This is a genomic window from Salinisphaera sp. T5B8 (assembly GCF_040361255.1).
In the GTDB taxonomy this organism is placed as follows: Bacteria; Pseudomonadota; Gammaproteobacteria; order Nevskiales; family Salinisphaeraceae; genus Salinisphaera.
The window spans coordinates 57,165-112,807 of the sequence record NZ_APNG01000014.1 but is presented as its reverse complement, the minus strand read 5'-3'; the positions used below and the strand labels follow the sequence as shown (position 1 = coordinate 112,807).

Here is a 55,643-nt window from a genome sequence, read left to right as displayed (position 1 = left end):
TTCCCCCTTGTTCCAGATTTCTGCGAGTGACTGGCCGATCTGACTGGCGTAGTTCTTCGCGGTCGGGGTATCGGTTTCGCGGTCGTAGCTGCGCCGGTCGGGATGCGCCTGATTCCATAGTGCGCCCTGGGCGCGTACGTCCCAGATCGATTGCTGGATGGTGCGAAAACCCGGATCGTTTTCGGGCTCGTCGCCCTGGACCGCCGTATCGATCGCACCGAACACCGTACAGTGCGGGCTGCCGTTGGCTTCTTCACCGGCGATAAGCAGGACTTGGTCGCTGTCCCAGGTCGGATCCCAGTGCTGGTCGTAGGTGCGATGGTCGGTGAGTACCATCCAATCCAGCTGCTGTGATACGCCGAAGCCGATCTGGTCGTCGGTGGCGGTGGTTCCGGGGCCGGTATCGTCGAACAGTTGCCGTAGAAAACTGCCGTCCGAGGAGTGGTCGTCGTGGACATGGCCATCGCCGGCGAGCCAGCTTCCGGGGGGCGGGGTGGGTTCAAAGCGCGCGGTCACCGTTTGCGTGCCCGTGCCGGAAATACTGCACGCACGGCTGCCCTGGCAGGCACCGCCCCAGCCTGCGAAACGGCTCCGATCGGCGGCGTTGGCGCCGAGCGTGGTGGTGCTATTGGCAGGTCTTTCGATCTCGCACGACTGTTCGCAGCTTTGCCCGCCAGGCCCGGTCGAAACGCGGCCTCGGCCGTCGCCGATGATGACGATTTGTAGCCGGACAGCCGGTTGAATGGGCTGCTCCTGTGCTGGAGGGTTAGCCAACGCCACGTCGGAATCGGAATCGGAATCGTTGCAGCCTACGATGCCCAATACGATCGCGACCACCGCGAGCAAACGCTTCATGCTTCAAGCTCCCCGCCTTGCTTGGCCGGCCACGCAGGCACGCAGCGCTGGCCCAAGATACGCTCGATTGAATAAAAGCTCCCTTAGGCAGGGTATCTAGGCATATTGATATGACATTAGTGCGACGTATCGATATCGAACCGGTTGGTAAGTCGCAGGCGGGCTTTATTCGATTCATTTGCCGTTCGTCGGGCATATTTGAATTGTAGGGCGGGTGTTTTAACGCGCTTCGAATTCGAGTGGAAATATCTAGCCAGTGAGGGCCCAAGCGGATGGTTCACGCAGCGTATCGATAGCTGGCGGCATCGTTTAGTCAGAGACGTAAAGATGTCCATGCCGAGGCCGTGGCCGAACAACGATGCTGTCTGGTGGCGCAGGTAGGTACGCTGCATGGTCAATACATTATTTATTCGCAGGCTTTCGGCATACCGGGCTACACAAATGGTTGAATAGCCAAAAGTCTCATTGTCGCTTCTCCACCGCTACCCGAGGATGGTTGCGGACAATTCATAACAATGGAGGGGGATATGTCCGATCGGCCATCCGATGCGGCCGCGGCGTACTGGCAAGCCAATATCCGGCTTGTACTCAAGCTGCTGGTCGTATGGTTCGTGGTGTCCTACGGCTGCGGCATTCTGCTCGTGGACGTGCTCAACAATTTCCATATCGGTGGCTATCCGCTGGGGTATTTCTTTGCCCAGCAGGGCGCCATTTACGTGTTCTTGTTCCTGATCTTCTTCTATGCATTTCGCATGAACAAGATCGATCGGGAATTCGGCGTCGAAGAAAAGGAATAGAGCGCACCCATGGATACACAAACCTGGATTTATCTTGCGGTGGGCGGCAGTTTTCTGCTGTATTTCGTCATCGCGATCGCCTCGCGTGCGGGGAGCACGGAGGACTTCTATGTGGCCGGCGGTGGTGTCGGGCCGGTGGCCAACGGCATGGCCACGGCCGCGGACTGGATGAGTGCGGCCTCGTTCATCTCGATGGCCGGGCTGATCGCCTTTCTGGGCTATAACGCCTCGCCCTATCTGATGGGCTGGACCGGTGGCTTCGTGCTGCTGGCACTGCTGCTGGCGCCGTATCTGCGCAAGTTCGGCAGCTTTACGGTGCCGGCGTTCGTGGGCGCGCGCTATTACTCCAACGTGGCGCGTACGGTGGCGATCATCTGCCTGATCGTGGCCTCGATTACGTATGTGATCGGGCAGATGAAAGGCGTGGGCGTGGCCTTCGGACGTTTTCTGGAGGTGGAGTTCGAAACCGGCGTATTGATCGGCATGGGCGTGGTCTTCGTCTATGCGGTGCTTGGCGGCATGAAGGGCATCACCTACACCCAGATCGCGCAGTACATCGTGCTGATTTTCGCGTTCACGGTGCCGGCGATCTTCATCTCGATTCAGCTCACCGGCGTGCCGTTGCCGCAGATCGGGCTGGGTTCGACCATGGCCGATGGCAGCGGGGTCTATCTGCTGGAAAAACTCGACGGGGTGATTACCGAACTCGGTTTCGACCGATTTACCAACCCCGAGCATTCGACGCTGAATATCTTCATGCTCACCTTGTCGCTGATGATCGGTACGGCAGGCTTGCCGCACGTGATCATCCGCTTTTTTACCGTGCGCAAGGTCAGCGATGCGCGTAAGTCGGTGGGCTGGGCGTTGTTCTTCATTGCCATTCTCTACACCACCGCGCCGGCGGTCGGTGCAATGGCACGCTTGAATCTGATGGAAACGGTACAGACCGGCCCGGTGGGCGAGGCCAATTCCAATCTGGAATACGAACAACGCCCGCAGTGGTTCAAGACCTGGGAAGGCACGGGCCTGCTGGGCTTCGAAGACAAGAACGGCGACGGCCGGATCCAGTACTACAACGACAAGAACCCCGAGTTCCAGGCCACGGCCGAAAGCAATGGCTGGCAAGGCAATGAAATGGTCAATGTCGACCGTGACATCATGGTGCTTGCCAATCCGGAAATCGCACAGCTGCCGGCATGGGTAATCGCGCTTGTGGCAGCGGGTGGTGTGGCTGCTGCGTTGTCGACAGCGGCTGGGTTGTTGCTGGCCATCTCGTCGGCCATTTCGCATGACCTGCTCAAGAGCATGCTCAGGCCCGATATCAGCGAGAAGGGGGAGCTCATGGCGGGCCGTATCGCCATGACCGGGGCGATTCTGGTGGCCGGTTATCTGGGCATCAACCCACCCGGGTTTGCGGCGGAAGTGGTGGCACTGGCGTTTGGCTTGGCAGCCTCGTCACTGTTCCCCGTGCTGCTTATGGGCGTGTTCTCCAAGCGCATGAATCGGGAAGGTGGTATCGCCGGCATGCTGGCCGGGCTGACCGTGACCATCGTCTATATCTTCTTGTACAAGGGGGTATTCTTCGTGCCGGGGACCAACCTGTTCGCTGATAACGCGTCGAACTGGATGTTCGGTATCCAGCCGGAGTCGTTTGGCGCGATTGGTGCGCTGATCAACTTCGTGGTGGCCTTTCTGGTGTCGCGGGTGACCGCGCCGCCGCCGGCCGAAGTCCAGGAGCTGGTCGATAACGTGCGTATTCCGGGCTCGCTGCGCTAAGCGCCCGCGAGTGACGATACGCCTGACGAGGCCCCGCTTTGCGGGGCCTTTTTATTGGGCGGCTGGATTGCGCAGCAAAAAATTGCGTGCGATAGGCGACAGCGTTCGTTAATGGCTGTATGTTGATTCGAAAACGCGATCTTTTCCGAGCCGTCTGGCTGGCCTTCGAATCGCGACAATAACAACAACACGAGCCCGTGCAGGATTACGAGGAGACCGGTTTCATGATGGACTTGGCGTTTCTGGGAACCGCGACGTTCTGGAAGTATGCGTCCATGCCGTTTATCAGCGCGATAATCGGCTATATCACCAACCGCGTGGCGATCTGGATGATGTTTCATCCGATCGAGTTCGTGGGCATCTGGAAGCCGTTTCTCGGCTGGCAGGGCATCGTGCCGCGCAAGGCAGCCAAGATGTCGGCGATCGCCACCGACACGATCACCCAGAACCTGATCGACAGCGAAGAGATCTTCGCGCGCCTGGACCCGGACGAGGTGGCCGACAAGCTCACCCGGCCGCTCAACGAGATGACCGAAGATCTCGTCAACGAAGTCATGCAGGAGCACCACCCCACGGTGTGGGCGCGTACCCCGCAGGCCGCGCGCGACACTATCGTTGCCCGTGTGCAGGCGGCGGTGCCGGGTGCGATCGCCGATACCGTGCGCGATCTGCGCTCGGATGTGAATCAGGTGTTCGACCTCAAGGATATGGTCGTGACCAATCTGGTTCATCACAAGGAACTGATGAACCGCATCTTTCTGGAAACCGGCAAGGAAGAGTTCAAGTTCATTGCGCGTTCGGGTGCCTATTTCGGCTTCCCGCTGGGCATGGTTCAGATGTTTGTCTGGATGTTCTTTCAGCCGTGGTGGCTGTTGCCGTTGTTCGGCATGCTGGTGGGCTGGTTCACCAACTGGGCCGCGCTGAAGATGATCTTCAACCCCAAGGACAAGCATCGGATCGGCCCGTTCGAATTGCATGGCCTGTTCTTCAAGCGCCAGGCCGATGTGGCCCGGGCCTACGGTGACCTCGTGGCCAACGAGGTGCTCGCGCCGGCCAATATCCTCCAGCAGGTGCTCAAGGGCCCGTATTCGGATCGTATCTTCGCCATCATTGCCCACCATGTCGGTGAGGCGGTCGATGAAAGCGCGGGCCCGGTGGGGTCCTTCATGAGCTGGACCGTGGGGGACGTGAACTATATTCGGCTCAAGCAGACGGCGGTCGAGCGTCTGATCGAATACACGCCCGATGCGCAGGGCAGCGCATCGCCCACCATGCAGGAGTTCATCAGCTATACGAATCGCACCATGGCGATCGAGCAGACACTGGTGGAACGCATGAGCCAGCTCTCGCCGCGCAAGTTCGAAGGCATGTTGCGCCCGGCGTTCGAAGAGGACGAGTGGATTCTCATTACGGTCGGCGCCGCACTGGGCCTGGCGGTCGGCGTGTTTCAGTTCATCGTTCTTTTCGGCGGCGCCTGAGTTCGGTTCGCCAAGGAGACCCCGTGAATCAATACGATTATGAACAGCAGCGCTACGACGCGTTTGCGCCCGAATTCGAGGCGGAAGACACCGCGCCGTTGCCGTTGCATTTGCTACGCCGCACCGCGCTCTGGCTGGGCCGCCGCCCGGTCGCTGGAGCGGGCATTCGTGCGCTGCGCCGGGCCGAATACCGGGCGCTGAAAAGTCTGGGTGAGCGCCTGGATCGCGCCGGGATTCGTCCCGCCGATCCGCTGGGCAACTCCAGCCCCAACAGCGATACGCTGCCAGCCCAGATTTTCGCCGAGCTGCTGGATGCCTCGCGCGGGACCGATCAACAGGCGATCGAACAGGATTTTTACGTGCGCCTGTTGCGCCAGCTCAACCCGTCGCAGGCGCGTATTCTCGTGCTCATGGCCGACGGCAGTACCTGGCCGATGGTGCATGTGAATGCCGGCTCGCTGCCGGGGCTTGCGAGCACGCGGGTGCTGTCGTATGCCTCCAGCGTCGGCAAGGAAGCCGGGGTGCTCTTGCGTGCCCAGGTGCCGAACTTCATTGCCCATATGTATTCGCTCGGCCTGCTTACCGTGGGCCCCCAGGAGCGCGAGCTCGAACCGGAATACGAAATCCTCGAGGCCGATACGCTGGTGCGCAATGCCATGGCCTATATCGAGGAAGAGCTCAATCAGTACTCCAATATCGAACGCTGCACCATCCGCCTGAGCGAATTTGCCGAGTCGTTGTGTGCGGTCGCCTTGCCGCAGGGGCGTGCCTGAAGGCTGCGTTCGTCGCGGCCAGCGGCGGCTTCATATAGGATCGACGGCGCGGCCCGCGGCTGTGAAACCCGAAACCGACAGGCGACGAGGTTTTTGGTCGCGATATCGTCAATAAACGCCACCTGTCGCCCGACGGGATGACCGATGGGCGCGCCGGTGCATAGACCCAACCTAGCTAGCGCCAGGCGAACACGACGCGTACGGGCGATGTGCGTTCGTGCGCCGGCAGGCCTGTCATGAGATGCCGATAGCCATGAAATCGACGACTTCGAAGACTAAGAAACGGCCTGCGATAGTCGGTCTTCTGGCCGGTCTGCTGATCAGTCTGCTCTACGCCACACTTGCCTGGGCCGCGCCGGCGAGCGAAACCGTGTTCCCGGCCCACGTCCAGCAAGGCGCGCTGGTTTATGGCCGCGTGCCGCCCGGCAGTCGGGTGGTTTACGACGGCCGCCAGCTCGATGTGACCGACTACGGCACGGTGGTCTTCGGTATTGGGCGTGATGCATCGGGGGTTGCCCGTGTTCGGGTGACACCGCCCGACGCCGACGAAAGTAAGGTCTCGATTGAAATTCGTCCCCGAGACTGGCCGGTCGAACGTATTAACGGCGTACCCCCCAAAACCGTGTCGCCGCCGCCGGAAATCGCCGCAAGAATCGCGCGTGAGCAGCAGAAAGTGACCGCCGCGCGGGCGCATAGTAATCACGGTCTTGGCTTTGCCGAACACTTCATCTGGCCCGTGCGCGGCCGGATCAGTGGCCGGTTCGGAAATCAGCGTGTCTACAACGGCACCCCCGGCTCGGCGCATTCCGGCATGGATATCGCCGTGGCCACGGGCACGCCGGTCAAAGCGCCTGCCGCTGGCACCGTGGTGCTGGCGGAACCGGACTTGTATCTTACCGGCGGCACCATTCTCATCGACCACGGCTATGGCGTGGGCTCGAATTTTCTGCACCTGTCCAAGCTCGATGTCGCCGTGGGCGATACCGTGGCCCAGGGCGATATCATCGGCGAAGTCGGTGCGACCGGACGGGCGACGGGCCCACATCTGCACTGGGGCATGACCTGGTTTTCCACCCGTATCGATCCGCTGTTGGTACTGCAACGCCCCAACCGCTAGCCAACCCGATCGGGGAGGGTGGCCGGTTTGGTGCGCGGATGTGCACCGCGGGCCCCGGTACAGACGCGCGGCGTAACCTTCCTGCGCGTTGGCAGGCCAGATCGGTTGCCAGAAGCGCGAGTCGGGCTGCCTCGCTGCAACACGGCACAGCGGTGTCATAGACGTATGGCTTACGTAGTTGTACGGAGGACCGCCTCTGGTTATCATCTACGTCCGTTGCTGTGGTGCACCATCGGGAGGCGCTATGCAGGTATTTCGGGTTTTGCGCAATCGCGCATATTGGTATGTCGAGCAGGTGGGGATGCACCGTGCCGTTCGCGGCTATCGCTGCCGCGACAACGCCATCGCCCGAGCCATGGATCTGGCCAGCGGTCACCGTCCCAGCGTGGTTCGTATCGAAGACGCGCAGGGTGCGATCGAAACCGAACGCAACTTCGGCCAGCCGAACGCGTTGTCGAAAAGCGCCTGAAATGCATGCTGCGTTGCAGGGCGGCTGAGCGGCGGCCAGGCAATTGCCCGCCAAGGCAAGGCCCGGATCGCAAGTCCTGCACTGGCGCCTTGTTTACCTTTCCCTCATGGCCACGAATCATCCCCGTTGCCGGGTGGGTCGGGGTGTATGTGCCGTCGTTTCGCAAGGATGACGGCAGTAAGAACCCGCGGCGGCGTCTAGCGCCAAGGCGTTGAAAAAACGGGCTAATTATCCGAAGCGAGAGCCTGCGTTTTTTCGCCAGGCTGTCTTGTTCAAATAATCTTCGATCTGTCGCCTGCCTGTCACCTGGACGGCGCAGTCTAGCGGGCACTCGACGCAGCGACCGGCCGCGCCCCGCGACCATGAGCCGCGCGTTCGACCTGCAAACCTGTTCCTCGTGGAGGCAACGAACATGATCACGGCTATCGAACACCACCCCGATGCGTTATGCGCCTTTCTCGGTGCAATGGCACAGAAGTATTTTCCGGCAGATCGTCTCGGCGATACCGAGCTGGCCGAGCGCATCGCTGCGCGGGTGATGAGTGCGGGCACCTATCGTGATGTATGCGAACTGGTCGATCTGGCCGGTCGCGATTATCTGGCCTGGGTATTTAGTACCGCGCCGCGCGAGTGGTTCAGTGACCCCGCGCGCGAGTACTGGCAGCGTCATCTGAGCTCGTCTGGCCGTTATCCGGCCCGTACGCGCGCTGCGAGCACCTTGGCACGCACGACCGGGCATACAAACGCGCTCACGGCACGCGTAGCGAAACATTAATCGGCCTTTTGTAGCAGCGCTCGTCAGCGGCTTAAATCCGCATGCCGACGGCGAGCCGATTGAACGCGTTCATCAGCGCCACGGCAAACGTCAGATCCGAGATCTCGGTATCGTCGAAGTGTGTTGCCAGCGGTTGGTAGGCCGCATCGGGCGCGGCGGTTTCGGCGACGTGGGTCAGGGATTCGGCCCAGGTGAGGGCGGCGCGTTCGCGCTCGGTGAATCGATCGCTTACACGCCAGCCGGCCAGGCTATCGATCTTGGCATCGTCGAGGCCGCGTTGGCGTAGCAGACCGGCGTGCAGTTGCGTGCAGTAGGCACAGCCGTTGATCTGCGACACGCGTAAGTTGATCAGCTCGATCAAACCGGCACCCAGCGGGCTTTTCTCCAGGGCTTTCTTGCTGTGTAGAAAACCCTGATAGGCACCGGGTGACAGCTCGTTGTATGGAAGGCGGGGTGTGGTCATGGTCAAACTCCTGGGTGTGGAATGAAAAGGTTCAGAGCGCTAGTCCAGTAGCCCGTTTGTGCGCAGCTGTACGCGAGCCGCATTGATCGCTGTGACGCGCCGCGATTGGCCGGCCGTCAGGCCTTGCAGATAATGAAAGCCGATATCGGTGATGCCGATGGTGGCCAGTACCTGGCGCAGGTAGGGCGATAGAAAATCCGGCTGAAATGCGTCCTGACCGCGATGAACGCCGCCCGAACTGACGAGGATCGTGGTCGGCCGGTCCGCCAGCAGTCCGACTTTACCTTCGGCGGTAGCGGCAAAGCTGCGATTGATCCGAACCACGTAGTCGACCCACAGCTTGAAGGCCGCGGGCACGGTGAAATTGTGCATGGGTAGGGTGATTATCAGCCGATCGCTGCGCTCGAGCTCGCCAATCAACTGCTCGGATACGCGAAAACGCGCATCGTCGTGGCTTGCATTGCCGGTGACCGCCTGCGCGTAATCGGCATCGATCGGCGGCAAGGCAGGGGCGGTGAGGTCGCGTTCGATCCGGACGGCACTGGGCTCGTAACGTGCGATGCGCTCGCCTATTTCGGTTGCGAGTCGATAGCCCTGCGCTGCGGCGCCGTGCGGGCTGGCGTGAACGAACAGGGTGCAGCCCATGCGTGGTTGTCCAGATCCTGATAGAAACCGATGCTGCGGGTGAGCATGCCCTGGCGAAAATAAAAGCGCTGTGCCAGTGCCATGCCCAGGCCGGTATCCAGCACCAGTTGTCGGCAGCCGGCTGCGCGGGCCTCTCGGCGGACAACGTCGAGTAGATGCCCACCGATATGGCTACGGCGCGCCTTCGCGCATACCACGAGATCGTCGACGAACAGGAACCGTCCGTTCATCAGATTTTCCTGGTATCGGTAGCCGATCAGGCCGACTGGGTTCGCCTCGCGCCAGGCAGCGATCAGACGATAGTCATGCGCCATCTGGCGTAGCACTTGGGCGGCGAAGGCGGGCGCGTTCGTCAAATGCGGGCGTAATTGACGCATCACGGCAAAGCAACGCTGGCAATCCTGTTCGCGGGTGACTTCGGCGATATGAAATTCGGTCACGGGCGGGCTCCTGTACTGGCGCAGGCAGATTAGGCTCGACATGACCTGGATAACAGAGCCAAGATGCGCCAATCGGACTGGGACATCCGTATGCATCCATCTCTGCAAACCGACCGCGCGTTGGCCACGCCGCTGCATCGACAGCTCTACCATCGCTTTCGAGACGCGATTGCAGCCGGTCGGTTTCGACCCGGCGATCGTGTGCCCTCCATCCGTAGCCTGGCCAGCGCATTGAATCTGTCGCGTGGCACCGTCGAACTGGCGTATCAGACGTTGATTAGCGAGGGCTATTTGTTGACCCGCGGCGCGGCCGGCACCGTGGTTTCGCCGGCCTTGATTGCGGCGCGGATCGCGCCCGCGCATTGGGACGAATCGACCCCGGCCGGCCAGGCATCGACTGTGGCTGAGCGTTCGCCAAGCCCCTTTCAGCTCGGGCTGCCCGCGCTGGACGCAGTGCCGACGCGGCTGTGGCAACGCCTGATGACGCGGCAGCTCAAAGCCAGCACGCCGGCCACGCTTGCCTATCCCGATCCGCAGGGGCATTACGCCTTGCGACATGCGCTGGCCGCCTATCTGGGCGTATCACGCGGCATCGATTGCAGCCCCGATCAAATCATTATTACTGGCGGCTACTGTGAGGCGCTGCGGATTATCTGCTGTACAGTGCTGCGCTCGGGAGACCACGGCTGGTTCGAGGAGCCCGGTTATTTCAAAGCCCGCAATGCGTTGCGCGCCGCCGGCGTCATACCGGTGCCGGTCGCGGTGGATGAGGACGGTCTGGATGTCACGGCCGGCCGGCGCCAGGCCCCGCAGGCGCGTTTCGCCGTCGTCACGCCATCGCATCAGAGCCCAACGGGCGTATCGCTGGCGCTGGCCCGGCGACTGGCCTTACTGGCATGGGCCAACGATAACGACGCCTGGATTATCGAGGACGACTACGACAGTGAGTATCGTTATCAGGGCCGCCCGCTGCCGGCGCTGAAAAGCCTGGATCGCGATGGGCGGGTGCTCTATGCCGGTACGTTCAGCAAGGTGCTCTTTCCCGGGCTACGATTGGCCTATCTCGTGGTGCCGCCGTCGCAAGTCGCCCGTTTTCGCCGCACGCTCGATGATGCCGGTCACGGGTGTCCGCAATTGCCACAAGCCGCGTTGGCCGATTTCATGGCCGAGGGGCATTTCGCGCGTCATCTCAAGCGTATGCGCAGCCTGTACGCGCAGCGCAGAGGCTATCTCATACAAGCGCTCGCAACCCGGCTGAGCGATCGCCTGCATGTCGAACCCCAGGCCGGCGGCATGCATCTGCTTGCGCGGCCCAAAGGCCACCGCAGCGATATCGACATGGCCGACCGCGCACGCCGTCACGGTTTGGCGCTGCAGGCCCTGTCTGCCTGGTTCGATGGCCCCAGCTGTGCCTGTGGCCTATTGCTCGGCTTCACCAACATCGCATCGCAAGCCGAGGCCGACTGTTGGGTCGATGAACTGAAAACGGCGCTGGATGGCTGACCTGCGCTCAAGTCGCGCGGCCCCGTGGCGGATAAATCGCCAAGGGGGGGGGGGGGGGGCGAGTGTGCGCCGTCTGCGGCGATAGTCACCCACGGTCAGCGCATCGAAGGCAACTGTGGGCCCGGCAGGACTCGACTGTCAATAACTGTACTGACCGTTACTCATGTCGACGACCAATACCCCATCCGCCTAGGAAGCCGCCGAGGACACCGCCTAAGCCAGTTATGATTGGAACTAGAATGTCCGGTTGATTTTTGAACAGGAAAAGAATATAAGCAAATAACACAACGCCGACCAAGAGCGCAGCGAATCCATAGCGCCGATTTGATGTTGCATCGGATTGCTTATTGCCTTCGCGCTGTTTATGAAGGTTGTATTCGCGTTCGTCATGATTCGCCGCGAGATCAAGCACCTGAGTCACATGGCTCTCGTTCATCTTCTGATGAATCGGATTTGGCATAGGGCCTTGCCCCATCATCGCCATTATCTCAGTAACTTGTTCGGGCTTATCCCGCTTCAGCTTCTCTATAGCTGACTCAAGCTCGCCTGGCGAACTTATCTTCGATTGGCTAGCACCATCATTTCGATCGTCCGCTTCTGCCGAACCGTTTTTGGCGCTATCTGCGGATCCTTGGGTCCGCGTATTTTCTTTTTCGTCTTCATCGCTCATATGAGGATTTCGATGTAGCTATAAACCAATGAGGGTTATCGAACGACGAAAGCCTATCAAAAACGTTGTCAATCCTTCTCTGCGCGAAACCTTCGGCTATGAATTGTATGACTGCATCAGCTTCGTCTTTTGAAAGCGTGCCGTCGTCAGAAGCCTCGAGTATGAGCCTTGTCGCTTTACGAACAGCGCTGGCATCTTCTCCCAAATTCCGTTTAGGCTGAGTTTGGCCTATAACAGAATGGAGAAGAAAATTAACCAAATCCCTGCTGGTTCTCTTTTCAGTTTCGTCTACTTTGAGATCTAGCTCATTAAGGCTGCGGGCGTTGCGCTCGATACGCCTAGCGATATCGACGTTCGACTCGCGTTTAGCTAATGTCATGGTATTGCCTCTGCAACTACGCTGTAACGATAAGCTTGGTAGTCAATCTTAGTTGAGAACGCTAGCGACCACAATTAGAGCGTTTGCTTTATACAGTGTCTACTTGGCGTCTACTTAGGTCAGAACTTTATATTTAAGTTCGACGTAATTGCTTGAGTTAAATGGTGGGCCCGGCAGGACTCGAACCTGCGACCAAGGGATTATGAGTCCCCTGCTCTAACCAACTGAGCTACAGGCCCCGTACATTGCGGGGAGCACTATATCGGTATAGCGGTAGGTCGCCAAGGATGAGTTGGCGAAGTTCGGGTGTGGGTGGGGGCGCAATGTCGACGATCTCGCGCCGATCGGGGGCAAGCCGAGCCAGTAGGCGATTCTGAGTGGCGGTGGATAACCCGCGTTCTTCCATCGAAAGTACGAGATCCTCCACCAGCGCGTTGAAGTCGGCACTGCTGATCTGCTGGCCGCGATGGACATCGCGCATGCTGTCGCCGGTGTATTGGCAGGGCCCGTCGGCCACGGCACAAATATAGTCGGTGAGCATACGATGCAGCCGCTGGATATCCACGCGCCGGAAATCGCCGGCAATGCGCCGATCGGCGGCGATGGTCAGCAACAGCGTTTCAGTGAGTTCGGCGATGCCGTCGCGTTCGCCAAGGGCGACATACAGGCTGCGGTCGGGCGCCGGGCGGGCCTGGCAACCGCTCAGGCAGGCGCCCAGCAGGATGACAAGCGGTAGGAAAACCGGCATGAGTCGGTAGCGCACGGACATGCTAGAAGCCGGTCTGTAGCGACAGGAAATAGCCGTTCTGGTTGTCGAATCCGGCGACCTGCCCGAGATCGACATAGGCCAGCGTCAGCGCGAGTTCTCGTGTCGGTACATAGACCAGATACAGCGTTTTCCAGTCGTCTTCGGCGACCGTATCGAGCTTGTCCGGTTTCTGGCGATATTCGGCGCCCACAAGCCAACGGCGATCCAGAAACAGGCCGACGCCGAATTCGCCGACCAGTTCATACCGGTTGTCGTGGGCGCTGCCGAAGCCGAGCAGGCCGAGTTGATTGGCCCGGGTCGCACGCGCGGTAGCGTTGACGATGACGTTGCGATCGGCGATGGCGGCAAGAAATACCTTGCTGGCCGCGAAATAGACATCCACGCCGTGATTGTCGCGCGCGCCCAGCAGCGCCGGTATGCCGAAATCGGCGTTGTGCGTGTATTGCAGCCCGATGCTGTACTGGCCGAAACGGTCGTAGAGTGCTTCGCCGGCCAGCCGTAGTTTGAGGCCGAGGGTTTGCTGGCGGATATCCGCGGCCAGCGGTTTGACCTTGAGTCGGTTGTAGGCAACGGTCACCGCTAGGCGATTGGCCCAATTGAAACCGACGCTCACCGTTTGCAGGTCAAAATCGTCGACGCGGGCGGTGGCGGTGGCGAGGTTGACGCTGGCTTCGTCTGTGCTGGCATAGCCGTTGAGCACCGCCCAGGTGGTGATGCCGCCGCCGGCGGCGCCGTTGACGTTGGTGACACCGCCGCTGCCCCATAGACGGCTGCCCGCAGCTTCGGCCAACAGGGTGCTGGTCAGCAACAACAGGCCGGCCCAGGCGGTGCCGTATCGGTAGCGCCGGGATTGCGGTTTCATTGCTGCGTTTGTCGGGTATCGGTTTGTGCGCGCCAGCGCGAGCGATCGGCATCGTGATCTTCGAGCCAGCCCACCATGGCTTCGGCGGTCATCGGCCGCGACAGGAAATAGCCTTGAATGAGATCGGCACCGCGGTGCAGCAGATAACGCCAGGAGGCCGCGTTTTCGATGCCTTCCGCGACCACCTCCAGGCCGAGCTTGTGGCCGAGATCGATGATGAGGTCGACGATGAACTGATCGGCCGGCGTCTCGGCGAGCCCGAGCACGAAGGATTTGTCGATCTTGAGTTCGTCGGGGGCGAGACGCTTGAGCTGGGCCAGCGACGAGTAACCGGTGCCGAAATCGTCGACCGAGATACGCGCGCCACGGCTTTGCAGCGCGCGTAGGTTCTGCAGCGCCGTCTGGGGTTCACGCAGCAGCGCGCTTTCAGTGACTTCCAGGGTGATGCGTTCGTTGCCGAGGCATTGTTCCAGCAACGGGGTCAGGGTGCTTTCCAGTTCGCTCTGGGCGATCTCGTCGGCCGACAGGTTGATGGCCACACCCAGATGCAGGCCTTTCGACTGCCAGTAGGCCAGATCACGGCAGACCTGCTGAACCACCCATTCGGTGACAAGCCGGATCTGGCCGGAGCGCTCGGCCAGGCGAATGAATTCGTCGGGTGCGATCGACCCGAGCGTTGGATGGTTCCAGCGTGCCAGTGCTTCCGCCTGTACGATTTCGGCGTTGGCGAGCGCCATCTTGGGTTGGTAGACCAGCGACATTTCGCCGTTCTTGATACCGGGGGCGATACCCTGAATGATCGCGAGTTCGCGCTGGTGCGCTTCGTCCATGCCGGGCTGGTAAAAAAATGTCGCACAACGGCGCTGGCGCGATGCATCGCGTGCGATAACCGTACGCCGCCAGGCGGATTCGATATCGTCGGCGTGTTCGGGAATACGCACGACGCCGACGTCGAGCAGCAGCTGGATCGACGTATGCTGGAGATACAGCGGCTGTTCGACCTTGGCCCGGATATGCTCGATGAGCCCGTGAAGCTCCTCATCGTCGGCGTCGCAGTCGATGAGCGCGAGAAAATCGTTGCCTTCGATACGCCCGAGCGTATGTGCCATGGTGCAGGCATTCTTGAAGCGGCCTGCGACCGTTTTAAGCACTTCGTCGCCGAGCTTGTAGCCCAGCGCGCTATTGATACGTGAAAACCCGTGCACGGCGATACGGATCAACGTCACCCGGTCGCCGTCGTTCATCTGCTGATAGAGCACATCGCGAACGGCGTTGCGGTTGAGCAGCCCGGTCAGCCCGTCGTGCGTGGCCTGGTGACGGATACGATTTTCACGCTGGCGCACCGCGATCTGCATGTCATTGAGTGCATCGCTCAGGATGTCGAATTCGCCGATGCCCTGGGCGCCCGGCGTCTCGTGGTAGTGACCGGCCGCTACGGATTCCGCGAATTCGCTGAGTTCGCGCACGGGCTGGCTCAGCCGGCGCGCCAGCGCGATGGCCACCACTACACTGAACCCGATCGTAATCAGAAACACGAGTGTGAGACTGCTGGCCAGGTCGTAGTAGGGCGAAAGTACGGTCTGGCGCGACAGCGACAGGGCCACATCGAGCTGACGGCCATCGGCATCGAATAGCGTATGTCGCTCGCTCAAGAAGGCGTCGCTGGCGTCGACGGCGACATCGCCGTCCTGGTTCTGCGGGCCGGTCGAAAACAGCTCGTGTTCGCCTTCGCGTACGATGAAATCGACATTTACGCCGGTTACGCTCGCCACATTACGGGCGATTTCGGCGTCCACCAGAAACCCCATGCCGACCCAGGCGATCAGCCGCGGTGCGTTCACGGGCGCGATGACATATTGGTAGGGGCGCTCGTCCACCATGACCAGGCCGCTGGCACTGCCCAGCCGGCGCGCGCGGTCGAGCACACTGCGAAACGGCTCGTTACTGGTGTCGGGCTGGGTCCGTGGCACGCGCGTGACCAGCTCGCCGGCGGGCGTGGCCAGGGTGGCCAGATCGGCATGCGCACGGCTGCCGAAATTGCGCAGTACGGTGCGCTGGGTGGGTTCGTCCTGGGTGGCGGTCGCCGATTTGAAACCGTAATCCGAGGCAAGAATGCTGACTGTGGCCAACAGCTGTTCGGCGCGCAGATCGAGCACACGCTCGAGCACGCGGTTGGCCACCGCCAACGTATCGTGGGCTTGATGCACGCGCTGGTTGTAGGTGCGATGCAAAATCGCGATCGTCACGCTCAGTTCGGCCAGGAGCACAAAACCGAGCAGCGCGATCATCAGCTGATTTCGGAACGTGCGCGGACGCAGTGTCATTGGGCAATCCGATCGAATCGCTGTTGCAGTGACATGGATTCGTTTGGCGGGGGCGCAGGCGGTGGCGATATCTCGATATCGACGGTTATAGAGTCGGTATCGGCCGCAAGTCGCCGAATTACACCCCCGTCACCGATATTGAGCCATTCATGCCAGATACGTAGCGTACGTGCGCGGGCTGGCACGTCGGCAAAGCGTACCTGTCCGTCAGCGTTGGTCACCGCCATGCGCGGCGCATCGCTGACCACGATGAATGCATGCATCGAATCATGAATATTGCAGCCCAAGGTGACGACCCCGGTCTTGTCGAACAGGATCGGCCGCTCGGGCAAGCCAACATACAGTTTGATGTCGAACGTCTTGGCGTTGGAAAACGAGTAGACGTGATGGCGGGTGTTGTCGTGGTTGGGGAACAACACGCTGGTGTTCACCGGAATCGCCAGCACGTGCGGAACGAACGTCATATCGCGCTGACGCATCACCGCCGGGCTTGGATTCGGATCCGGCGCGGGTGCATTCGGCCAGTCTACGGTGACCACGGCGTTGGACAGCGGCCGGTCTTGCGGGTCGGTTACGCGTACATCCAGGGTGGCGCACCAGCTCACGGGCAGGGCGAGTAGCCACAACGCAAGGCCGACGGTCAGGCGACAGGCGACGTCCGGCTTTGCGATCCGAATAAAAGCCATGCGTTGTCCATACGTTCGATGGCATCAAGGGCACGGCTAGACAGCGTGCCCGGTTCCGATGACCTGCCCGGCGTGTGGCCCGCTAGGCGGTTTGCATACCGTACGGACGAAGCCGGGCGCGCCGTGCAGAGGCAGGCAGCGCGCCCGAACGATGGCTCGTTATTCGTCCAGGAAGCTCTTCAGGAACGTGGCCCGCGAGGGATGGCGCAGCTTGCGCAGGGCCTTGGCTTCGATCTGACGGATACGCTCACGGGTGACATCGAACTGCTTGCCGACTTCCTCGAGGGTGTGGTCGGTGTTCATGTCGATACCGAAGCGCATGCGCAGTACCTTGGCCTCGCGCGGGGTGAGGCTGGCCAGGGTGTTGTGCGTGGCTTCACGCAGCGATTCGCCGGAGGCGGAATCGTCCGGGGCGACCGCGTTGACGTCCTCGATGAAGTCGCCCAGATGCGAATCCTCGTCGTCGCCGATGGGCGTCTCCATGGAGATCGGTTCCTTGGCGATCTTGAGGACCTTGCGCACCTTTTCTTCCGGCATCTCCATACGCTCGGCCAGTTCTTCCGGCGTGGCCTCGCGGCCCATTTCCTGGAGCATCTGGCGGGAAATGCGGTTGAGTTTGTTGATCGTTTCGATCATGTGCACCGGAATACGGATGGTGCGCGCCTGATCGGCGATCGAGCGGGTGATGGCCTGACGAATCCACCACGTTGCATAGGTCGAGAACTTGTAGCCGCGACGGTATTCGAACTTGTCGACGGCTTTCATCAGGCCGATGTTGCCTTCCTGAATCAGGTCCAGGAACTGCAGGCCGCGGTTGGTGTATTTCTTGGCAATCGAGATCACCAGACGCAGGTTGGCCTCGACCATTTCCTTTTTCGCGCGGCGGGCCTTGGCTTCGCCAATCGACATCTTGCGGTTGATTTCCTTGATGTGATTGACGTTGAGCCCGTTTTCGGCCTCGATCTCGCGAATCCGGCCTTGCGCACGCACGAGGTCTTCACGACGGCCGGCGATGGTCGACGAATAACGACGCTTGGCGCGGATGAGCTTGTCCAGCCACACTTCGCTGGTCAGGTTATCCGGCAGCTGACGCACGAAATCGCGCCGCGGCATGCCGGCCTCGGTCACGCAGATCGCCAGCATTTCGCGTTCGATGCTGCGAATATCGAGCATGGTCGTACGCAGCTGCAGGGTCAGATCGTCCGCGGTCTTGGGCACCAGCTTGAAACGCATGAAATGCGTGGCGAGCGCGTTGAGCGCTTCTTCCGTGGCCTCGTGCTCGCGGCCGTGCTTGTCGAGCGTAGCGACCGCCGCTTCGTGCAGACGCTTGAGCTGTTCGAACTGGGCTTTGGCTTCTTCCGGGTCCGGGCCATCGTTGGCCGGCGCCGAGCCTTCGTCGTCGTCGTCGTTCTCGGCGGATTCGTCCTCGTTGACCACCGGGTCGCCGGTGTCGGGGTCGACAAAACCCACCAGTACGTCGGTCAGGCGCTTGTCGTCGGCTTCGACCTGGCTCCACAGCTCAAGCAGGCGGCCCGTGGTGGCCGGGAAATAGGCCAGCGAGAACATCATCTCGGCCAGCCCTTCCTCGATACGCTTGGCGATACGGATTTCGCCCTGGCGGTCGAGCAGTTCGACCGTGCCCATTTCGCGCATGTACATGCGCACCGGATCGGTGGTGCGACCGAACTGCGGGTCCAGTGCCGCCAACGTCGCCGCGGCTTCCTCGGCGTCGTCGTCATCGTCTTCGTTGACGGTGTTTTCGTTCATCAGCAGGCTGTCATCTTCCGGTGCGGACTCATGCACCGTGATGCCCATGTCACTGATCATGTTGACGATATCTTCGATCTGTTCGGGATCGACGATATCGTCGGGCAGCGTATCGTTGACCTCGGCATAGGTCAGATAGCCTTTTTGCTTGCCGTGGGCAATCAATAGACGAAGCTGCGATTTCTTGTCTTTGCTCATGTGTTTTTGCTGCGTATGTTGGGCTCGTGGGGCGTGGCGAACGCTGCGATAACCGGCCATGATAACAAGTCGAGGCGTTGACAGCGACTTTCAAAACCGGTGGCCGGCATTGTTCTAACCGGTGCGTTGGCGATAACGTCTGAGCTGCTGATGTATCTGCTGCAACTCATGGGCGGCTGCTGCATCCAGCGGGCCGCGGTTCTGTTGGGCAACGAGTTCGTCGTAGCGCTGGCGCAATGAGGCCAGCGATGCGGTATTCGAACCCAGTCGTGCAACCGTTTCATCGAACTCCTGCGCTCGGCTGTCAGAATCGCCCGGCGGCGTTGTCGCTGCCAGTTCCTGTAGCCGGTCGAAAAACCGGTGTTCGCGGTAGCGTTCCAACCACTGCGATACCGATACGTTTGGGGTCTGTGCGAAAAACTCAATCGCCTCGGCGAGAATCGTTGCCCCCGGTGTATCCGCTTCGCGCAGAGCAAGGGTATCGGGCACGCGCTCGGCGAGACGGCTGTCGGCAAACAAAAGGCTCAAGGCGCGGCTGACCGGCGTCACTCGTGTCTTCGTTTGTCTAGAGCCTTTATCGACTGTTGTGCCTGTCGTTGAAGGTGTGCGTGCATACAAGGTGCGTAAATCGTCGGCGGGCAAACGCGCAAGCCCGGCGAGTTCGCCGATCAGCTCGGCACGAAACGCGTCTGGCGGCAGCGCGTTGACATAGGAGCGCGCCTTTTCGATGAGCGTGGCGCGTCCATCGGGCGAATCCAGCGACAAACCGTCGGTGAGCGCGTCGATCAACACCGCGGAGGCAGGTCGCGCGGCTTCGATAGCCGCCTGAAAGCGCTGAATGCCATCCGCAGCGCGCACCATGGAATCCGGATCCTCGCCTTCGGGCACGAACAAAAACCGGACTCGGCGCGTGCCGCGCATCACCGGCAGACTCTGATCGAGTGCCTTGCGCGCTGCGCGCACCCCGGCGGCGTCCCCGTCGAAACAGAAAACCACTTCCTCTGTATGCCGAAACAGCGTGGTCAGATGCGATGCCGTAGTGGCGGTACCGAGCGTGGCGACCGTGTTGGCGAAGCCGTGCTGGGCCAGGGCGATGACATCCATATAGCCTTCCACGACCAGTAGCCGCGGCAGATCGCGCATTGCCTGGCGTGCTTCGAACAGTCCGTACATATGGTCGGACTTATGAAACAGCGGCGTTTCCGGCGAGTTCAGGTACTTGGCCTTGTCGTCGCCCAGGGTGCGGCCGCCGAAGGCGATCGTGCGCCCGCGCGTATCGCGGATCGGAAACATCAGCCGGTTGCGAAAGCGGTCGAAAAAGCCGCCGTTGTCGCGCGCGATCAGCAGCCCGGCCTGTTCGCCAGCGCCAGCGTCGCGCAGTTCGCGGGTAAGCGCATCCCAGCTGTCGGGCGCAAACCCCAGCCCGTATTGCTTGGCCATGGCACCGGACACGCCGCGGCCCTTGAGATAGTCGATCACCTGCGGATTGCGGCGCAGCTGGTTCTGATAGAAGCGATCGGCCCGGGCCATGGCATCGAACAGCGGGTCGCGCGGCGGCCCGGAAGGTGCACTGGCCTGGGCTTCCTGCGGAATTTCCAGGCCCGCGTTCTGTGCCAGGACATCGACCGCGTCACGGAACTCGAGGCGATCGTATTCCATGAGAAAACTGATCGCCGTGCCGTGGGCGCCGCAGCCGAAGCAGTGATAGAACTGCTTGTTCGGCGAGACGGTGAAAGACGGCGTTTTTTCGTCGTGAAACGGGCAGCAGGCCGCGAATTCCGCGCCGGATTTCTTGAGCGGCACACGCGCGTCGATCAGCGCCACGATATCCGTGCGCGCCAGCAACTGATCGATGAAATCCTGTGGGATGCGCGCCATGGCAGCCAAGACCTCCACTGACCTCGATGATGATACCTGCCAGGCAAAACGTGGCCACGAACCATCGAGTAACAAGACAGCCGGTCGACGCGGCTGATCGTCAACACCGTGCGATACCGCGATCGAGAACGACTGCGCGGAACAAGGATTCACCCCTGCGCTTTCAGCCGGGCGGGGGCGAGCGCCGATCGCCAAAGCACGACCGACACGAGCGATCTGCGCTGGCGCGCGGTGTTGTCGCGCCAGCGCTTAGGGCGACGTTACTACTGTTGCAGCCGGGTCTTGAGCCGTTGGCTGACCACGGCCATATCGGCCTGGCCTTGCAGGCGCGGCTTGAGTACGCCCATGACCTTGCCCATGTCGCGCATCGACTGCGCCTGGCTTTCGGCGATGGCGTTATCGATGGCTTGATCGATTTCGGCCTCGGACAGCTGGGCGGGCAGGTAATTTTCGAGCACCGCGATCTCGGCGGCCTCGGCATCGGCGAGTTCCGGTCGGTTGGCCTCGCGATACTGCTGTTCGGCATCGCGGCGTTGTTTGAGCATCTTCTCTATGACCGCCAGCACGTCGGCATCCGAGAGTTCTTCACGCTCGTCGACTTCGCGCTGTTTGACCGCGGCCATGAGCATGCGAATTACGGCAAGACGTTCCTTGTCGCGCGTGCGCATGGCGGATTTCATGTCGTCCTGTAGCAGGGCTTTGAGGCTCAAGCACGTTCTCCTGTCGAAATAGCGTCTTTGCAACGAAAAACAGCGGCGCTGTGGCCGCTGTTTGATACGTCGGTCTTGAAAGCCGTGATATCAGTACTGGCGCGTGAAACGCTGCTGCTCGCGCTGGAGCTTTTTGGCGTGACGCTTGACCGCGGCAGCGCGCTTGCGCTTGCGGGTCTGGCAGGGCTTTTCAAAAAACTCGCGACGGCGTACTTCAGTGACAACGCCCGCTTTCTCGCAGCTGCGTTTGAAGCGACGCAGGGCGACTTCGAACGGTTCGTTTTCTTTGACGCGTACGCTAGGCATTGAGCAATCACTCTCCGGAAGAATCTGCGGTTTGTTGACCCAGCCGTGGGCATGTCTTGAGCCCGGCGGCTAGAATAAGGCGATGGATTCTAATCGCTGCGCGCGCGCTTTGCAAAGAAAAAACGTCATCCTCGGTATCGAAAGCTCCTGCGACGAAAGCGCAGCGGCCATCTACGACAGCGAACGCGGGCTGCTGGCCCATGCGCTGCACAGTCAGGTCGCGTTACACGCCGACTATGGCGGTGTGGTGCCGGAGCTGGCCTCGCGCGATCATATCCGCAAGCTCATGCCGTTGATCGAACAGGTCATCGCCGAGGCCGGCGCGCCCGAACTCACCGGCATCGCCTATACGCGCGGGCCGGGGCTGGTGGGGGCGCTGCTGGTGGGCGCATCGATTGCCGCCGGGCTGGGTATGAGCCGGAATCTGCCCGTACTGGGCGTACACCATATGGAAGGCCATCTTTTATCGCCGCTGCTCGAAGACGAGGCGCCGGCGTTTCCGTTCGTGGCCTTGTTGGTATCCGGCGGACATACGTTACTGGTACAGGTCGAGGGTGTCGGCCACTATCGCGTACTGGGCGAAAGTCTGGACGATGCCGTGGGTGAGGCCTTCGATAAATGCGCCAAGATGCTGGGGCTGGGCTATCCCGGTGGTCCGGCGCTGGCGGCGCTGGCTGCCGAGGGCCGCCGCGATGCGCACGCTTTCCCGCGCCCGATGCTCAAGCGGGCAGGGCTGGATTTTTCGTTCTCGGGGCTCAAGACGGCAGTAATGCTTGCGGTCAAGGCCGCGCCGGATACGCATCAGGCGCGCGCGGATATCGCGGCCAGCTTCGAGCAGGCGGTGGTCGATACGCTGGTGGCCAAATGTGCCCGCGCGCTCAAGCAGACCGGGCGCTCGCGTCTGGTCGTGGCCGGCGGGGTGGGTGCGAATCGACGTCTGCGCGCGGCCCTGCAAGCACGCGGCGCGCGCGACGGGTTCGCGCTGTATTTTCCGCAGTCACAATTTTGTACGGATAACGCGGCGATGATTGCCCTGGTGGGCAGTTTGCGCGCCGAGCAGATGCGGCCCGGCATCGCCCCGGCCGAGGCACGGGCGCGCTGGCCGCTGGATAGCCTGCAGCCGCCCGCCGCGTTGAACGTATAGCGCGTCGACAGGGCGACGCGCGCGTCTTGCGGGGCCGGCCATTCGTTTGGCGAGTGATAGTATTGTGTATCGTAGTTTTCAGATCGACGCACTTTCGCCGTCGTGAAGCAGGGGCCAGGAGGCGGTTTGGACACGATCTTCATCGAACAGCTCGCGGTGGATGCCGTGATCGGCGTCTACGACTGGGAGCGCGAAACCACGCAGCGGCTGCTTATCGATCTTGATATCGGTTTTACTGTGCGCGACGCCGCTGCGGACGACGATTTCGAGCAGACGCTGGACTATCAGGCCGTGGCGGAGCGTGTACAGGCCTTCGCGGCCGCCAGCCGCTATCAGCTGGTCGAGACGCTGGCCGAAGAAACCGCGCGGCTTCTGATCGCGAATTTCGATGTGGAACAGGTCAGTGTCCGCGTCAGCAAGCCGGGTGCGCTGGCCAAGGCCGCCAATGTCGGGGTGCGGATCACGCGGTCGCGCGAGGTATGACCCGGGCGGTGGTGGGCATCGGCAGCAATCGCTCGCCGCACGCCCATATCGCACTCGCACTGGACGTGCTCGAACAAAGCTTCGGCGCGCTCGATACCTCGTCGATCTATCGTTGCCCACCGGTGGGCGTGCAGGGCGCGGATTTCCACAATCTGGTGGCCGCGTTCGATACCGCGGCGCCGCTGGACCAGCTGTGCATCGAACTGCGCGATATCGAGGCCGCCTGTGGGCGCGATCGCAGTCAGGCGGAGATACCGCCGTGTATCGATATCGACCTGCTGCTTTTTGGCGATACGGTGCATGAATACGCGCCGGTGTTGCCACGCCCGGATATCGTCGAACAGCCATTCGTACTCGGCCCGCTTGCCGAGTTGATGCCCGAAGCGCGTCATCCGGTTTGTGGTATGCGGTATGCCGATCTGTGGGCCACAATGGCCACGCAGGCCCATCGGCTCGAGCCGGTCAGCCTGCAGGACAGCGCGCCGTTGCTGCCGTAGCAATGCCAGGGCCACGAAACCGTAACGAATGGTTACCGGCAGCCGCGCTATAGTGCCCGCGGTTTGCGGCCGATAGCGGGGCATACGCCGCAACGCATTTCATTCTTTCCAGGCGGGCTTTTATGGAGTGGTATCAGATGGTGGTGCTTGCGATCGTGCAAGGCATTACCGAATTTCTGCCGATCTCGAGCTCGGCGCATCTCATTCTGGTGCCGCATTTTCTCGGTTGGCCGGATCAGGGGCTGGGTTTCGATCTGGCGATGCATCTGGGCACACTGGTCGCGGTCGTTGCCTATTTTCGTCAGGATGTGGTTCAGCTTGCCCATGCCTGGGTCGAGTCGATGCGCAGCGGTCGACGCGATGGCGAAGTCGCCATGGCCTGGGGGCTTGTGCTGGCCACGTTACCGGCGATCGTGTGCGGGCTCGTGCTCGGCCTCGTCGGCGAATCCATGCTGCGCGTGCCGGGTGTGATTGCCACCACGAGTATCGTGTTCGGTATTGCCCTGGGCTGGGTGGACTGGCGCGCGCCATGCGCACGCGAACCCGATCAGATCGGCTGGCGGGCCTATCTGGCGATCGGTTTCGCCCAGGCAATCGCACTCATTCCCGGTGCGTCACGTTCGGGTATGACCATCATGGGCGGGCGTGCCTGCGGGCTCAATCGACAGGCCGCTGCGCGGGTGGCGTTCTATCTGGCGATTCCGATCACTACGGCCGCGATCGCCTTCGAAACCGTGCTGTTATTGCAAACGCCCACCGCCGATGCCTGGGGTGCGATGGCCATGGCCGCGTTGCTGGCCGGGATCAGTGCCTTTGCCGCGATCCATTATTTCCTGCGCATGTTGCAGTCGGTGGGCATGATGCCGTTCGTGGTCTATCGCGTACTGCTGGGTCTTTTGCTGTTCGCCATTTTCGGCTGGAACGGCTAGTGGTTGAAATTGGCCCGGCCGGTCAATGCCGGCCGATCGCCGTGGCGATGGCGCGGATGCGTTCGCGTTTGAGTGCTTCGCCGATCTGGGCGCCGCGCAGGCCTGCCGCAGCGAGTGGTTTCGCATCGATGGCCTGGGCTGCCGCGAACGCCCTGCGCGCGGTGGCTGGCTGATCGTACTGGCGTTGTTCGAAACCCAGCCGTCCGTGAACATCGGCACTACAGACCGCGATCAGGATTTCCAGGCGTTCGGGCCGGCGAAAGGCATCGATACGCTCGAATAGCTCGAGCATGGTGGCAGGCCGCAGTTCGTGCATGCGATGCACATGGGTATGCCAGCGCGTGACCAGGGCCGCGGCTTCGCGCACGGCCTTGGGTACGCCCAGGCGCTCGCTGCAGGCCTCGGCCAGGGGCACGCCTGCGGCTTCGTGGCCGCGATGGCCGGGCAGCACATGCGCCGGTGTGCGCGCCTTGCCGTAGTCATGACACAGCGCGGCATAGCGTGCGGCCAGCGGATCATTGGCGGCCGCGGTCTGGCCGAGTACCAGCAGGGTATGCACGCCCGAGTCGATTTCCGGATGATGACGGATCGGCTGGATTACGCCGAACAGATTGTCCAGTTCCGGAAACAGCCGCGCCAGCGCACCGCATTCGCGCAACAGATAAAAGAACAGCTGCGGCTCGTCGTGCATGAGCGCGCGCTCGGTTTCTGCCCATACGCGCTCGGGCACCAGATGGTCGACTTCGCCGGACCGGACCATCTCGCGCAACAGCGCCATGGTTTCGTCGGCCACGCGAAAGCCCAGCGGCGCAAAACGCGCGTAGTAGCGCGCCAGGCGCAACAGGCGCACCGGGTCCTCGACGAAGGCCGGGGAGACATGGCGCAATACCCGGTTCTGCAGATCGGTACGCCCGCCACAGGGGTCCACCACCTGGCCGTCATCGCCTCGGGCGATGGCGTTGATGGTCAGATCGCGGCGTACGAGATCATCTTCCAGGCGTACATCGGCGCCGGTATGGAACACGAAGCCATGATAGCCGTGGCCTTGCTTGCGTTCGGTGCGCGCCAGTGCATGTTCTTCCTTGGTTTCGGGGTCGAGAAAGACCGGGAAATCCCGGCCGACCGGTCGATAGCCGGCTGCGACCATCTCTTCCGGGGTCGCACCGACTACCACCCAGTCGCGATCCGAGACCGGCAGGCCGAGCCATTCATCGCGCAGTGCGCCACCGACCAGATACCGTTGCATGGCAGACCGCAGGCGCTACCGCTGGGCGGTGCGGTCACCGTAGCCCGGGCGAATATCGTCGATACGCTTGTCCAGCGGCACGATATGCTCGTTCAGGCGGGCCTGGAAGACGGTCATGTGCGACATCGCCCGCTGGACGTAATTGCGGGTTTCGGTATACGGAATATTCGCAATCCAGATGGTCGGGTCCATATCGTCGTCGGGTAGCCAGCGCGCAATACGCTGCGGTCCGGCGTTGTAGCTGGCGGTCGCCATGGCGATATTGCCGTCCCAGCGCTCGCGCATTTGTGCCAGATAGCCGGCACCGAGCTGGATATTGATTTCCGGAATCGTCAGTGCACTGCTCGACGGCGTACTGGCGTCCATGCGTCGTGCCACCAGGCGCGCGGTGCCAGGCAACAACTGCATCAACCCCACCGCGCCCGCCGAGGAGCGGATCGCGGGCTGAAACAGCGACTCGGTGCGCATGATGGCGTACACATAGGCCGGGTCGAGATCGTTATCGTCGGCGAACTGGCGCACTGCATCGCTATAAGGCGTGGGATAGCGGATATCCAGGTCGTCCCAGTAGTCGGCCTTGACCAGCGTGATGATGGCGCGCGAATGCCAGCCCCATTCGTGGGCAATACGGGCCGCCTGCGCCAGTGCCGCCTGATCCAGACCATCGATCACGGCGTTCCATTCCAGGTTTGCGGCGTGGTCCATGCCGAGCGCGCGCAGCTCGTAAGCCCGTGCCAAGGCGGGTTTGGCCTCGACGCGTGCACGCGCTGCGGGGTCGACCGCCAGCGGACGCTCGTTGAGGCTGTAGTCCTGATTGAGCGCATCGGCGGCCAGATAGCCGTGGTAGCTGCGCTCTGCGGCCAGCGGCGCGTACAAGGCGCGGGCCTGCTGGCTGCGGCCCATGGCATCGAGCGCGCGTGCATGCCAGTAACGCCATTCCTCGTCGTTGCCGATGGCCGGCGGCAGGTCGTTGATCGCGTCCACCACCAACGGCCAGCGCTGGTTGTAGATCGCGGCCCGAATCTCCCAGCCGAGGGCGTGTTCGTCGTCGCGCATGCGCGCGTGATCCATGCGCGCAAACCACACCAGCGCCTGCGGCTGCTGGGACTGGGCATAGAGCAGCGCGAGCTGGCGCTTCATCTCGTGGCGCTGGGCCGCGTCGAGTTGCAGGCGTTCGGCCAGCGGTGAGAACAGATCGGCCGCGCCGTCGAGATCGCGCAGGGCATAGCGCTTGAAGGCATAAACCGCGATATCGCCGTCCAGCCCGGCCGAGGCATAGTTGAGGTTGGCCGGCGTTTCGGCCACATCGAGCCAGCGATCGATCGCCGTGCGCTGGTTTTCCGGCAGTTGGCGTGCCAGATAGCGGGCCAGGCCGTACTGACCGGCCAGCACCGCCAGACGCGCGCGTTCGCGAATTTCGTTGGCGCCGAGCAGCCCCTGGCGGTCCAGCCAGGCGAATACCGGGTCGCAGGCGTCGGGCTGGCTGCGGCCGACCCGCCACAGAGCGAGCGCTTCGCTACGCGGGTTCTGACCCAGTTGGATACGGGCATTGACCGCACGACAGGTGGCGGTGCCGCCGTCGCTGTCGCGGGTATTGGCCAGCAGCATCGACCAGCGATCGCGACGCGCCAGGCTCGGCAGCCAGTTGCGGCGCAGGCTTTCGGCCGGGGGCAGATCGGGATGGGCGGCAATGAATTTCTCGATCTGCGTGTCGAGTGCCGCGTTGGCATCGGTATCCAGGCGGTAGCGCAGTTCGGCCGCGCTCAGATAGTTGTAGAGCGGGTAGGTCTGCAACCGCGAACGCAAGTCGGGACGCGCGTCGAGCCGACCCTGCTGGGCGGCGGTCAGCGCGTCGCGAAAGAGCGCGCGTTGGGATGCATCGGCAGCCACACTCGTGCCCGCGCAGAGCAGCAGTATGGCCATGAAAAACAGGCGCATGGCGATCCGGGCATTGAGGCTATTCACAGCCGTGAGTGTAACGCACGCCGATCCGGCCGATGTATTTTATCGACCGACGTCGGCACAAGCGATGGCGCCAGCCGTGAATACGTGCCGAGCGCATCTGCCGATGCTGGCTACGAAAAACGACAGCGGTGTCAGGCGTTATCGGTCAATACGTTTCGGCGAAGCTGTCTTCGTCGACGTTGGCGGCGACGGCGTCATGCAGCAGGGTGACGCCGCTGGGGTCGCATTGCATGACCGCCTCACGTAGCGCGGTAATTGCGCGCGGACGCGGAAAGCTCTTGCGCCAGGCGATGGCGATACGCCGAATGGGCGGCTCGCCGGCAAAGGGCCGGGTTTCGAGTAGCCGCGATTCTTCCGACAATCCCGGAATCGAGGAGCGCGGTAGCACGGTCACACCCAGGCCGCTGGCAACCATGTGCCGGATCGTTTCCAGGCTGGAGCCGGAATGCGGCTGGCGTTCGCGCTCGCGATCGCGGCAGTCTTCGCACAGCGCGAGCACGTGATCGCGAAAACAATGGCCGGGCCCGAGCAACAGCAGATCTTCTTCGGCCAGTTCGTTGGCATCAATCTCTTCGTGCTGGGTCCAGCGATGGTTCTGTGGCATCACCACCACGAAGGATTCGTCGTAGAGCGGCCAGGTGGAAAACCCGCCGACGTCGTAGGGCATGGCCACGATCACTGCGTCGAGTTCGTTGTTGCGCAGCTGCTGGGTGAGCGCGCCGGTGAAATTCTCTTCGATGATCAGCGGCATGTCGGGCGTGCTTTCGCGCAGGGCCGGGATCAGGTGCGGCAGAAGATAGGGCCCCACGGTATAGATCACGCCCAGGCGGAATGCACCCTTGAGCTCGTCGCGGCCCTGTTCGGCCACGCTTTCCAGGGCGCTTACCTCGCCCAGAATCCGATAGGCCTGTTCGATGATGCGCCGCCCGATCGGGGTGACCCGGGCCTCGCCGCGATTGCGCTCGAATACGGTCACGCCCAGTTCGCCTTCGAGCTTCTTGACTGCCACGGACAGCGTCGGCTGGCTGACGAACGCGCGCTTGGCCGCGCGGCCGAAGTGGCGTTCCTTGTCGAGCGCGATCAGATAGCGCAGTTCGGTCAACGTGATATGCATCACAGCAAGATCTTGTTGGGCGGCAGGCTAAAGGGCGCCGAGCCAGTCCCGAGGCTTGAGAAAGCCCTCGTAGAGTGCGGCCTCGGCGCTGCCGGATATGGGCGTGTACCCATATTGCCACGACGCCAGTGGCGGCATCGACATGAGAATGGATTCGGTGCGTCCGCGCGATTGCAGACCGAACAGCGTGCCGCGATCGTAGACCAGGTTGAACTCGACATAGCGCCCGCGCCGATACAGCTGGAAATCGCGTTCGCGCGATCCGTAGTCGTGTTCGCGCCGGCGTTCGACGATCGGCGCATAGGCATCGATAAAGGCCTGACCAACGCTGCGCACGAAGGCAAAGCTGTCTTCGAAGCCCAGTTCGTCGAAATCGTCGAAGAACAGCCCGCCGACGCCGCGGGTTTCGTCGCGATGCGGCAGGTAGAAATACTCGTCGCACCACTGTTTGAAGCGCGGGTAGAGCGCCTGGCCAAACGGTGCACAGGCATCGCGGGCTGCCTCGTGCCAGGCGATGGCATCGGCTTCGAAGGGGTAGAACGGGGTCAGATCAAAGCCGCCGCCAAACCACCAGACCGGCGCTTCGCCTTCTTTTTCGGCCACGAAGAAGCGCACGTTGGCATGGGCGGTGGGCGCATAGGGGTTGCGCGGATGCACCACCACCGACACGCCGCTGGCGATGAACGAACGCCCGGCCAGCTCCGGGCGCCGCGCCGATGCAGAGGCGGGGAGATTGTCGCCGGTCACGCGCGAGAAATTCACCCCGGCACGCTCGAAGGTTTCACCCTCGGCGAGCACGCGGGTATCGCCCCCGCCGCCGGCCGGGCGCTGCCAGGCATCGATCTGGAAATCCAGCGCCGGCTCGAAAGCGGCCAGGCGCTGGCAGATATGATCCTGCAGTTCGCGAAACCAGGCGATTACGCGCTCGGAATCGATCTCGGCGCTACCCATATCAACCACCGCGCAGGGTTTGGCCTGTACGGGCATCGCGAATGGTGCTCGCGCGTCCCGGCGTATCGGGTAGGCCACCCAGGATCATGTCGACACCACCTGGGCCTTCGCCAAGCCGTGCCCGGGCTTGCCATGCGTTGCGCACGGGCGGGTGGGTGCTCACATTCGCGCTGGTGGAGACCAGTGCACCGCCGAAGGCGCGACACAGCGCCGCACTATCGGCATGCGCGGTTTGGCGCAGGGCGATGGTGTCGTGGGCGCCGGTCAGCCACCAGGGGGTGTCGTCGGCGGCAGGCAACAGCCAGGTAATGGCGGCCGGCCAGGTTTCGGTCGCACGCGCCCAGGCGTCGCCGGCCTCGGGGGCGACAAAGGCTTCGAGCTGGGCGCTATCGGCGCCAATCACGATGAGCCCGCGCTCGATCGCGCGGCCCTTGATCGTCAGCACACGCAGCACGGCGGCGGGGTCCAGCGGATCGCAGGCCAGCCCCCACACGCCTTCGGTGGCATGGGCGATCACACCGCCGGCATGCAGGATGCGCGCAGCGCGGCGCAAACGATGCGCGCTCACCTGCGCGCCCCTGGGCTTGGCGTGACTACTCATGTTCGCTCGGTCCAGTCAGCCGGGTATGCAATCAGGCCTAACGCTTGTCGGCGCCGGAGCCGGGTTTCGACTTCGCCGGCGCTTTCTTGGCCGTGCTGCCTTTGGCGGTGGTCTTTTTTGCCGTCGCCGACTTGCTGGTGCTCTTGGCCTTGGCCGTGCTCTTGCCAGTCTTGGCGGTCGACTTCGCGCTCGATTTGGCGCTGTCCTTTTTGGCTGCCGCGCCCTTGCGCCCGCGCTTTTTCTTCTCCGGGGCCTTGGCGATGATCTCCTGGCACTGCTCAAGGGTGAGATCGGCCGGTTCCTGACCCTTGGGCACGCTGGCGTTTTTCTTGCCGTCGGTGATGTAGGGGCCGAACGGGCCGTGCTGAACCTTGATGCCTTCGGCCTCGAAGTGCTTGATCAGCTTCTTGGCGTCGGCTTCCTTCTTCTCGGCGATGACCTCGAGCGCGCGCTCCTTGGAGATGGTGTACGGGTCGTCTTCCTTGATCGACGCGAACTTCTTGCCAAAGCGCACATAGGGGCCGAAGCGGCCGATGTTGACCTGAATTTCCTCGCCTTCGGGCGTTTCGCCCAGATCGCGGGGCAGGTTGAACAGATACAGCGCCTCGTCGAGGGTGATCTTGTCCATGTCCTGGCCCTTGCGCAGGCCGGCGAACTTGGGTTTTTCCTCGTCGTCCTTGGAGCCGATCTGCACGAACGGGCCGAAACGGCCGATGCGCACGATCACCGGCTTGCCGGTTTTCGGATCGGTACCCAGCTCGCGGGCCTGGGCGACTTCTTCGCGCGACAGATCCTGCTTGGATTCGATCTGTTCGGAGAAGCGATCCCAGAATTCCTTGAGCAGCGGCTGCCACTGTTCCTCGCCGCGCGAGACGGCGTCGAGCCGGTCTTCGAGGTTGGCGGTGAACTCGTAGTCCACATAGCGGGTGAAGTGATCGGTCAGGAACTTGTTGACGATCTTGCCCAGCGGGGTGGGCATGAACGCCTTGCCGTCCATTTCGACGTATTCGCGATCCTGCAGCGTCGAGATGATCGAGGCATAGGTCGACGGCCGGCCGATATCGTATTCCTCGAGCGTTTTCACGAGCGCGGCTTCGGTAAAGCGCGGCGGCGGCTCGGTGAAATGCTGGGTGGGAATGATCTCGGCGAGCTTGAGCAGCTCGTTCTCTTCCAGATGCGGCAGGCGCTTGTCGGCGTCGTCATCGCCCTTGTCGTCGTCCTTGCCTTCCTTGTAGACGGCCAGAAAGCCCGGCTCGCGCAGGGTACGGCCCGAGGCACGGAACAGGTGCTTCGCGTCGTCGCCGGCTGCGAGATCGGCCGATACGGTATCGAACAGGGCATGCATCATCTGGCTGGCGACGGTGCGCTGCCAGATCAGCTCATAGAGGCGTGCCTGATCGCTGGTCAGGTTCGACTTGATTTCGTCCGGAATCCGCGCGCTTTCGGTCGGCCGGATGGCCTCATGCGCTTCCTGGGCGTTCTTCGACTTGGTCTTGAAGGTGCGCGGGGCGTCCGGCAGGTTCTTGTCGCCGTAGCGCTTGCCGATCATCGCGCGCAGTTCGTTGACCGCGTCCGCGGCCAGGCTGACCGAGTCGGTCCGCATATAGGTGATCAGACCGGTGGCCTCGGCGCCATCGATCGACACGCCTTCATACAGGCTCTGGGCCGTACGCATGGTGCGCTTGGCGGTAAAGCCGAGCTTGCGTGCGGCTTCCTGTTGCAGCGTGGAGGTCGTGAACGGCGGCGCCGGGTTGCGCTTGCGCTGTTTGCGGTCGACCTTGACCACCCGCAGCTGGCCCTGGGCGGCGCTGGTGAGTTTTTCCAGGGCTGCGTCGGCGCTGCCCTGGTTGTTGACCGTGAACTGTTCGACCTTTTCGCCGTCCAGCTGCGACAGCCGTGCGGAAAACGGCTGGGCGTCCTTTTCCACCTGGGCTTCGATCTTCCAGTATTCCTGGGGGATGAACGCCTCGATCTCGGCATCGCGCTCGCAGATCAGGCGTAGCGCCGGCGACTGTACGCGCCCGGCCGATAGTCCGCGCTGAACCTTGCGCCAGAGCAGGGGCGACAGATTGAAGCCCACCAGATAGTCGAGCGCGCGGCGTGCCTGCTGCGCATTGACCAGGTCATCGGAGATGGTGCGCGGGTTGGCCACGGCCGAACCGACGGCTTTCTTGGTGATCTCGTGAAAGACCACCCGGGCGACTTCCTTGTTTTCGAGCAGGCCGCGTTCGCGCAGCAGCTCCAGCAGATGCCAGGCAATGGCCTCGCCTTCGCGGTCGGGGTCAGTGGCCAGCAGCAGGGCGTCCGACTTCTTGAGCGAGCGGGCGATCTTGTCGACCTGCTTGGCATTGCGGTCGATGATGTCGTAGCGCATCGCGAAGTCGTGCTCGGTATCGACTGCGCCTTCCTTGGGCACGAGGTCGCGCACGTGGCCGTACGAGGCAAGCACCTCGTAGTCCTTGCCGAGATATTTTTCGATCGTCCGGGCCTTGGCCGGCGATTCCACGATGACGAGATTGCGACTCATCGATTCACGCTATATTTAAAGGATTAAGGCCTGCACTCGCGTACAGGGCGCTGCACACTAGCATAGCCTTTGAAGCATGCGCGACCGGGACGCGTCAACCGCGCCGCCCCGTGCATGGCGCGGTTGTGACCCCGCCGAAGCGGTCCGGGGTGTCCGGCTAGTGACTGGCCCCAGGGGATTCGGCATGGATCATCGCTTCCATGCGGGCATAGGCCTGATCCTGGCCGCTCGAAGAGAGCACCATCATCACCACCCACTTGAGCTGTTCGATCTCGGCGCCCTCGAAGGCGTCTTCGGCCAGCGCCATCATGCGGTCGATCACGATCTCGCGGGCAGTGGCACTGAGCACGCCGGCTTGTTGCAGGCCGGCGAGGTAGCCCCGGCATTCGGCATCCAGGACCTGCATCTCGCGTTCGGCGTAGACGCGCACGGCATCGTCGCTGGGCGTATCGGCCATCGACTGGCCGGCCGGGTCGGTGGCCCGAATCCAGGCAAAGGCATCGTCGATTTCGTCGTCGAAGAAGCCGGCATCGCCCAGGTCGTCGCGTACGCTGGACATGTGTTCGGCATCCGCGAGCGAGAAGTTCTCGAACAGATAGAGCAGCACGTCGAGCAGGTTTTCGTTCATCGGCGCAGATCCGTCGTGTGTGAACCGTGGCAATGGGCCAGGCCCGTGCTCATGATGCCGTGCGGGTATAAGCCCCGCCCGGGCCGGCATGAACACGACCTTCCAGTTCCAGGATGAGCAGGGTGGATGATACCGCATCTGCCGACCAACCCGTGCGTGCGACCAGGTCGTCGACCCGTGCCGGGCCGTGGCCGAGCGCGGCAAGCAGCGTGGCGTGGTCGTCGTTTTCGGCCGCTGGCGGACGGTCAGTCGCCGCGTGTTCGGCTTCGCGATCAGACACCTGCGCACCATGGCTGCGATAGCCGTCGAGCACGCCGGCGATGTCTTCGAGAATGTGCTCGGTGGTTTCGACCAGCTTGGCGCCATCGCGAATGAGCTGGTGGCAGCCGCGCGCGAGCGGGTTGTGAATCGAGCCGGGCAGGGCGAAGACTTCGCGCCCGGCCGCGCTGGCCAGACGGGCGGTGATCAACGAGCCCGAGGCGCGGGCGGCTTCGACGACCAGTGTGGCGCTACAAAGACCGGCGATGATGCGATTACGGCGCGGAAAATTGCCGCGTGTCGGTTCTGTACCCAGGCCGAATTCCGACAGCAACAGCCCGTTGCCGGCGATACGTTCGGCCAGATCCTTGTTCATGGCCGGATACACGCGATCGAGGCCGGTGCCACACACCGCGATGGTCATGCCGTCGGCCGCGAGTGCGCCTTCATGGGCGGCGGCGTCGATACCGCGGGCCAGGCCCGACACCACGACCAGCCCCGCCGAGGCGAGCGCGAAGCCGAACTCGCGGGCGGCTTCCAGGCCCGCCGGGCTGGGATTGCGGCTGCCCACGATCGCGATCGCCGGATAGTTGAGTAACTCGGTATCCCCCAGCGCGTACAACCAGGGCGGGGCGGGCTCGAGCTCGGCCAGCGCGTTCGGGTAGTGGCGATGATCGCGGGTGATGAAATGATGATCGGCTGCGTCAAGCCAGCGCCGCGTTTCGTCCAGGCGCGCGTTATCGGCGGCGGCAAGTGCGGCACAGGCCGCACGCGGCACGCCGAGTTCGCGCCAGGCACGCTCGCCGGCCGCCAAGGCCGTCTCGGCACTGCCGAAGTGTTCGATCAGGCGGCTACCCAGTGTCGCCCCGATGCCCGGCGTGCAGGCCAGTTGCAGCTCGGCGTGATGACTCACGACACCATCGGTTACAGCCGGTACACGCGCTAGCGCGCCGGCGTACGCACGTAATCGTCGATATGGATCGCGCGTTCGGCGCGCATGATCACCGCGAAGCTGACTTTCTCGTCGGTCTTGAATACCAGCAGCTGGCCGGATTTGAGTTCGGGCAGGCGCACCTGATCGCCCTTGACCGGGTCGAGCACCACGCGGCCGGCTTCGAAGATATCGAGCACATGCCCGCGTTCGATACCGTCGGTGCGGCCCACGCTCAAGGTCACCACCTGATACTGGCCGATAGCCGACACGCCGTCGTACACGGAGATAATACGGCCTTCGATCGCGCGATCCGGTGCATGCGGATAGAAATCGTGCACCAGATCCTCGGTTTCCAGCGGTAGCAGCCGGTCGGCGACCAGGGCTTCGCGATAGCTTTTGGTGATCTGCGCCTTGGCGACGGGCCCGTCTTCGAGAATTCGTATTTCGCCGACCGGTACGGCCTGCTGGCCGAGGATTTCGCCCGTGTCCGGGTCCTTGTAGGGCCCGGCGTCGCGTACGAGGCTGTAGCGCTCGGCGTCATGGCCTTGGGCGCCTACGCCGCGTACATAACTGACCGTGCCCTTGCCGCCGACCAGATGTTCGTCGATGAACGACACCACATAGGGCGCATCGGCCAGCTCCTGTGCGGACACGATCCGCGGGCCGGTAATGAATGCACGGATCGCATCCAGCGGAATGGTGGCGACCGATTCCAGCGAGCTTTCGCGTATCTCGGGCGACAACACCTTGGTGCCGGCGCGGCGCAGCTGGAAATTGCCGTTGGCGTCGCGGGTGAGGATGAGCACATCGCCCGGATAGATCAGATGCGGATTGGCGATATCGGGATTGGCGTACCACAGCTGCGGCCAATACCAGGGGTCGCGCAGGTAGTAGCCTGCGATATCCCAGAGCGTATCGCCTTTCTTGACCACGTAGCGCAGCGGCGCGTCGGCGCGTATCTGGTCGTTGACCGTGGTTTCGTTGACCGCGGGTGTCGCGCGCTCGGGCAGCGGCGTGGCCGGGGAGGCGGGCGCACGCTCGGGCTCCTGTTGGTGCGCGCAGCCGCTCGCAACGACCGCCAGGGCCACCGCCAGGCCAGTGCCCGCGCACTTCATGGCCTGTCTCAAATCGTTATACTCTCGCATCCAGGACGCGCCCCCCAATTGATAGCGCTTGAACAGGCCATGCCGCGTGCTTTTCGTTATCGGCCAGTCCGATGATTTATTAATGGCCGGCCCACTTGCGACATTGACGACCAATAGAATATGGCGATTCTCGAGATTTTGCATTTCCCCGATCCGCGACTGCGCGAACGCACTGAGCCGATCACCGTTTTCGACGACGCACTGTCGCGTTTTATCGATGACATGTTCGACACCATGTATGACGCCCCGGGCGTGGGTTTGGCCTCGACCCAGGTGGGCGATACACGCCGCGTCGCGGTCATGGATTGCTCCGAGGATCGCAACGAGCGCATCGTGATGTGCAACCCGGAAATTCTCTGGGCCGAAGATCTGGAAACCGTGGACGAGGGCTGTCTGTCGGTGCCGGACCATTACGACAAGGTCAAGCGCCATGCACGTATTCGCTTTGCCGCCCAGGATCGCCACGGCGAGCGTTACGAAATGGATGCCGAAGGCCTGCTCGCGCAATGCGTACAGCACGAACTGGCCCATCTCGACGGTGGCCTCTATATCGACCAGCTTTCGCGGCTCAAGCGCGAGCGCATTCGTCGCAAGCTGGCCAAGGCCGCGCGCCAGCAAGCCGCGACGGAAAGCGACGAGTAGATCGTGAATATCGTTTTTGCCGGCACGCCCGAGTTCGCGCTGCCCTGTCTGGATGCGATCGCGGCGAGTTCGCACCGGCTGGCCGGCGTACTCACCCAGCCGGATCGCCCGGCCGGGCGGGGGCGCAAGCTCGCCGCCTCGCCGGTCAAGCAACGCGCGCTTGAACTCGGTGTTCCCGTGCAACAGCCGTTGTCGCTGAAAAAGGCCGATGCCTTCGATGCGCTGGCCGCGCTCGAGCCGGATCTGATGGTGGTGGTCGCCTATGGTCTGCTGCTGCCGAAAAAAGTGCTCGCGCTGCCGCGTTATGGCTGTATCAACGTGCATGCCTCCTTGCTGCCGCGCTGGCGCGGGGCCGCGCCGATCGCGCGTGCGATTCTGGCCGGCGATAGCGAAACCGGTGTGACGCTCATGCAAATGGATGCGGGCCTGGATACCGGGGCCATGCTCGCGCGCCGTGCGGTGGCCATCGACAGCGATACCACGGCGGGCGACTTGCACGACCAGCTGGCCGCGTTGGGCGCGGCGGAATTATCGACGCTGCTCGGACGCATAGAACAGGGCGTGAGCGGCGAGCCGCAGGACGACGCCCAGGCCTGCTATGCACATCGTCTGGATAAAGGCGAGGCCGCGATCGACTGGCGCCTGCGCGCCGACGAAATCGCCCGGGCAGTGCGGGCCTTCGTACCCTGGCCGGTGGCCCATGCGCGTCTGGATGGCCAGCCGGTGCGTTTCTGGCGGGCGGCCACGGCGAGCGGCGCCAGTGCCGAGCCGGGCACGGTAGTGGCGGCCTCTGCCAAAGGTATCGATATCGCCACCGGGGCGGGTACGTTACGGGTGACCGAGCTGCAATTGCCGGGCAAGAAACGTATGGATGCCGCCGCGGCGGTCAACGGTCGCGACTGGGTCGGCCTGCGTTTTGAGTAAGCGCCGCCGCGCTACGCCGCCCGATTCGGTGGAAGGCGCGCCCACACGCGCCTGGGCGGCACGCTGCGTGTCCGCGGTCATGGATGATCACCGCAGTCTCGACGCGGCCCTGGCCGATGTGCCAGCCGACATGAGCGGCGTCGATCGCGCGCTGGTATCGGCGCTGGCCTATGGCGTGCTGCGCGATTATCGGCGCCTGGATGGCCTGCTCGCGCCACGTTTGTCGCGCAAGCCGCAACCACTGTTGCGCGCGCTTTTGCTGGTCGGACTGTTGCAGCTCGACGCGATGCGCATCCCGGCCCATGCGGCCGTGCACGCCACCGTCGCGGCCACAGCGATACTCAAGCTCGGCAAGGCGCGTGGCATGGTCAACGCCGTTCTGCGTGCCCATCAACGCGAGGATGCGGCGACAGCTGCCAGCGAACAGGCCCCGGGCCTGCGCTACAGCTATCCCGACTGGCTGGTGCGCATGATCGAAACCGATTGGGCCGGCCTGGCCGCCGATGTGCTGGCTGCCGGCAATCGACCGGCGCCCATGCATCTGCGTGTCAATACGCGCCGATATAGCCGACACGCTGCGATGGCGCGCCTGGCCGAGGCCGGTATCGCCAGTCAGGCCATACGCGTGTGCGATAGCGCGTTCACCCTCGACCACCCCGTGCCGGCACGCGATCTGCCCGGTTTTGCCGAGGGCGATATCTCGATTCAGGACGGCGCGGCGCAACTCGCCGCCACCCTTGTCGGCGCGCAGGCAGGCGATCATGTGCTGGACGGCTGTGCCGCGCCGGGCAACAAGAGTGCGCATCTACTCGAACGGGCGGATATCGATCTGCTGGCACTGGATATCGACTCGGCACGCCTGGCCACCCTCGACAAAACCCTGCAACGGGTGGGGGCAAGCGCACGCCTGCAAGCCGCGGACGCGGTGGACGTCGATAGCTGGTGGAATGGCAGTGCCTTCGATCGCATCCTGCTGGATGCGCCCTGCAGTGGCACCGGTGTCATTCGTCGACATCCCGATATCAAATGGCTGCGGCGACCGGGCGATATTGGCGCCGCCGCCGAGCGCCAGAATCTGCTGCTCGACAATCTCTGGCGTACGCTCGCCCCGGGCGGGCGGCTGGTGTATGCCACCTGTTCGATTCTGCGCGCCGAAGGCGTGGACGTCATCGATGCCTTCCTCCAGCGCACGCCCGACGCGCGCGAGCACGTCATCGACGCGCACTGGGGCTTTGCCGAACGTCATGGCCGGCGTATCGCGCCCGGCATGCATGGCTTCGACGGCTTCTACTACGCCGTGCTCGAACGCTGCGATGCCTGACCGGCGTTTCCTACGGTACGTAGCATTACGGAGTTGAATCGATTGCGCACAACCGCACGATTGGGGGTGTACTGATTCATCAACCAATTGGAGTTGTGATGAGCGACGAACTCAAAGGCAAAAAGGTCGCCTTTCTGGCCACGAACGGTTTCGAGTATTCGGAACTGACCCAGCCGTGGGACGAAATCAAGGCCGCCGGTGCCGAGGTCGAACTGATTTCGCTCGAAAACGGCAAGATCCAGGGCGAAAGCGGCGGCGAACCCAAGGGCGATCCGATTCCGGTCGACAAGACCGTGGATCAGGTATCGGCGAAGGACTACAACGCACTGGTGCTGCCGGGCGGCCTGGCCAATCCCGACACGCTGCGCATGAACGACAAGGCCGTACAGTTCGTGCGCGATTTCTTTGCCCAGCACAAGCCGGTCTCGGCGATCTGTCACGGGCCGTGGCTGCTGGCCGAAGCCGGTGTACTTGAAGGCCGCACGGTGACCTCGTTCCCGTCGATCAAGACCGATCTCAAGAACGCGGGCGCCAAGTGGGAAGACCGCGAAGTGGTCTGCGACGAAGCGCTGGTCACCAGCCGTACGCCGGACGATCTGGATGCCTTCTGTGCCAAGACGATCGAAGAGATCGCCGAAGGCAAGCACGAAGAACAGACCACCTGATCGCTTCGCGCACTGCCATGTGCAAAGCAAAGCCCGGGTTTCGACCCGGGCTTTTTTGTGCGCGGGCGAGGCGGTCAGTACAGATGCCGGAGCACGAAATCCGCCTGGGTCTCGACGTCGACCTTTGGCAGGATAATCCGGGTATAGCCAAGTTGTTCGTAGGTGGCGACGAGGCGGTGATATTCGGCGATTGAATCGTCCAGCGTCTGCCGACGCACGGCGTCTGTCTGATAGAGCGCCGGCCAGGGCGGGGTCAGAAACACCTGGGAATGGAAGCGGGGTTGATCAGCCAGGGTCGAGGCCACCGGCGCGCCCGCGGCATGTGCCAGGGCCGCTGCTGCATCGACAAGCCCGCGGTCGAAGAACACCCAGGAATCGGGATTTTGGCCGACGTGTGCGCGATCAGCGATCGCCAGCTCAATGGCCCGGCGCGCGAATGCTTCCAGATCGACCCAGGGCAGTGCCTCGCCATCACCGCGCATCTGCTCGGCAACGATTCGGCGCCCGGGCTCTTCGACGGTCGCATAGCCACGCCGGCGTAACGCGGCGAGCAGTGTCGACTTCCCGCCGCCGGAGCATCCGGAGAGAATAACATGGCGTGTTCCGGGCTGGGGTCGCATCCGGCTTCCGTGGGTGTCGCAGTGATGAATCAGGCGCCCACACGTATGAACCCGCGCCCGGGGCTCTAGCGGTAGCACTCGCGCCCTGTCAGCGTGGCGCGAAGAACCCCACGTGGTTCACGCGGCGATTGTTTTCAGGTGCGCTGCGCCAGGCGCGTCTAGTCGTCGAGCACGTAGTCGATCGTGGTCACCACGCGGATTTTCTTGACGTCTGGCGTATAGCTGTCCAGATCCTCGATCGAGAAATAGCCCTGCGAGGCCGAACGGATGGCGCCGACCTGGCTACCCGAATCCTCGGCGAACTGGCGCGCGGCCTTGCGTGCATCGGCCGTGGCCTGGGCGATCATTTCCGGCTTGATCGATTCCAGGTCGGTAAACAGGAACTCGGTGCGATATTCATAGTTGGGTGAGAGCACCACGCCCTGGCTGACCAGTTCACCCACCCGCGGCATGGCCTGCTTGACCGTGTCGATTTCGGGCGTGCGTACCAGCACCGTGGCCTCGGCGGAATACCGCGTGGGCGGGCGTTGATCGCCGTAGCTGTTGGCATAGCGGTCGGTGACCTGGGGCGATGTCACCGTGATCGAATCCGCCTTGAAGCCGGCGTCGGTCAGAAAGGCGCGAATGATGTCGGCCTGGCGATTGACCTGATCCTGCACGGCGCCCAGTTCGTCGCCGGTGACGGTAAAGTGCAGCGGCCAGAGCGCCAGATTGGCCCGCACTTCGCGTTCGGCCAGGCCCTTGACCGTGACCGTGCGTTCCGCGGATTTCCATTGAATGGCAGCGGTTTTCAGATAGCTGCCGCCGACGATCAGCCCGACCGCGAGACACAGACCGAGAATTGCGGCAGCCAGAACATTGTTTTTCATTGGATAAACCCGACCAAGGAAGGGAGCAGCAAAAGCGTGAGTATCGAGCGCACAAGCTTACAGCGGGCTTAAGCAGGCGACACAAACGGGCCTGCGTCCACGGCCGATTCGGTTGCACGCACTGGCCAATCTTGCGCGTCCGGCGAGCAATCCAGATTGCGAGACTGTTTCAAGAAGGACAACCGCCGACTACGCAGATCGCAAGCGCGCAGCTGTGCTGGGTTGGCCGCGGTACTGGCGCCCTTGGTGAGTTTGAGCTGTGGCAGGAAGGTTGAAACGCCCGGCTTTCGATCTGCGCTGATCTGCGGATAATACTTTCCTGGCTTGGCTGGTAGCCTTACTGCTGCTGCATGAGCCGAACGGGTGTCCGCGATTGACCGTACAGGTTATGCCTGCCGAAGAATCTGTCCGCAGATCGACGCAGATACACGCAGATGGTCCTAGGGCGAGCCTCGGGATCGCGTTTCATCGAGACGCCGAGGCATCTGACAAGGCGCAAATTCGAGCTCAGCTGTCTTTTAACTCGGCGTAATCTGTGGATCGCCTTCAGAGCAGGGTACGAAAATCACGCCGAGTCGCCGAGCCGGGCGTGCAGGGCGACCCGGCGTTGGGTGGCGCTAGCGGTAGATCGGGTCGCGTACGACCACGCCGCGTTCGGCGAGATAGCCCTTGGCCTGCTGGATCGTGTACGTGCCGAAATGAAAGATCGAGGCGGCCAGTACGGCATCGGCCGCGCCGATTTCGAGGCCGTCGTGCAGATGCTCCAGGGTACCCACGCCGCCAGAGGCGATCACCGGCACGTCCACGGCTTCCGAGATGGCACGGGTAAGCTTCAGATCGAAGCCGGATTTGGTACCGTCCTTGTCCATGCTGGTGAGCAGCACCTCGCCGGCGCCGAGCGAAACTAGCTTCTGCGCCCATTCGATGGCGTCGATGCCGGTGGATTTGCGCCCGCCGTGGGTGAAGATTTCCCAGCGCGGCGCTTCGCCCTTGCGAGCAACGTTCTTGGCGTCCAGCGCGACCACGATGCACTGCGAGCCGTAGCGGTAGGCGGCCTCGGCGACGAAGTTCGGATCCGAGATGGCGGCGGTGTTGATCGACACCTTGTCGGCCCCGGCCGAAAGCAGCCGTCGTACGTCGGGCAGGGTGCGCACGCCGCCACCGACGGTCAACGGAATGAAGACCTCGCCGGCCACGCGTTCGACCACGTCCATGAGGGTGCCGCGGTCTTCATGGCTGGCGCTGATATCGAGGAATACCAGCTCGTCGGCGCCCTGTTGATCGTAGCGCCGTGCGATCTCCACCGGATCGCCGGCGTCCTTGATCTCCAGGAACTTCACGCCCTTGACCACACGGCCCTTGTCGATATCCAGGCAGGGGATGATGCGTTTGGCCAGTGTCATTTGCCGTTCGCCCGGTCGTTGACCAGCTTGCGCGCTTCGGCCAGATCGATGGTGCCTTCGTAGAGCGCACGTCCGATCACGGCACCGGTGACGCCGTCTTCCTCGGCGGCCAGCAGCGCTTCGATATCGTCGAGGCGGGTGACGCCGCCCGAGGCGATCACCGGAATGGTCAGCTCCGCCGCCAGCGCACGGCTGGCTTCGACATTGACGCCCTGCATCATGCCGTCGCGGCCGATATCGGTATGGATGATCGCGACCACGCCATCGTCCTCGAACTGCTGGGCGAGTTCGGCGACCGTATTATTGGACAGCTTGGACCAGCCGTCGGTGGCCACCATGCCGTCCTTGGCATCCAGGCCGACGATGATATGGCGTGGGAACTCCACGCCGGCATCGGCCACGAAATGCGGCTCCGAGACGGCGCGCGTGCCCAGGATCACGTATTCCACACCGCGCTCGAGATAGGTTTCGATCGCGGCTTCGTCACGAATGCCGCCGCCGACCTGCACGGGCACATTGCCGCAGGCAGACACGATCTGGCCGATCACGCGATCGTTGACCGGATAGCCGGCCTTGGCGCCGTCGAGATCGACCACGTGGATCCGATCCGCGCCTTCGGCAAGCCAGCGCTCGGCCACGGCGACCGGATCTTCGTCGAATACGGTGACGTCGTCCATGCGCCCCTGGCGCAGGCGTACGCACTGGCCGTTCTTGATATCAATGGCAGGTATGAGTAACACGCCGATAATCCTCGTCTACGGCTTGGATGGTCGAAACGACTGCTAAAGGGGCGGGCGTGCTTATGCCGCGCCGTCCCACTCCAGGAAATTGGCCAGCAACTGCAGCCCGGCCGACTGGCTTTTTTCCGGATGAAACTGCACCGCGAACACGTTCGGGCGCAGAATCACCGAGGCAAAACGCACACCATAGTCGGTGGTGCCGGCGATATGGCGTTCGTCGGTTGGCACCACGTAATAGCTGTGCACGAAATAGAACCAGCTTGCCGGCGCGATGTCCTTCCACAGCGGATGATGGCGTTCCTGACGAACCTGATTCCAGCCCATATGCGGAATCTTGCGGCGGATGCCGTCGGGCTGCGCGTCGGGCGCGGCAAAATGCACCGTATCGCCGGGAAATGCGCCCAGGCATTCGACGCCGCCGGATTCCTCGGAATGGCCCATCAGCGCTTCGATGCCCAGGCATACGCCCATCAGCGGTTTCTGGCCGAGCTGTTCGCGCAGCATGTCGTCGAGTTCGAGCCGGTGCAGTTCGTCCATGCAATGGCCGATCGCGCCCACGCCGGGCAGAACCAGCCGATCCATGCGCGCGAGCGCGTCCGGATCGAAGCTGACTTCGATCTGCTCGTCAGACGCGACGTAGCGCAGTGCCTTGGCAATCGAGTGCAGATTGCCCATCCCGTAGTCGATGATGCCGACGGTTGCCATAGTATGATCGCGTACGAAGGAAAGAAGGGTTTAGAGGCTGCCCTTGGTGGACGGCATGCTGTCGGCGCTGCGCGCATCGGCGGTGACCGCCATGCGCAGCGCGCGGCCGAACGCCTTGAACAGGGTTTCGGCCACATGGTGGGCGTTATCGCCCTTGAGCGCGTCCATGTGCAGCGTCAGCGCGCCGGCGCTGGCCAGCCCCTGGAAGAATTCGCGTACCAGCTCGACATCGAAGGTGCCGATCTTGTCGCGGGTGAAATCCGCGGCAAAGAACAGGCCCGGACGACCGGACAGATCGACCACCACGCGCGAAAGCGCTTCGTCGAGCGGTACATAGGCATGGCCGTAGCGGATGATGCCGCGCTTGTCGCCCAGGGCTTCGCGTAGCGCCTGGCCGATACAGATGCCGACATCCTCGACCGTGTGGTGATCGTCGATATGCAGATCGCCCATGGCGCGCACGTCGAGGTCGATCAGGCCGTGGCGGCTGATCTGATGCAGCATGTGATCGAAGAAACCGATACCGGTTTCGGCTGAAAATACGCCGTCGCCGTCGAGATCCAGCGTGACCTGGATATCGGTTTCAGCAGTCTGGCGTGCAATCGTTGCGCGTCGTGCCTTCATGGCCCAATCAAAGCCTGTGGATCACCCCGAGACGCGGGATAATACGCCCATTGGGTGGGCAACGCGAACGCAGCGCTTCGCGGTCATGCTCAGGCCTGCAACCAGAAAGTCACCGGCCCGTCATTAATCAGCGATACCTGCATATCGGCGCCGAAGACGCCCTGTTCGACGTGTTCGGGGTGACGTTCGTGCAATACGGCCACGAACGCGGCGAACAGTTCGCGGGCGCGATCAGGCGCGCAGGCCGTGGAAAAACCGGGCCGATTGCCGCGTCGCGTATCCGCGGCGAGCGTGAACTGTGGCACCGCGAGCACGGCGCGCCCGGTTTGCTGGGCGCTGTGGTTCATGCGCCCGGTCTCGTCGCTGAAAATACGATAGCCGAGTACGCGCTCGGCCAGTCGCTTGGCCTGTGCGGGCGTATCGTCGGCTTCGGCGGCCACCAGCGCGAGTACGCCGGCGCCAATTTCCGCGACACGGGCCGTGTCGATCACGACCGAGGCTTGGGTGACGCGTTGAATGAGCGCGATCACGGCCGGTCGATGAGCGCGGGCGCGGACTCGCGGTGGGCGCGCAGCAAACGCTCGAACGGTGTCGGATCGTGGATATGGGTCACGTCGCCGTCCATGGGAAAGTGGTAATCGATCAGTCTCGATACCCAGAAGCGCAGCGCGGCCGCGCGTAGCATCGCCGGCCAGGCGTCGTGTTCGGCGGCCGTGAGCGCGCGGCGCCGATGGTAGGCGCCGATAAAAGCCTGCCAGTGCGCGGCGAGATACCTGCCGCGATCGTCGAAGGCCCAGTCGTTGCAGATCACCGCCAGATCGAACAGCAGATAATCGTGGCAGGCGTAGTAGAAATCGATCACGCCGGAGACCCGTTCGCCCTCGAACAGCACGTTGTCGCGAAACATGTCGGCATGGATCACGGCTTCGGGCAGGGCCGGGTAAGTGGTGCGTACGCACTCGCGCTGAAAGGCGATCTCATCGTCGAGCAGGGTCGCGTTATCGGTATCCAGGCGGTCGACGAGCCGATCGCGTGCCTCGGCGATCCAGGCCAGACCGCGCGAATTCGGCTGGGCTTCGCCGAAGGAGCGAACGGCCCGGTGCATTTCGGCGACCACGCCGCCCAGCGACGCACAATGGCCGGTGGCCGGTGTTTCGATACTCGCCCCGGCCAGACGGTAGACCAGGGCGGCCGGGCGGTTGCGTACCCGGCTGAGAAAACCACCGTCGTTGCGGGCAACCGGATGCGCGCCGGGGACACCGTGACCCGCCAGATGATCCATCAGCTGCATGAAAAACGGCAGCGAGCCGTTATCCATCTGCTCGAACAGCGTGAGCACCCAGCGTCCGGTGGACGTATCAACGAAATAGTTGGTGTTGGTGATGCCGGCGCTGATGCCGCGAAAATCCTCGAGCTCGCCGATGGAATAATCGGCCAGCAGCGCACGCAGGTCGTCTTCGGTGACGCGTGTATAGACCGACATCAGTCCCCCGCGGTCTGTTGTTTGCGGGCGCGCTTGGCGAACACCTGCATTTCGCGTGCGGCCTGATTGTCACCGCGGGCCTCGGCCACGGTAATACCGTGTTCGAGCACGTCCAGTCCGGCCACGAGATCGCCGGACTCGACCAGCGCACGGCCATAGAGCTTCCAGGCTGCGGAGTAGTCCGGGTCGTGTGCAACCGCTTCACCGAGATGCTCGGCCGCCTCGGCAGGCCGGCCTTCCTTGTAGAGCAGCTCGCCGAGTGAAAAACGCAGCAAGGCGTTGTCTTCGCCCGCGGCAAGCATCTTTTCGAGTTGATCTTTCATCGCCATGGCGCCCAGTGTACCGACACGCGTGCTTTTATCGACGCCAGAAAGCAGGCGTGAGGATCACCAGCAGGGTGAAAATCTCCAGACGGCCCAGCAGCATGGCCATGCACAGCACCCATTTGGCCAACCCCGGCAGCCCGGCCATATTGGACGACACTTCGCCCAGGCCCGGGCCCAGGTTGTTGATCGAGGCGGCCACGGCCGAAAACGCGGTGAGTTCGTTGAGCCCGGTCGCCAGCAGAATGAGAAACATGACCACGAACACGGTGATGTAGACGGCGAAAAAACCCCACACCGCCTGGATCACACGATCGGGAATGACCTTGCCGCCCATCTTGATCGGGATTTCGGCATTGGGATGTACCAGACGGCTGATTTCACGCGAGCCCTGTTTGGCCAGCAGGATAAAGCGTACGACCTTCATGCCGCCGGTGGTCGAACCGGCACAGCCGCCGACGAAACTGCCCAGCAGCAGGAACATGGGCAGAAAACTCGGCCAGAGCGAATAATCGGTGGTGGTAAAGCCGGTGGTGGTGCCGATCGACACGACCTGGAACATGGCTTTGATGGCCGCGTTGGGCAGGGATACATAGGTCCCCGCGATCAGCAGTACGATCGTGGCCAGCAGGGTCGCGCCCACGACCATGAGCAAAAACGTACGGGTTTCCGAGTCGCGCCAGTAGGTCAGCGGGTTGGCACTGCGCCAGACCGCGAAATGCATGCCGAAGCTGATCGAGCCGATGATCATGGCGATGATCGCGGCCAGTTCGATCACGGCATCGTCGTGGTGGCCCAGGGACAGGTCGTGGTTGGAAAAACCACCGGTGGCGATCGCCGAGAATGCATGGCTGACCGAGTCGAACACACTCATGCCGGCGATCCAGAACACCAGCGCGCACACGCCGGTCAGGGACAGATACAGATACCACAGCGCCTTGGCCGTTTCGCGAATACGCGGGGTAAGCTTCGAATCCTTGACCGGGCCGGGCGTTTCCGCACGGTAGAGCTGCATGCCGCCGACGCCGAGCATGGGCAGTACCGCCACGGCGAGCACGATGATGCCCATGCCGCCCATCCAGTGCAGCAACTGGCGCCAGAAAAGCACGGCATGGGGCAGCGTATCCAGGCCGACCAGCACCGTGGCACCGGTGGTGGTCAGGCCGGACACAGCTTCGAATACGGCATCGGTGACGCCGATATCCGGGCGATCGGCCAGATACAGTGGCACCGCACCGAACAGACTCAGCACCAGCCAGAACAGCACCACCACCAGAAAGCCGTCGCGAATCTTGAGTTCGCGGCGTACGTGGCGTACCGGCAGCCAGGCGATCAGGCCGGTGAGCAGGGTGATCACGAACCCGATGGCAAAGGCATCGGCTTCGCCGTCGCCATAGGCCAGGCCCATGATCATCGGCACCAGCATGCTGGTGGAAAAGATCATCAACAGGATGCCCAGCACCCGCTGGACGACCGCGAAATAATAGTTCAGCGACAGATTCATGCGCGCGTAGGCCGCGTTGAACGATAGCCCGCACGGGCACGTGGTTCGATGGGGCGCAAAGGCATGGACCGGCTATACATACGACACGCCGACCTGGAACAGCTTTTCCACGTCGGCGGTATGTTTCTTCTCGATAATGAAGAGCATCACGTGGTCGCCCGACTCGATCACCGTATCGTGATGGGCGATGAGCACGTCGTCACCACGCGCGATAGCGCCGATCGTGGTACCCGGTGGCAGCTTGATTTCATCGATACGCCGACCCACGACGCGCGAATTCGAGCGCTCGCCGTGGGCGATGGCCTCGATCGCTTCGGCCGCGCCGCGGCGCAGCGTATGCACGCGCACCACGTCGCCGCGACGCACGTGGGCGAGCAGCGCGGAAATGGTCGATTGCTTGGGCGAAATGGCGATATCGATCTGCGTGCCCGAGGATTCGATCAGATCCACATAGGCCAGCCGGTTGATCAGTGACATCGCCTTGCGCGCACCCAGGCGCTTGGCCAGCATCGCCGACAGAATATTGGCCTCGTCGTCGTTGGTGATCGCACAGAACACATCGACGGATTCGATGTTTTCCTCGACCAGCAGCGATTCGTTGGCGGCATCGCCCTTGAGCACGATCGAGCGGTTGACCTTTTCCGACAGCCAGCCCGCACGCGCCGGATTGTTCTCGATGATCTTGACCTGGCAGTGGTTTTCCAGTGCGAGCGCGAGCCGCAGGCCGATATTGCCGCCGCCGGCGATCATCACGCGTTTGACCGGGCGGTCGATCTTGCGCAGCTCGCCGATCACCTTCTTGATATTGCGCCGGGCGGCAACGAAGAACACCTCGTCGTCGGCCTCGATCACGGTATCGCCTTCCGGAATCATCGGTTTGCCGCGCCGATAGATGGCCACCACGCGGGTATCGGCCTGCGGCAGGTGCTCGCGCAACGCGCGCAGTTCCTTGCCCACCAGCGGGCCGCCGTAATAAGCCTTGACGCCGACCACCTGCACGCGGCCCTCGGCGAAATCCACCACCTGGAGCGCGCCCGGGTATTGCACCAGGCGCTTGATGTAGTCGGTGACCAGCTGTTCCGGGCTGATGCTCATATCGATCGGGATCGCATCCTGATGGAACAGGCGATCCTCGAGCAGGTATTCCGATGCGCGGATACGCGCGATCTTGGTCGGCGTATGAAACAACGTATACGCGATCTGGCAGGCCACCATGTTGACCTCATCGGCCGCGGTCACGGCGATGATCATGTCGGCATCGTTCGCGCCGGCGCTGCGCAGGATGTCCGGATGCGCGGCATAGCCGTGTACGGCGCGAATATCCAGACGGTCCTGGAGCGGTCGCAGCAGGGCCTCATCGGTATCGACGACGGTAACGTCGTTGGCTTCATGGGCGAGATTTTCAGCCAGCGTAGCGCCGACCTCGCCCGCCCCCAGAATGATGATCTTCATGCGTTGTAGTGTAGTCCATCGAACCCACGATCCTGCGCAAGCCTGCCAGAAACATCGTCTGCGGTGGGCGCGCCGATGCATGAGTACCACCAGGCACAGCGTTCAGCTAGCTGCAAAAAACCCGGTCGCCCTCTGGGTTTGCGCTCGCCGAAAGCGTAGGATGGCGGCATTCAATTTCGATCATCGCAATCGTGACCAAGGACAACACCACCACTTCCGCCGCCGATCAGCGCTCGGCCGACTGGCTCGATCAAGTGGCCTGGAACGAACAGGGTCTGGTGCCGGCGATAACACAAGCCCACGACACCCAGCGCGTGCTCACGCTGGCTTGGATGAACCGGGAATCGCTGGCGGCGACGATCGACAGTGGTTTTGCAACCTATTGGTCACGTTCGCGTGCCAAGCTCTGGCGCAAGGGCGAGTCGTCGGGCAACTTGCAGCGTATCCGTGAAGTACGGCTGGACTGCGATAACGACGCCGTGCTGCTGATCGTTGAACAGATTGGCGGCGTCGCCTGTCATACCGGACGCGAGTCCTGTTTTTTCCAGGTATACGACAATGGCCGCTGGGTCACCCGCGACCCGGTGCTTGTCGATCCCAGCGATATGTATGGTCTGCATGAGTAATTCGGATATCTTGCGCCAGCTGGATACGGCGCTGGCCAAGCGTCGTGACGCCGATCCGAGCAAGAGTTATACCGCCTCGCTCTACGCCGGCGGCACGGCAGCGATCACGGCCAAGATCACCGAAGAGGCGGCCGAGGTCGTCGAAGCAGCGGGCGAAGCCGACGATACTCACCTGGTGCACGAGGTCGCCGACCTGTGGTTTCACACCATGGTGCTGCTGCAATCGCGCGGGCTGGATGCGTCGGCCGTACAGGCGGAACTGGCGCGTCGCTTCGGCGTATCCGGCATCGAGGAAAAAGCAGGGCGAAACGTGCACGGTACGTCGGCTAACTGATTGAAACGAGGTAGACATGATTGGTGGTATCAGCATTTGGCAGCTCCTTATTCTTCTGGTGATCGTGGTGCTGATATTCGGCACCAAGCGCCTACGCAATCTCGGCGGTGATCTGGGCTCCGCGCTCAAGGATTTTCGCGGGGCGATGAAGGACGGCGAAGCCGACAAGGACGACGAAACGACCCAGGACGCACGCAAGCGCCCGGAAGATCCGCAGCTGGTCGACGATCTGAGCAAGACCAAGCCCAATACCGGCCCGGTCGAGGAAGCCCAGCGCCGCAACGCCCAGAAAAACGAAACCGACGACAAACGGGACTGATCGAGCCGGACACACACTTATGTTCGATATCGGGTTCTGGGAACTGACGGTCATCGCGGTCATCGGCCTGATTGTGCTCGGGCCGGAACGCCTGCCGGTGGTCGCACGCACGTTGGGCACCTGGGTCGGGCGGGCCAAAGGCTATGTGCGCGGTCTGACCAGCGAGCTCGAGCGCGAGGTCAATGTCGACGATATCCGTTCCGAGGTGCGTCGTACGCGCGAGCGTATTGAAGCGGGTACGCGCGATACGGTGGATAGCGTGCGTGAACTTGACCCGCGACAGGCCAACCGCGCGCCACGCTATGTGCAGGCGCCGGTCGATACGCCACAGGCAGGGTCGGCCGACGCCGACAGTGCCAATCCGGTGGCCGACGCGGCGCCCGAGAGCGCGGCCAAGCAAGACGAATCCAGCGCGGCCGAGCGAGCCGACGATAACCAGCGCAACGCATGAGCGACGAAGAACTGGAAGGTCAGGAACAACCGCTGATCGCGCACCTGCTGGAGCTTCGCAGCCGCTTGCTGCGTATCGTCATCGGTATTCTCGTCGTGTTTCTGCCGATGGCGTATTTCGCCCGCGATCTGTTCACGTTCCTGTCCGGCCCGTTGCTCGCGCATATGCCGGAAGGCAACAGCCTGATCGCCACCGGCGTGGCCGCGCCCTTTCTCGCTCCGTTCAAGCTGTCCATGCTGCTGGCGGTGGCGGTATCGTTGCCGTGGACGCTCTATCAGGTATGGATGTTCGTGGCCCCGGGTCTGTATGCCCAGGAGCGTCGGCTGGTCACACCGCTGCTGATTTCCAGTACCGCGCTTTTCTATCTGGGTATGGCGTTCGCCTATTACGTGGTTTTTCCCGTGGTGTTCGGCTTTTTCATTTCCGTGGCCCCGGCCGGGGTCGCGGTGATGACCGATATCTCGGCCTATCTGGATTTCGTGCTCGGCATGTTCCTGGCGTTCGGTATCGCCTTCGAGCTGCCCGTCGGTATTTTTCTCATCGTCTGGGCCGGCTTCGTCACCCCGCGCCAGTTGGCCAGCTATCGTGCCTATATCATCGTGGCCGCCTTTGCGGTGGGCATGCTGCTCACCCCGCCCGATGTCATCTCGCAGACGCTTCTGGCGGTGCCGGTCTATCTGCTTTACGAAGTGGGGATCGTGATGGCGCGCTTGTTCGTGCCCGGCATGCGCGAAGTCGAAGCCCAGCAGGACGAACAGTCCGGCGGGCCATAATAACCGCGATCTCTGGCTGCTTAAGCAGCGATTCATGGCGTGGCTCTAGGCTAGGGCCACCTTTCATCTGCTACAGGACGAAACGCCATGATGAAGAAAACCGCGATCGCACTGGGTCTGGCCATGGTGTCGGGTCTGGGCCTCGCTGCCCAGAACGGCGCCGGCGCGAACACCAGCGTACAGGCTAACGCCGGCCAGACCGGTGCCGGAATCAATGCCGAAGCGGCGATCAATACCCGCTTCGATGCGCTCGATAGCAATGGCGACGGGGTGCTCAGCCGTGCCGAAGCACAGGCCAATCCGCAGATTGCTGCGCTCTACGACTCCATGAATACGGCCGACACCATCGAAGATCGCGCCAAGGAAAGTACGCCCAACGGCATTACCCGGGCCCAGTTTCAGGCCGGCATGCAAGCCGCGGCTTCGGGCTCGGGTAGCGTAGGCCCGGCGGCCTCCGGCGGCGAAACCTACACCATCATGCGCGACGGCAGCCGTCAGCTGAAGCAGGGCGCGTCGAACGCGGCGTCCAAGGCCGCTGGCGGGGTGCAGGGCGCAGCCTCTGCGGTCACCGGTCAGGTCGGCCAGACGGCCAATCAGGCCGGCGCCGAAGTGCGCAGTCAGCAGCAGCGTGCGCAACGTCAGTCGCAGTCACTGCAAAACCGCGCCCAGAAGGGGGTCGGTCGGGCCCAGCAGGGTGCAGCACAAATGGGCCAGCGTGCGCGCACTGGGGCCAGTCAGGCTGCTCAGGGCGCGAGCGTTCAGGGTTCGGTGAATTCCAATACGTCGGTCGAGAGCAGGCAAGGCGCGGGCGTCAACGCGCAGAGCGAAACCCGTATCGAAGCCGACTGAGCCGTTCGACCGGTTGCGAAAATACCCGCCATGTCGGGTGATTGTTGACCCGCTCAAGGGGTCGCCCTCGTACCTTCGGGTACGGGGGCTTTTTATGGGCGTCGCGATGACGGACGTTGTGCACGGGCCAACATGCGCGACTCGGGCCGGCAAGCGCCCGTGCAACACGCCGCGTGTGTATCGTGAACAAGCGCTTGTGGCGCCCGCGCGCCGCACGCGTGTTCACCGTCATAGCCGCGGGTTCGCATTGGGCGCTCATTGACGTTGATGCGCGGCCCGTGTCGTTATAAATAGATCTGCGCGGTCTGCTACGCCGCGCGAGCGTGCGATCAGGGCGATCAGCGCGACAGGGCTGCCAGCAGACATAAAAAAGCCCGGCGCGTGGCCGGGCTCTACGGTTACCGGATAACGGCGTGGTTTTAGCCGTTGCCGCCTGCGGCTGCTGCCGGCATCTGCTGACGCAGTTTGCCACGCAGCTGATCCATGTCGTCGAGCAGCTGCTCGGTCTGGCTATCCTGTTTTTTCATGGCGGCCAGAGTATCTTCCTGAAGCTTTTCGCCGGCCGAGCGGATTTCCGGCTTCTGCAGCGCGGCATCGCGCGCCTGCACCATCTGCTGGCGTTCAGCCTGGAAATCCTTCATCACGGCCTTGCGCTCTTCGTCGCTCAGGTCGCCGGACTGGAGCTTCTGCGCCATTTCCTGGACGCGCTCCTGGCCCTTGTCGACGTCGTAGCCCTGATCTTCGACCGCGTCGCGCACCTTTTCTTCGAAGTTTTCCTGCTGCTTGGCCAGATCCGGGTTGGCCTGAATGGTTTCCTGGTGGATCTGTTGAAGCTTGGACGCTTTCTGGCGGTACTGCTGCATGAGCTGTTGAGCCTGCTGCTGATCCGCGGTGGCGCCATTGCTTTGCGCGGTCGCCAGACCGGGCACGGTGCCGAAGGTCAATGCGGCCAGGGCCAGTGCCGTGATGGTGGTTGCGCGTTTGATCATAGGGTTAATCCGTTGTGCGAATGTCGTTGAACTGTCTGTGACCGCGGCCAAGCCTATCAGTGCCGTAGAAAGGCCTCAAAATCTGCAATCGGGTATCGAAACGGACCCGAATCACCGATTCGAGGCGAGCTTGTCGGCAACACGCGTGGTCTCGGGCAGTCGATAGCGTGTGAGTGCGCTCATCGTGTACGACAGCGCGCTCGTCAGGCCGATACGATGCCCGGACGAGATGAAGATCGGCTTAACGCCCGCCCGTGAACGCAATACCGCGCCGATGGTTTCGCCACGATCGGTAAGTTCGACCCAGGCGCCGCGCTCATCGGGTACGTCGATATGGCGACCGGTCAGGCGCTTTTTGGCCACGCCGATGGTGGGAAGGCCGGTCACCAGTCCCAGGTGGGTGGCGACGCCCAGCCGGCGCGGGTGCGCAATACCGTGGCCATCGACCAGAACGAGATCGGGCAGGGTGGTGAGTTGTTCGAGCGCGGCCAGCGCGCCTGGGATTTCGCGAAACGACAATAGCCCGGGGATGTACGGCATGCGGGTCGGCACGCGCGCCAGGGCTGTGTCAATGACTTCCAGTGTCTGTGCATCGAGCACGACGGCTGCCGCGCGGGTGGTGTTGCCGCCGTCCTCGAAGCCGATATCGACACCGCCGAGCCGTGTAACGGCAGGCAGGTCGTCGACGGTATTCACATGTGTGGTGAGCGTTTGCTGTAGGGCGCGACAGCGGCGCGCATCCTGAGGCCAGTCGTGTTCGATGACACGATGACCGTAAGGGCCGGCTTCGATTACACGGACGTCGGCGTCGTTTTCAGGCATCGGTGGCGCTATCGTTTCGATCGACAAAAGCCCGCATGATATCGATGGTTTCGGCGCTCACGTGATGCTCCACACCTTCGGCATCCTTGCGTGCGGTGTCTTCGGAGACACCGAGGGCGCGCAGAAAACGCAGCACCACGATATGCCGGTCGCGCGATTCGGCGGCGACCTGCTTGCCGTAGTCGGTCAGAAAGATCGATCGATACGGTTCGCTGGTCACCAGCCCCGCGTCGGTCATGCGCCGGATCATCTTTCCGACCGTAGCCTGGGTCACGCCCATGCGCTGGGCGAGTTCGACCGCGCGCGCTTCGCCCTTGGCGTCGATCAGGTCGGCGATGAGCTCGACATAGTCTTCGACCAGCTCGGTTTCATGTGCCTTGCGCACATGACTGTACTGGCGTGCGTGTTCCTCGGGGTGGAGCAGTTCGCCCGAGGTATCGCCGCGCAGGACGTGGTCGAGATGTTGAAGCGGTTCGTGTGCGCTCATAACGGCGTGATTATAACGGTTATGGGGTCCGCGGGTCGCCGGACTGACGCAGGGCGGCAATGACCTCGACCGTGCTCGGACGCACGCCGCGCCAGAGCGCGAACGATTCCGCGGCCTGTTCGACGAGCATGCCGAGCCCGTCGCAGCGTCGTGCCACGCCCTGCGCGGCCACCCAGCGCAAAAATGGCGTGGGCACGTTGGCATAGAGCATGTCGTAGGCACCGCGTGCCCGGGCGATGATCGCCGGCGACAGATCGGGCATTTCGCCGCCGAGCCCGGCCGAAATGGCATTGATGACGAGGTCCCAGCCGTCTTCCTCAGTGTTTAGCGGGCAGGCGCGTACCGTGCCCATATCGGCGAAATCGTGCGCGATCGTCTCGGCCTTGGCGACGGTTCGATTGGCGACACAGATCTCGGCTGCGCCCTGTTCGAGCAGCACCGGTACGACGCCGCGTACCGCACCGCCTGCGCCCAGGATGAGAATCCGCGCCCCGGCGATGGCCGTATCCAGGCCGCGCTCCAGATCGCGCGCCAGGCCGATACCGTCAGTGTTGTCGCCCAGCAGCGTGCCATCGTCGCGACGAGCCAGCGTATTCACCGCACCGGCACGTTGGGCTCGATCGGTCAAGCGATCGGCATAGGCAGCGGCTTCGGTC

General features: G+C 62.8%; 60 protein-coding genes and 1 tRNA gene (2 of these 61 cut by a window edge). 22 read left to right on the top strand and 39 right to left on the bottom strand.

Annotation, left to right across the window (positions count from 1 at the left end):
* Positions 1 to 855: the beginning of a CehA/McbA family metallohydrolase gene (locus T5B8_RS13585; protein ID WP_353179554.1), read on the bottom strand. Its footprint begins 1,869 nt before the window's first position; 855 of the gene's 2,724 nt are visible here — the first part of the coding sequence; the start codon lies at positions 853 to 855; its stop codon lies beyond the left edge, outside the window.
* 527 nt (positions 856 to 1,382) lie between these two features.
* Here T5B8_RS13585 and T5B8_RS13580 point away from each other — a divergent pair.
* From T5B8_RS13580 to T5B8_RS13550, 7 genes are all read left to right on the top strand, one after another.
* Positions 1,383 to 1,652 carry a DUF4212 domain-containing protein gene (locus T5B8_RS13580; protein WP_006912179.1) on the top strand — a complete coding sequence of 90 codons (270 nt, stop codon included), beginning with the start codon at positions 1,383 to 1,385 and terminating at the stop codon, positions 1,650 to 1,652.
* Between the two features lie 9 nt (positions 1,653 to 1,661).
* The gene (locus T5B8_RS13575; RefSeq protein ID WP_353179553.1) at positions 1,662 to 3,428 is read left to right on the top strand and encodes a sodium:solute symporter family protein; all 1,767 of its coding nucleotides are present in this window, start codon (positions 1,662 to 1,664) and stop codon (positions 3,426 to 3,428) included.
* 197 nt (positions 3,429 to 3,625) lie between these two features.
* Entirely contained in the window at positions 3,626 to 4,906 is a 1,281-nt protein-coding gene (locus T5B8_RS13570; protein WP_353179552.1) for a DUF445 domain-containing protein, read from the top strand.
* 23 nt (positions 4,907 to 4,929) lie between these two features.
* Positions 4,930 to 5,679 (top strand): Abi-alpha family protein, encoded by a 750-nt coding sequence (locus T5B8_RS13565; RefSeq protein WP_353179550.1) that lies wholly within the window; start codon positions 4,930 to 4,932, stop codon positions 5,677 to 5,679.
* 253 nt (positions 5,680 to 5,932) lie between these two features.
* On the top strand, positions 5,933 to 6,796 hold the full coding sequence (locus T5B8_RS13560; RefSeq protein WP_353179548.1) for a M23 family metallopeptidase: 864 nt from the start codon (positions 5,933 to 5,935) through the stop codon (positions 6,794 to 6,796).
* 244 nt (positions 6,797 to 7,040) lie between these two features.
* On the top strand, positions 7,041 to 7,265 hold the full coding sequence (locus tag T5B8_RS13555) for a DUF2188 domain-containing protein (protein ID WP_353179546.1): 225 nt from the start codon (positions 7,041 to 7,043) through the stop codon (positions 7,263 to 7,265).
* A gap of 412 nt (positions 7,266 to 7,677) precedes the next feature.
* Positions 7,678 to 8,040, top strand: a complete 363-nt coding sequence (locus T5B8_RS13550; RefSeq protein WP_353179544.1) for a hypothetical protein — start codon at positions 7,678 to 7,680, stop codon at positions 8,038 to 8,040.
* Between the two features lie 31 nt (positions 8,041 to 8,071).
* Here the strand turns inward: T5B8_RS13550 and T5B8_RS13545 are convergent, their stop codons facing one another.
* The 3 genes from T5B8_RS13545 to T5B8_RS13535 are packed head-to-tail and all read right to left on the bottom strand — an operon-like array spanning position 8,072 to position 9,588.
* Positions 8,072 to 8,503, bottom strand: a complete 432-nt coding sequence (locus T5B8_RS13545; protein ID WP_353179542.1) for a carboxymuconolactone decarboxylase family protein — start codon at positions 8,501 to 8,503, stop codon at positions 8,072 to 8,074.
* A gap of 39 nt (positions 8,504 to 8,542) precedes the next feature.
* The gene (locus tag T5B8_RS13540; RefSeq protein WP_353179541.1) at positions 8,543 to 9,148 is read right to left on the bottom strand and encodes an FMN-dependent NADH-azoreductase; all 606 of its coding nucleotides are present in this window, start codon (positions 9,146 to 9,148) and stop codon (positions 8,543 to 8,545) included.
* The gene (locus T5B8_RS13535) at positions 9,073 to 9,588 is read right to left on the bottom strand and encodes a GNAT family N-acetyltransferase (protein WP_353179539.1); all 516 of its coding nucleotides are present in this window, start codon (positions 9,586 to 9,588) and stop codon (positions 9,073 to 9,075) included. The genes T5B8_RS13540 and T5B8_RS13535 overlap by 76 nt, the downstream gene beginning before the upstream one ends.
* A 90-nt stretch (positions 9,589 to 9,678) precedes the next feature.
* On the opposite strand from T5B8_RS13535, the gene pdxR reads away from it, so the two are divergent.
* A complete protein-coding gene (gene pdxR / locus T5B8_RS13530; protein WP_353179566.1) occupies positions 9,679 to 11,091 on the top strand; it encodes a MocR-like pyridoxine biosynthesis transcription factor PdxR in 1,413 nt (470 codons plus the stop codon).
* 157 nt (positions 11,092 to 11,248) lie between these two features.
* Here the strand turns inward: pdxR and T5B8_RS13525 are convergent, their stop codons facing one another.
* The 11 genes from T5B8_RS13525 to rpsU form a co-directional block, all read right to left on the bottom strand.
* Positions 11,249 to 11,761, bottom strand: coding sequence for a hypothetical protein (locus T5B8_RS13525; RefSeq protein WP_353179537.1), 513 nt, complete (start codon positions 11,759 to 11,761; stop codon positions 11,249 to 11,251).
* Positions 11,751 to 12,140 (bottom strand): hypothetical protein, encoded by a 390-nt coding sequence (locus tag T5B8_RS13520; protein WP_353179535.1) that lies wholly within the window; start codon positions 12,138 to 12,140, stop codon positions 11,751 to 11,753. Before T5B8_RS13520 ends, T5B8_RS13525 begins: the two co-directional genes overlap by 11 nt.
* A gap of 162 nt (positions 12,141 to 12,302) precedes the next feature.
* A tRNA-Ile gene (locus T5B8_RS13515) sits at positions 12,303 to 12,379 on the bottom strand.
* A complete protein-coding gene (locus tag T5B8_RS13510) occupies positions 12,370 to 12,909 on the bottom strand; it encodes a group I truncated hemoglobin (protein WP_353179534.1) in 540 nt (179 codons plus the stop codon). The genes T5B8_RS13515 and T5B8_RS13510 overlap by 10 nt, the downstream gene beginning before the upstream one ends.
* Before the next feature lies 1 nt (position 12,910).
* On the bottom strand, positions 12,911 to 13,771 hold the full coding sequence (locus T5B8_RS13505; protein WP_353179532.1) for a DUF3034 family protein: 861 nt from the start codon (positions 13,769 to 13,771) through the stop codon (positions 12,911 to 12,913).
* Complete coding sequence (locus T5B8_RS13500) at positions 13,768 to 16,095, bottom strand: putative bifunctional diguanylate cyclase/phosphodiesterase (protein ID WP_353179530.1); 2,328 nt, start codon at positions 16,093 to 16,095, stop codon at positions 13,768 to 13,770. Before T5B8_RS13500 ends, T5B8_RS13505 begins: the two co-directional genes overlap by 4 nt.
* On the bottom strand, positions 16,092 to 16,781 hold the full coding sequence (locus T5B8_RS13495) for a methylamine utilization protein (RefSeq protein WP_353179528.1): 690 nt from the start codon (positions 16,779 to 16,781) through the stop codon (positions 16,092 to 16,094). Before T5B8_RS13495 ends, T5B8_RS13500 begins: the two co-directional genes overlap by 4 nt.
* Positions 16,782 to 16,940: 159 nt before the next feature.
* The gene (gene rpoD / locus T5B8_RS13490) at positions 16,941 to 18,806 is read right to left on the bottom strand and encodes an RNA polymerase sigma factor RpoD (protein WP_353179526.1); all 1,866 of its coding nucleotides are present in this window, start codon (positions 18,804 to 18,806) and stop codon (positions 16,941 to 16,943) included.
* Positions 18,807 to 18,860: 54 nt separating this feature from the next.
* Positions 18,861 to 20,624, bottom strand: coding sequence for a DNA primase (dnaG, locus tag T5B8_RS13485; RefSeq protein ID WP_353179525.1), 1,764 nt, complete (start codon positions 20,622 to 20,624; stop codon positions 18,861 to 18,863).
* 263 nt (positions 20,625 to 20,887) lie between these two features.
* On the bottom strand, positions 20,888 to 21,334 hold the full coding sequence (locus tag T5B8_RS13480; RefSeq protein WP_353179524.1) for a GatB/YqeY domain-containing protein: 447 nt from the start codon (positions 21,332 to 21,334) through the stop codon (positions 20,888 to 20,890).
* Between the two features lie 90 nt (positions 21,335 to 21,424).
* A complete protein-coding gene (gene rpsU / locus T5B8_RS13475) occupies positions 21,425 to 21,640 on the bottom strand; it encodes a 30S ribosomal protein S21 (RefSeq protein WP_006915178.1) in 216 nt (71 codons plus the stop codon).
* Positions 21,641 to 21,722: 82 nt separating this feature from the next.
* Between rpsU and tsaD the strand changes: the two genes are divergently transcribed.
* The 4 genes from tsaD to T5B8_RS13455 all read left to right on the top strand — a co-directional run bounded on the left by tsaD (position 21,723) and on the right by T5B8_RS13455 (position 24,693).
* The gene (tsaD, locus tag T5B8_RS13470) at positions 21,723 to 22,784 is read left to right on the top strand and encodes a tRNA (adenosine(37)-N6)-threonylcarbamoyltransferase complex transferase subunit TsaD (protein WP_353179522.1); all 1,062 of its coding nucleotides are present in this window, start codon (positions 21,723 to 21,725) and stop codon (positions 22,782 to 22,784) included.
* Between the two features lie 126 nt (positions 22,785 to 22,910).
* Positions 22,911 to 23,267 carry a dihydroneopterin aldolase gene (gene folB / locus T5B8_RS13465; RefSeq protein WP_353179521.1) on the top strand — a complete coding sequence of 119 codons (357 nt, stop codon included), beginning with the start codon at positions 22,911 to 22,913 and terminating at the stop codon, positions 23,265 to 23,267.
* A complete protein-coding gene (gene folK / locus T5B8_RS13460; RefSeq protein ID WP_353179519.1) occupies positions 23,264 to 23,764 on the top strand; it encodes a 2-amino-4-hydroxy-6-hydroxymethyldihydropteridine diphosphokinase in 501 nt (166 codons plus the stop codon). Before folB ends, folK begins: the two co-directional genes overlap by 4 nt.
* A 122-nt stretch (positions 23,765 to 23,886) precedes the next feature.
* On the top strand, positions 23,887 to 24,693 hold the full coding sequence (locus tag T5B8_RS13455) for an undecaprenyl-diphosphate phosphatase (RefSeq protein WP_353179517.1): 807 nt from the start codon (positions 23,887 to 23,889) through the stop codon (positions 24,691 to 24,693).
* Positions 24,694 to 24,715: 22 nt separating this feature from the next.
* Here T5B8_RS13455 and T5B8_RS13450 read toward each other — a convergent pair whose 3' ends face one another.
* From T5B8_RS13450 to T5B8_RS13410, 9 genes are all read right to left on the bottom strand, one after another.
* Positions 24,716 to 25,939, bottom strand: coding sequence for a multifunctional CCA addition/repair protein (locus tag T5B8_RS13450; protein WP_353179516.1), 1,224 nt, complete (start codon positions 25,937 to 25,939; stop codon positions 24,716 to 24,718).
* A 15-nt stretch (positions 25,940 to 25,954) separates the two neighbouring features.
* Positions 25,955 to 27,904: a transglycosylase SLT domain-containing protein gene (locus T5B8_RS13445; RefSeq protein WP_353179514.1), complete on the bottom strand. Its 1,950-nt coding sequence runs from the start codon at positions 27,902 to 27,904 to the stop codon at positions 25,955 to 25,957.
* A 145-nt stretch (positions 27,905 to 28,049) separates the two neighbouring features.
* Positions 28,050 to 29,012 (bottom strand): hydrogen peroxide-inducible genes activator, encoded by a 963-nt coding sequence (locus T5B8_RS13440; RefSeq protein ID WP_353179564.1) that lies wholly within the window; start codon positions 29,010 to 29,012, stop codon positions 28,050 to 28,052.
* 33 nt (positions 29,013 to 29,045) lie between these two features.
* Positions 29,046 to 29,969 (bottom strand): oxygen-dependent coproporphyrinogen oxidase, encoded by a 924-nt coding sequence (gene hemF / locus T5B8_RS13435; protein ID WP_353179562.1) that lies wholly within the window; start codon positions 29,967 to 29,969, stop codon positions 29,046 to 29,048.
* Between the two features lies 1 nt (position 29,970).
* Positions 29,971 to 30,570, bottom strand: a complete 600-nt coding sequence (locus T5B8_RS13430; RefSeq protein WP_353179512.1) for an L-threonylcarbamoyladenylate synthase — start codon at positions 30,568 to 30,570, stop codon at positions 29,971 to 29,973.
* A gap of 37 nt (positions 30,571 to 30,607) precedes the next feature.
* Complete coding sequence (locus T5B8_RS13425; protein ID WP_353179510.1) at positions 30,608 to 33,097, bottom strand: DNA topoisomerase I; 2,490 nt, start codon at positions 33,095 to 33,097, stop codon at positions 30,608 to 30,610.
* 157 nt (positions 33,098 to 33,254) lie between these two features.
* Positions 33,255 to 33,725 carry a Smg family protein gene (locus T5B8_RS13420; protein WP_353179508.1) on the bottom strand — a complete coding sequence of 157 codons (471 nt, stop codon included), beginning with the start codon at positions 33,723 to 33,725 and terminating at the stop codon, positions 33,255 to 33,257.
* Positions 33,726 to 33,774: 49 nt separating this feature from the next.
* Positions 33,775 to 34,896 carry a DNA-processing protein DprA gene (gene dprA, locus T5B8_RS13415; RefSeq protein WP_353179506.1) on the bottom strand — a complete coding sequence of 374 codons (1,122 nt, stop codon included), beginning with the start codon at positions 34,894 to 34,896 and terminating at the stop codon, positions 33,775 to 33,777.
* A gap of 29 nt (positions 34,897 to 34,925) precedes the next feature.
* Positions 34,926 to 36,044 (bottom strand): LysM peptidoglycan-binding domain-containing protein, encoded by a 1,119-nt coding sequence (locus T5B8_RS13410; RefSeq protein ID WP_353179505.1) that lies wholly within the window; start codon positions 36,042 to 36,044, stop codon positions 34,926 to 34,928.
* A 138-nt stretch (positions 36,045 to 36,182) separates the two neighbouring features.
* On the opposite strand from T5B8_RS13410, the gene def reads away from it, so the two are divergent.
* The 4 genes from def (at position 36,183) to T5B8_RS13390 (ending at position 39,614) form a co-directional block, all read left to right on the top strand.
* The gene (def, locus tag T5B8_RS13405; protein ID WP_353179503.1) at positions 36,183 to 36,704 is read left to right on the top strand and encodes a peptide deformylase; all 522 of its coding nucleotides are present in this window, start codon (positions 36,183 to 36,185) and stop codon (positions 36,702 to 36,704) included.
* Positions 36,705 to 36,707: 3 nt separating this feature from the next.
* The gene (gene fmt / locus T5B8_RS13400) at positions 36,708 to 37,628 is read left to right on the top strand and encodes a methionyl-tRNA formyltransferase (RefSeq protein ID WP_353179501.1); all 921 of its coding nucleotides are present in this window, start codon (positions 36,708 to 36,710) and stop codon (positions 37,626 to 37,628) included.
* Positions 37,621 to 38,949 (top strand): 16S rRNA (cytosine(967)-C(5))-methyltransferase RsmB, encoded by a 1,329-nt coding sequence (gene rsmB, locus T5B8_RS13395; protein WP_353179499.1) that lies wholly within the window; start codon positions 37,621 to 37,623, stop codon positions 38,947 to 38,949. The genes fmt and rsmB overlap by 8 nt, the downstream gene beginning before the upstream one ends.
* 98 nt (positions 38,950 to 39,047) lie before the next feature.
* The gene (locus T5B8_RS13390) at positions 39,048 to 39,614 is read left to right on the top strand and encodes a type 1 glutamine amidotransferase domain-containing protein (protein ID WP_353179498.1); all 567 of its coding nucleotides are present in this window, start codon (positions 39,048 to 39,050) and stop codon (positions 39,612 to 39,614) included.
* Positions 39,615 to 39,688: 74 nt separating this feature from the next.
* On the opposite strand, the gene T5B8_RS13385 is transcribed toward T5B8_RS13390, so the two are convergent.
* The 11 genes from T5B8_RS13385 to trkA form a co-directional block, all read right to left on the bottom strand.
* On the bottom strand, positions 39,689 to 40,234 hold the full coding sequence (locus tag T5B8_RS13385) for an AAA family ATPase (protein WP_353179496.1): 546 nt from the start codon (positions 40,232 to 40,234) through the stop codon (positions 39,689 to 39,691).
* Positions 40,235 to 40,392: 158 nt separating this feature from the next.
* Positions 40,393 to 41,103 carry an SIMPL domain-containing protein gene (locus T5B8_RS13380; RefSeq protein ID WP_353179494.1) on the bottom strand — a complete coding sequence of 237 codons (711 nt, stop codon included), beginning with the start codon at positions 41,101 to 41,103 and terminating at the stop codon, positions 40,393 to 40,395.
* A gap of 617 nt (positions 41,104 to 41,720) precedes the next feature.
* Positions 41,721 to 42,506, bottom strand: coding sequence for an imidazole glycerol phosphate synthase subunit HisF (hisF, locus tag T5B8_RS13375; protein ID WP_353179493.1), 786 nt, complete (start codon positions 42,504 to 42,506; stop codon positions 41,721 to 41,723).
* On the bottom strand, positions 42,503 to 43,246 hold the full coding sequence (hisA, locus tag T5B8_RS13370; protein ID WP_353179492.1) for a 1-(5-phosphoribosyl)-5-[(5-phosphoribosylamino)methylideneamino]imidazole-4-carboxamide isomerase: 744 nt from the start codon (positions 43,244 to 43,246) through the stop codon (positions 42,503 to 42,505). Before hisA ends, hisF begins: the two co-directional genes overlap by 4 nt.
* A 60-nt stretch (positions 43,247 to 43,306) precedes the next feature.
* Positions 43,307 to 43,951, bottom strand: coding sequence for an imidazole glycerol phosphate synthase subunit HisH (gene hisH, locus T5B8_RS13365; protein WP_353179490.1), 645 nt, complete (start codon positions 43,949 to 43,951; stop codon positions 43,307 to 43,309).
* Between the two features lie 30 nt (positions 43,952 to 43,981).
* A complete protein-coding gene (hisB, locus tag T5B8_RS13360; protein WP_353179488.1) occupies positions 43,982 to 44,575 on the bottom strand; it encodes an imidazoleglycerol-phosphate dehydratase HisB in 594 nt (197 codons plus the stop codon).
* Between the two features lie 89 nt (positions 44,576 to 44,664).
* The gene (gene dtd, locus T5B8_RS13355) at positions 44,665 to 45,105 is read right to left on the bottom strand and encodes a D-aminoacyl-tRNA deacylase (RefSeq protein WP_353179486.1); all 441 of its coding nucleotides are present in this window, start codon (positions 45,103 to 45,105) and stop codon (positions 44,665 to 44,667) included.
* Complete coding sequence (locus T5B8_RS13350; RefSeq protein WP_353179485.1) at positions 45,102 to 46,058, bottom strand: homoserine kinase; 957 nt, start codon at positions 46,056 to 46,058, stop codon at positions 45,102 to 45,104. The genes dtd and T5B8_RS13350 overlap by 4 nt, the downstream gene beginning before the upstream one ends.
* The gene (locus T5B8_RS13345; RefSeq protein WP_353179483.1) at positions 46,058 to 46,381 is read right to left on the bottom strand and encodes a tetratricopeptide repeat protein; all 324 of its coding nucleotides are present in this window, start codon (positions 46,379 to 46,381) and stop codon (positions 46,058 to 46,060) included. Before T5B8_RS13345 ends, T5B8_RS13350 begins: the two co-directional genes overlap by 1 nt.
* 34 nt (positions 46,382 to 46,415) lie before the next feature.
* On the bottom strand, positions 46,416 to 47,885 hold the full coding sequence (locus T5B8_RS13340; protein ID WP_353179481.1) for a TrkH family potassium uptake protein: 1,470 nt from the start codon (positions 47,883 to 47,885) through the stop codon (positions 46,416 to 46,418).
* 72 nt (positions 47,886 to 47,957) lie between these two features.
* The gene (gene trkA, locus T5B8_RS13335) at positions 47,958 to 49,337 is read right to left on the bottom strand and encodes a Trk system potassium transporter TrkA (RefSeq protein WP_353179480.1); all 1,380 of its coding nucleotides are present in this window, start codon (positions 49,335 to 49,337) and stop codon (positions 47,958 to 47,960) included.
* Between the two features lie 191 nt (positions 49,338 to 49,528).
* Between trkA and hisI the strand changes: the two genes are divergently transcribed.
* The 6 genes from hisI (at position 49,529) to T5B8_RS13305 (ending at position 52,689) form a co-directional block, all read left to right on the top strand.
* The gene (gene hisI / locus T5B8_RS13330) at positions 49,529 to 49,963 is read left to right on the top strand and encodes a phosphoribosyl-AMP cyclohydrolase (protein ID WP_353179478.1); all 435 of its coding nucleotides are present in this window, start codon (positions 49,529 to 49,531) and stop codon (positions 49,961 to 49,963) included.
* Positions 49,956 to 50,297, top strand: coding sequence for a phosphoribosyl-ATP diphosphatase (locus tag T5B8_RS13325; protein ID WP_353179476.1), 342 nt, complete (start codon positions 49,956 to 49,958; stop codon positions 50,295 to 50,297). The genes hisI and T5B8_RS13325 overlap by 8 nt, the downstream gene beginning before the upstream one ends.
* A gap of 16 nt (positions 50,298 to 50,313) precedes the next feature.
* On the top strand, positions 50,314 to 50,616 hold the full coding sequence (gene tatA / locus T5B8_RS13320; RefSeq protein ID WP_353179475.1) for a Sec-independent protein translocase subunit TatA: 303 nt from the start codon (positions 50,314 to 50,316) through the stop codon (positions 50,614 to 50,616).
* 19 nt (positions 50,617 to 50,635) lie between these two features.
* Positions 50,636 to 51,067: a Sec-independent protein translocase protein TatB gene (gene tatB / locus T5B8_RS13315; protein ID WP_353179473.1), complete on the top strand. Its 432-nt coding sequence runs from the start codon at positions 50,636 to 50,638 to the stop codon at positions 51,065 to 51,067.
* On the top strand, positions 51,064 to 51,840 hold the full coding sequence (tatC, locus tag T5B8_RS13310) for a twin-arginine translocase subunit TatC (protein WP_353179471.1): 777 nt from the start codon (positions 51,064 to 51,066) through the stop codon (positions 51,838 to 51,840). Before tatB ends, tatC begins: the two co-directional genes overlap by 4 nt.
* An 87-nt stretch (positions 51,841 to 51,927) precedes the next feature.
* The gene (locus T5B8_RS13305; RefSeq protein ID WP_353179469.1) at positions 51,928 to 52,689 is read left to right on the top strand and encodes an EF-hand domain-containing protein; all 762 of its coding nucleotides are present in this window, start codon (positions 51,928 to 51,930) and stop codon (positions 52,687 to 52,689) included.
* Between the two features lie 419 nt (positions 52,690 to 53,108).
* Here T5B8_RS13305 and T5B8_RS13300 read toward each other — a convergent pair whose 3' ends face one another.
* The 4 genes from T5B8_RS13300 to aroE all read right to left on the bottom strand — a co-directional run.
* Positions 53,109 to 53,678 carry a hypothetical protein gene (locus T5B8_RS13300; protein WP_353179468.1) on the bottom strand — a complete coding sequence of 190 codons (570 nt, stop codon included), beginning with the start codon at positions 53,676 to 53,678 and terminating at the stop codon, positions 53,109 to 53,111.
* Positions 53,679 to 53,789: 111 nt separating this feature from the next.
* Positions 53,790 to 54,500, bottom strand: coding sequence for a deoxyribonuclease V (nfi, locus tag T5B8_RS13295; RefSeq protein ID WP_353179466.1), 711 nt, complete (start codon positions 54,498 to 54,500; stop codon positions 53,790 to 53,792).
* Positions 54,493 to 54,987: a manganese-binding transcriptional regulator MntR gene (mntR, locus tag T5B8_RS13290; RefSeq protein WP_353179464.1), complete on the bottom strand. Its 495-nt coding sequence runs from the start codon at positions 54,985 to 54,987 to the stop codon at positions 54,493 to 54,495. The genes nfi and mntR overlap by 8 nt, the downstream gene beginning before the upstream one ends.
* 19 nt (positions 54,988 to 55,006) lie before the next feature.
* Positions 55,007 to 55,643 carry the 3' portion of a shikimate dehydrogenase gene (aroE, locus tag T5B8_RS13285; RefSeq protein WP_353179462.1) on the bottom strand. Its footprint extends 206 nt past the window's final position, so the window shows 637 of its 843 coding nt (coding positions 207–843); its start codon lies off the right edge, out of view; it ends in the stop codon at positions 55,007 to 55,009.

Bases quoted from the DNA above. Each gene is read 5' to 3' on its own strand.
- T5B8_RS13580 (WP_006912179.1), top strand. From the start codon at position 1,383: ATGTCCGATCGGCCATCCGATGCGGCCGCGGCGTACTGGCAAGCCAAT.
- T5B8_RS13575 (WP_353179553.1), top strand. From the start codon at position 1,662: ATGGATACACAAACCTGGATTTATCTTGCGGTGGGCGGCAGTTTTCTG.
- T5B8_RS13560 (WP_353179548.1), top strand. From the start codon at position 5,933: ATGAAATCGACGACTTCGAAGACTAAGAAACGGCCTGCGATAGTCGGT.
- T5B8_RS13555 (WP_353179546.1), top strand. From the start codon at position 7,041: ATGCAGGTATTTCGGGTTTTGCGCAATCGCGCATATTGGTATGTCGAG.
- T5B8_RS13550 (WP_353179544.1), top strand. From the start codon at position 7,678: ATGATCACGGCTATCGAACACCACCCCGATGCGTTATGCGCCTTTCTC.
- T5B8_RS13545 (WP_353179542.1), bottom strand. From the start codon at position 8,503: ATGACCACACCCCGCCTTCCATACAACGAGCTGTCACCCGGTGCCTAT.
- T5B8_RS13540 (WP_353179541.1), bottom strand. From the start codon at position 9,148: ATGGGCTGCACCCTGTTCGTTCACGCCAGCCCGCACGGCGCCGCAGCG.
- pdxR (WP_353179566.1), top strand. From the start codon at position 9,679: ATGCATCCATCTCTGCAAACCGACCGCGCGTTGGCCACGCCGCTGCAT.
- T5B8_RS13525 (WP_353179537.1), bottom strand. From the start codon at position 11,761: ATGAGCGATGAAGACGAAAAAGAAAATACGCGGACCCAAGGATCCGCA.
- T5B8_RS13520 (WP_353179535.1), bottom strand. From the start codon at position 12,140: ATGACATTAGCTAAACGCGAGTCGAACGTCGATATCGCTAGGCGTATC.
- T5B8_RS13510 (WP_353179534.1), bottom strand. From the start codon at position 12,909: ATGTCCGTGCGCTACCGACTCATGCCGGTTTTCCTACCGCTTGTCATC.
- T5B8_RS13505 (WP_353179532.1), bottom strand. From the start codon at position 13,771: ATGAAACCGCAATCCCGGCGCTACCGATACGGCACCGCCTGGGCCGGC.
- T5B8_RS13500 (WP_353179530.1), bottom strand. From the start codon at position 16,095: ATGACACTGCGTCCGCGCACGTTCCGAAATCAGCTGATGATCGCGCTG.
- T5B8_RS13495 (WP_353179528.1), bottom strand. From the start codon at position 16,781: ATGGCTTTTATTCGGATCGCAAAGCCGGACGTCGCCTGTCGCCTGACC.
- rpoD (WP_353179526.1), bottom strand. From the start codon at position 18,806: ATGGCCGGTTATCGCAGCGTTCGCCACGCCCCACGAGCCCAACATACG.
- dnaG (WP_353179525.1), bottom strand. From the start codon at position 20,624: ATGGCGCGCATCCCACAGGATTTCATCGATCAGTTGCTGGCGCGCACG.
- rpsU (WP_006915178.1), bottom strand. From the start codon at position 21,640: ATGCCTAGCGTACGCGTCAAAGAAAACGAACCGTTCGAAGTCGCCCTG.
- tsaD (WP_353179522.1), top strand. From the start codon at position 21,723: ATGGATTCTAATCGCTGCGCGCGCGCTTTGCAAAGAAAAAACGTCATC.
- folK (WP_353179519.1), top strand. From the start codon at position 23,264: ATGACCCGGGCGGTGGTGGGCATCGGCAGCAATCGCTCGCCGCACGCC.
- T5B8_RS13455 (WP_353179517.1), top strand. From the start codon at position 23,887: ATGGAGTGGTATCAGATGGTGGTGCTTGCGATCGTGCAAGGCATTACC.
- T5B8_RS13450 (WP_353179516.1), bottom strand. From the start codon at position 25,939: ATGCAACGGTATCTGGTCGGTGGCGCACTGCGCGATGAATGGCTCGGC.
- hemF (WP_353179562.1), bottom strand. From the start codon at position 29,969: ATGGGTAGCGCCGAGATCGATTCCGAGCGCGTAATCGCCTGGTTTCGC.
- T5B8_RS13430 (WP_353179512.1), bottom strand. From the start codon at position 30,570: ATGAGTAGTCACGCCAAGCCCAGGGGCGCGCAGGTGAGCGCGCATCGT.
- T5B8_RS13425 (WP_353179510.1), bottom strand. From the start codon at position 33,097: ATGAGTCGCAATCTCGTCATCGTGGAATCGCCGGCCAAGGCCCGGACG.
- T5B8_RS13420 (WP_353179508.1), bottom strand. From the start codon at position 33,725: ATGAACGAAAACCTGCTCGACGTGCTGCTCTATCTGTTCGAGAACTTC.
- def (WP_353179503.1), top strand. From the start codon at position 36,183: ATGGCGATTCTCGAGATTTTGCATTTCCCCGATCCGCGACTGCGCGAA.
- T5B8_RS13390 (WP_353179498.1), top strand. From the start codon at position 39,048: ATGAGCGACGAACTCAAAGGCAAAAAGGTCGCCTTTCTGGCCACGAAC.
- T5B8_RS13385 (WP_353179496.1), bottom strand. From the start codon at position 40,234: ATGCGACCCCAGCCCGGAACACGCCATGTTATTCTCTCCGGATGCTCC.
- T5B8_RS13380 (WP_353179494.1), bottom strand. From the start codon at position 41,103: ATGAAAAACAATGTTCTGGCTGCCGCAATTCTCGGTCTGTGTCTCGCG.
- hisF (WP_353179493.1), bottom strand. From the start codon at position 42,506: ATGACACTGGCCAAACGCATCATCCCCTGCCTGGATATCGACAAGGGC.
- hisH (WP_353179490.1), bottom strand. From the start codon at position 43,951: ATGGCAACCGTCGGCATCATCGACTACGGGATGGGCAATCTGCACTCG.
- hisB (WP_353179488.1), bottom strand. From the start codon at position 44,575: ATGAAGGCACGACGCGCAACGATTGCACGCCAGACTGCTGAAACCGAT.
- T5B8_RS13350 (WP_353179485.1), bottom strand. From the start codon at position 46,058: ATGTCGGTCTATACACGCGTCACCGAAGACGACCTGCGTGCGCTGCTG.
- T5B8_RS13345 (WP_353179483.1), bottom strand. From the start codon at position 46,381: ATGAAAGATCAACTCGAAAAGATGCTTGCCGCGGGCGAAGACAACGCC.
- T5B8_RS13340 (WP_353179481.1), bottom strand. From the start codon at position 47,885: ATGAATCTGTCGCTGAACTATTATTTCGCGGTCGTCCAGCGGGTGCTG.
- trkA (WP_353179480.1), bottom strand. From the start codon at position 49,337: ATGAAGATCATCATTCTGGGGGCGGGCGAGGTCGGCGCTACGCTGGCT.
- T5B8_RS13325 (WP_353179476.1), top strand. From the start codon at position 49,956: ATGAGTAATTCGGATATCTTGCGCCAGCTGGATACGGCGCTGGCCAAG.
- tatA (WP_353179475.1), top strand. From the start codon at position 50,314: ATGATTGGTGGTATCAGCATTTGGCAGCTCCTTATTCTTCTGGTGATC.
- tatB (WP_353179473.1), top strand. From the start codon at position 50,636: ATGTTCGATATCGGGTTCTGGGAACTGACGGTCATCGCGGTCATCGGC.
- tatC (WP_353179471.1), top strand. From the start codon at position 51,064: ATGAGCGACGAAGAACTGGAAGGTCAGGAACAACCGCTGATCGCGCAC.
- T5B8_RS13305 (WP_353179469.1), top strand. From the start codon at position 51,928: ATGATGAAGAAAACCGCGATCGCACTGGGTCTGGCCATGGTGTCGGGT.
- T5B8_RS13300 (WP_353179468.1), bottom strand. From the start codon at position 53,678: ATGATCAAACGCGCAACCACCATCACGGCACTGGCCCTGGCCGCATTG.
- nfi (WP_353179466.1), bottom strand. From the start codon at position 54,500: ATGCCTGAAAACGACGCCGACGTCCGTGTAATCGAAGCCGGCCCTTAC.
- mntR (WP_353179464.1), bottom strand. From the start codon at position 54,987: ATGAGCGCACACGAACCGCTTCAACATCTCGACCACGTCCTGCGCGGC.